General features: G+C 64.4%; 47 protein-coding genes, 1 tRNA gene and 1 pseudogene (2 of these 49 cut by a window edge). 29 read left to right on the forward strand and 20 right to left on the reverse strand.

Translation table 11 applies throughout. The features are described from left to right. The 8 genes and pseudogenes from AC4FWB_RS23315 to AC4FWB_RS23350 all read left to right on the forward strand — a co-directional run. On the forward strand, positions 1-480 hold the 3' portion of the coding sequence (locus AC4FWB_RS23315; RefSeq protein WP_491028582.1) for a sugar ABC transporter ATP-binding protein. Its footprint begins 1,059 nt before the window's first position; the window shows 480 of its 1,539 coding nt (coding positions 1,060-1,539); its start codon lies beyond the left edge, outside the window; its stop codon occupies positions 478-480. 92 nt (positions 481-572) lie between these two features. After that, positions 573-1,553, forward strand: a pseudogene (locus tag AC4FWB_RS23320) (ABC transporter permease); the annotation flags it as partial. Between the two features lie 113 nt (positions 1,554-1,666). Then, on the forward strand, positions 1,667-2,614 hold the full coding sequence (locus tag AC4FWB_RS23325) for a D-ribose ABC transporter substrate-binding protein (protein WP_491028583.1): 948 nt from the start codon (positions 1,667-1,669) through the stop codon (positions 2,612-2,614). Between the two features lie 141 nt (positions 2,615-2,755). Then, positions 2,756-3,613 (forward strand): DeoR/GlpR family DNA-binding transcription regulator, encoded by an 858-nt coding sequence (locus AC4FWB_RS23330; protein WP_320219915.1) that lies wholly within the window; start codon positions 2,756-2,758, stop codon positions 3,611-3,613. 77 nt (positions 3,614-3,690) lie between these two features. Beyond that, the gene (locus AC4FWB_RS23335) at positions 3,691-5,217 is read left to right on the forward strand and encodes an FGGY-family carbohydrate kinase (protein ID WP_491028584.1); all 1,527 of its coding nucleotides are present in this window, start codon (positions 3,691-3,693) and stop codon (positions 5,215-5,217) included. Continuing rightward, positions 5,214-5,981 carry a DeoR/GlpR family DNA-binding transcription regulator gene (locus AC4FWB_RS23340; RefSeq protein WP_491028585.1) on the forward strand — a complete coding sequence of 256 codons (768 nt, stop codon included), beginning with the start codon at positions 5,214-5,216 and terminating at the stop codon, positions 5,979-5,981. The genes AC4FWB_RS23335 and AC4FWB_RS23340 overlap by 4 nt, the downstream gene beginning before the upstream one ends. Continuing rightward, positions 5,978-7,693: a glycerol-3-phosphate dehydrogenase/oxidase gene (locus AC4FWB_RS23345; RefSeq protein ID WP_491028586.1), complete on the forward strand. Its 1,716-nt coding sequence runs from the start codon at positions 5,978-5,980 to the stop codon at positions 7,691-7,693. Before AC4FWB_RS23340 ends, AC4FWB_RS23345 begins: the two co-directional genes overlap by 4 nt. Before the next feature lie 83 nt (positions 7,694-7,776). Next, entirely contained in the window at positions 7,777-7,920 is a 144-nt protein-coding gene (locus AC4FWB_RS23350; RefSeq protein ID WP_491028587.1) for a hypothetical protein, read from the forward strand. A gap of 30 nt (positions 7,921-7,950) precedes the next feature. Here AC4FWB_RS23350 and AC4FWB_RS23355 read toward each other — a convergent pair. Then, a tRNA-His gene (locus tag AC4FWB_RS23355) sits at positions 7,951-8,027 on the reverse strand. Between the two features lie 343 nt (positions 8,028-8,370). Beyond that, positions 8,371-8,832, reverse strand: a complete 462-nt coding sequence (locus AC4FWB_RS23360; protein WP_491028588.1) for a phasin — start codon at positions 8,830-8,832, stop codon at positions 8,371-8,373. 246 nt (positions 8,833-9,078) lie between these two features. On the opposite strand from AC4FWB_RS23360, the gene AC4FWB_RS23365 reads away from it, so the two are divergent. Next, complete coding sequence (locus AC4FWB_RS23365) at positions 9,079-12,873, forward strand: PAS domain S-box protein (RefSeq protein WP_491028589.1); 3,795 nt, start codon at positions 9,079-9,081, stop codon at positions 12,871-12,873. Positions 12,874-13,182: 309 nt separating this feature from the next. On the opposite strand, the gene AC4FWB_RS23370 is transcribed toward AC4FWB_RS23365, so the two are convergent. Continuing rightward, a complete protein-coding gene (locus AC4FWB_RS23370) occupies positions 13,183-15,141 on the reverse strand; it encodes an acetoacetate--CoA ligase (protein WP_491028590.1) in 1,959 nt (652 codons plus the stop codon). 265 nt (positions 15,142-15,406) lie between these two features. On the opposite strand from AC4FWB_RS23370, the gene AC4FWB_RS23375 reads away from it, so the two are divergent. After that, positions 15,407-17,299 carry an AsmA family protein gene (locus AC4FWB_RS23375; RefSeq protein ID WP_491028591.1) on the forward strand — a complete coding sequence of 631 codons (1,893 nt, stop codon included), beginning with the start codon at positions 15,407-15,409 and terminating at the stop codon, positions 17,297-17,299. Positions 17,300-17,486: 187 nt separating this feature from the next. Here the strand turns inward: AC4FWB_RS23375 and AC4FWB_RS23380 are convergent, their stop codons facing one another. From AC4FWB_RS23380 to AC4FWB_RS23405, 6 genes are all read right to left on the reverse strand, one after another. Then, on the reverse strand, positions 17,487-18,305 hold the full coding sequence (locus AC4FWB_RS23380) for an ABC transporter permease subunit (protein WP_491028592.1): 819 nt from the start codon (positions 18,303-18,305) through the stop codon (positions 17,487-17,489). After that, positions 18,302-19,267, reverse strand: a complete 966-nt coding sequence (locus tag AC4FWB_RS23385; protein WP_491028593.1) for an ABC transporter permease subunit — start codon at positions 19,265-19,267, stop codon at positions 18,302-18,304. The genes AC4FWB_RS23380 and AC4FWB_RS23385 overlap by 4 nt, the downstream gene beginning before the upstream one ends. Before the next feature lie 9 nt (positions 19,268-19,276). Further along, complete coding sequence (locus AC4FWB_RS23390; protein ID WP_491028594.1) at positions 19,277-20,416, reverse strand: ABC transporter ATP-binding protein; 1,140 nt, start codon at positions 20,414-20,416, stop codon at positions 19,277-19,279. Between the two features lie 95 nt (positions 20,417-20,511). Continuing rightward, entirely contained in the window at positions 20,512-21,609 is a 1,098-nt protein-coding gene (locus AC4FWB_RS23395) for a polyamine ABC transporter substrate-binding protein (RefSeq protein WP_491028595.1), read from the reverse strand. A gap of 341 nt (positions 21,610-21,950) precedes the next feature. Continuing rightward, on the reverse strand, positions 21,951-22,901 hold the full coding sequence (locus tag AC4FWB_RS23400) for a DMT family transporter (protein ID WP_491028596.1): 951 nt from the start codon (positions 22,899-22,901) through the stop codon (positions 21,951-21,953). Positions 22,902-23,067: 166 nt separating this feature from the next. Next, positions 23,068-24,516, reverse strand: coding sequence for a helix-turn-helix domain-containing protein (locus AC4FWB_RS23405; RefSeq protein ID WP_491028597.1), 1,449 nt, complete (start codon positions 24,514-24,516; stop codon positions 23,068-23,070). 245 nt (positions 24,517-24,761) lie between these two features. On the opposite strand from AC4FWB_RS23405, the gene aceA reads away from it, so the two are divergent. The 3 genes from aceA to AC4FWB_RS23420 all read left to right on the forward strand — a co-directional run bounded on the left by aceA (position 24,762) and on the right by AC4FWB_RS23420 (position 27,022). Further along, positions 24,762-26,051: an isocitrate lyase gene (aceA, locus tag AC4FWB_RS23410; RefSeq protein ID WP_491028598.1), complete on the forward strand. Its 1,290-nt coding sequence runs from the start codon at positions 24,762-24,764 to the stop codon at positions 26,049-26,051. 52 nt (positions 26,052-26,103) lie between these two features. Then, positions 26,104-26,346, forward strand: coding sequence for an SMc00767 family acetate metabolism repressor (locus AC4FWB_RS23415; protein ID WP_491028599.1), 243 nt, complete (start codon positions 26,104-26,106; stop codon positions 26,344-26,346). 223 nt (positions 26,347-26,569) lie between these two features. Then, entirely contained in the window at positions 26,570-27,022 is a 453-nt protein-coding gene (locus AC4FWB_RS23420; RefSeq protein ID WP_491028600.1) for a response regulator, read from the forward strand. 71 nt (positions 27,023-27,093) lie between these two features. Here AC4FWB_RS23420 and AC4FWB_RS23425 read toward each other — a convergent pair whose 3' ends face one another. Continuing rightward, on the reverse strand, positions 27,094-27,807 hold the full coding sequence (locus AC4FWB_RS23425) for an HAD family hydrolase (RefSeq protein ID WP_491028601.1): 714 nt from the start codon (positions 27,805-27,807) through the stop codon (positions 27,094-27,096). A gap of 169 nt (positions 27,808-27,976) precedes the next feature. Between AC4FWB_RS23425 and AC4FWB_RS23430 the strand changes: the two genes are divergently transcribed. From AC4FWB_RS23430 to AC4FWB_RS23445, 4 genes are all read left to right on the forward strand, one after another. After that, positions 27,977-29,413, forward strand: a complete 1,437-nt coding sequence (locus AC4FWB_RS23430) for a glutamine synthetase family protein (protein WP_491028602.1) — start codon at positions 27,977-27,979, stop codon at positions 29,411-29,413. Positions 29,414-29,464: 51 nt separating this feature from the next. After that, complete coding sequence (locus tag AC4FWB_RS23435; protein ID WP_491028603.1) at positions 29,465-29,833, forward strand: four helix bundle protein; 369 nt, start codon at positions 29,465-29,467, stop codon at positions 29,831-29,833. Positions 29,834-29,879: 46 nt separating this feature from the next. Then, complete coding sequence (locus AC4FWB_RS23440; protein ID WP_491028604.1) at positions 29,880-31,166, forward strand: NAD(P)/FAD-dependent oxidoreductase; 1,287 nt, start codon at positions 29,880-29,882, stop codon at positions 31,164-31,166. A gap of 259 nt (positions 31,167-31,425) precedes the next feature. Beyond that, a complete protein-coding gene (locus AC4FWB_RS23445; protein ID WP_491028605.1) occupies positions 31,426-32,319 on the forward strand; it encodes an SH3 domain-containing protein in 894 nt (297 codons plus the stop codon). 173 nt (positions 32,320-32,492) lie between these two features. Here the strand turns inward: AC4FWB_RS23445 and AC4FWB_RS23450 are convergent, their stop codons facing one another. Next, positions 32,493-33,239, reverse strand: a complete 747-nt coding sequence (locus AC4FWB_RS23450) for an SDR family oxidoreductase (RefSeq protein ID WP_491028634.1) — start codon at positions 33,237-33,239, stop codon at positions 32,493-32,495. 461 nt (positions 33,240-33,700) lie between these two features. Between AC4FWB_RS23450 and zwf the strand changes: the two genes are divergently transcribed. The 5 genes from zwf to AC4FWB_RS23475 all read left to right on the forward strand — a co-directional run bounded on the left by zwf (position 33,701) and on the right by AC4FWB_RS23475 (position 38,424). Beyond that, positions 33,701-35,170, forward strand: a complete 1,470-nt coding sequence (zwf, locus tag AC4FWB_RS23455; protein WP_491028606.1) for a glucose-6-phosphate dehydrogenase — start codon at positions 33,701-33,703, stop codon at positions 35,168-35,170. Next, positions 35,152-35,868 (forward strand): 6-phosphogluconolactonase, encoded by a 717-nt coding sequence (pgl, locus tag AC4FWB_RS23460; protein WP_491028607.1) that lies wholly within the window; start codon positions 35,152-35,154, stop codon positions 35,866-35,868. The genes zwf and pgl overlap by 19 nt, the downstream gene beginning before the upstream one ends. A 64-nt stretch (positions 35,869-35,932) precedes the next feature. Continuing rightward, the gene (edd, locus tag AC4FWB_RS23465) at positions 35,933-37,756 is read left to right on the forward strand and encodes a phosphogluconate dehydratase (RefSeq protein WP_491028608.1); all 1,824 of its coding nucleotides are present in this window, start codon (positions 35,933-35,935) and stop codon (positions 37,754-37,756) included. A 60-nt stretch (positions 37,757-37,816) separates the two neighbouring features. After that, positions 37,817-38,146 (forward strand): type II toxin-antitoxin system RelE/ParE family toxin, encoded by a 330-nt coding sequence (locus tag AC4FWB_RS23470; protein ID WP_491028609.1) that lies wholly within the window; start codon positions 37,817-37,819, stop codon positions 38,144-38,146. After that, on the forward strand, positions 38,143-38,424 hold the full coding sequence (locus tag AC4FWB_RS23475; protein WP_491028610.1) for a helix-turn-helix domain-containing protein: 282 nt from the start codon (positions 38,143-38,145) through the stop codon (positions 38,422-38,424). The genes AC4FWB_RS23470 and AC4FWB_RS23475 overlap by 4 nt, the downstream gene beginning before the upstream one ends. Before the next feature lie 105 nt (positions 38,425-38,529). Here the strand turns inward: AC4FWB_RS23475 and AC4FWB_RS23480 are convergent, their stop codons facing one another. The 4 genes from AC4FWB_RS23480 to AC4FWB_RS23495 all read right to left on the reverse strand — a co-directional run bounded on the left by AC4FWB_RS23480 (position 38,530) and on the right by AC4FWB_RS23495 (position 44,699). Further along, positions 38,530-40,188: a vWA domain-containing protein gene (locus AC4FWB_RS23480; protein ID WP_491028611.1), complete on the reverse strand. Its 1,659-nt coding sequence runs from the start codon at positions 40,186-40,188 to the stop codon at positions 38,530-38,532. Between the two features lie 86 nt (positions 40,189-40,274). Continuing rightward, the gene (locus tag AC4FWB_RS23485) at positions 40,275-41,237 is read right to left on the reverse strand and encodes a GlxA family transcriptional regulator (protein WP_491028612.1); all 963 of its coding nucleotides are present in this window, start codon (positions 41,235-41,237) and stop codon (positions 40,275-40,277) included. 52 nt (positions 41,238-41,289) lie between these two features. Then, positions 41,290-42,189, reverse strand: a complete 900-nt coding sequence (gene folD / locus AC4FWB_RS23490; RefSeq protein ID WP_491028635.1) for a bifunctional methylenetetrahydrofolate dehydrogenase/methenyltetrahydrofolate cyclohydrolase FolD — start codon at positions 42,187-42,189, stop codon at positions 41,290-41,292. A gap of 200 nt (positions 42,190-42,389) precedes the next feature. Continuing rightward, the gene (locus AC4FWB_RS23495; protein WP_491028613.1) at positions 42,390-44,699 is read right to left on the reverse strand and encodes a GumC family protein; all 2,310 of its coding nucleotides are present in this window, start codon (positions 44,697-44,699) and stop codon (positions 42,390-42,392) included. Positions 44,700-44,898: 199 nt separating this feature from the next. Between AC4FWB_RS23495 and AC4FWB_RS23500 the strand changes: the two genes are divergently transcribed. Together AC4FWB_RS23500 and AC4FWB_RS23505 are read left to right on the forward strand one after the other, a co-directional pair. Then, a complete protein-coding gene (locus AC4FWB_RS23500; protein ID WP_491028614.1) occupies positions 44,899-46,194 on the forward strand; it encodes a lipopolysaccharide biosynthesis protein in 1,296 nt (431 codons plus the stop codon). A gap of 79 nt (positions 46,195-46,273) precedes the next feature. After that, complete coding sequence (locus AC4FWB_RS23505) at positions 46,274-46,696, forward strand: hypothetical protein (protein WP_491028615.1); 423 nt, start codon at positions 46,274-46,276, stop codon at positions 46,694-46,696. A gap of 156 nt (positions 46,697-46,852) precedes the next feature. Here the strand turns inward: AC4FWB_RS23505 and AC4FWB_RS23510 are convergent, their stop codons facing one another. The 3 genes from AC4FWB_RS23510 to AC4FWB_RS23520 are packed head-to-tail and all read right to left on the reverse strand — an operon-like array spanning position 46,853 to position 49,736. Beyond that, positions 46,853-47,776, reverse strand: coding sequence for a DUF6492 family protein (locus AC4FWB_RS23510; RefSeq protein ID WP_491028616.1), 924 nt, complete (start codon positions 47,774-47,776; stop codon positions 46,853-46,855). Beyond that, positions 47,773-48,567 carry a WecB/TagA/CpsF family glycosyltransferase gene (locus AC4FWB_RS23515; protein ID WP_491028617.1) on the reverse strand — a complete coding sequence of 265 codons (795 nt, stop codon included), beginning with the start codon at positions 48,565-48,567 and terminating at the stop codon, positions 47,773-47,775. Before AC4FWB_RS23515 ends, AC4FWB_RS23510 begins: the two co-directional genes overlap by 4 nt. Then, complete coding sequence (locus tag AC4FWB_RS23520) at positions 48,564-49,736, reverse strand: glycosyltransferase (RefSeq protein WP_491028618.1); 1,173 nt, start codon at positions 49,734-49,736, stop codon at positions 48,564-48,566. Before AC4FWB_RS23520 ends, AC4FWB_RS23515 begins: the two co-directional genes overlap by 4 nt. A 168-nt stretch (positions 49,737-49,904) precedes the next feature. On the opposite strand from AC4FWB_RS23520, the gene AC4FWB_RS23525 reads away from it, so the two are divergent. Then, complete coding sequence (locus AC4FWB_RS23525; RefSeq protein WP_491028619.1) at positions 49,905-50,918, forward strand: glycosyltransferase family 2 protein; 1,014 nt, start codon at positions 49,905-49,907, stop codon at positions 50,916-50,918. Continuing rightward, on the forward strand, positions 50,887-52,206 hold the full coding sequence (locus AC4FWB_RS23530) for an O-antigen ligase family protein (protein ID WP_491028620.1): 1,320 nt from the start codon (positions 50,887-50,889) through the stop codon (positions 52,204-52,206). The genes AC4FWB_RS23525 and AC4FWB_RS23530 overlap by 32 nt, the downstream gene beginning before the upstream one ends. 82 nt (positions 52,207-52,288) lie before the next feature. Here AC4FWB_RS23530 and AC4FWB_RS23535 read toward each other — a convergent pair whose 3' ends face one another. Continuing rightward, complete coding sequence (locus tag AC4FWB_RS23535) at positions 52,289-52,759, reverse strand: nucleoside deaminase (RefSeq protein ID WP_491028621.1); 471 nt, start codon at positions 52,757-52,759, stop codon at positions 52,289-52,291. A 256-nt stretch (positions 52,760-53,015) separates the two neighbouring features. On the opposite strand from AC4FWB_RS23535, the gene proC reads away from it, so the two are divergent. Further along, on the forward strand, positions 53,016-53,831 hold the full coding sequence (proC, locus tag AC4FWB_RS23540; RefSeq protein ID WP_491028622.1) for a pyrroline-5-carboxylate reductase: 816 nt from the start codon (positions 53,016-53,018) through the stop codon (positions 53,829-53,831). Here the strand turns inward: proC and AC4FWB_RS23545 are convergent. Then, positions 53,806-55,149, reverse strand: a complete 1,344-nt coding sequence (locus AC4FWB_RS23545) for an NAD(P)H-dependent oxidoreductase (RefSeq protein WP_491028623.1) — start codon at positions 55,147-55,149, stop codon at positions 53,806-53,808. The genes proC and AC4FWB_RS23545 overlap by 26 nt on opposite strands. Before the next feature lie 534 nt (positions 55,150-55,683). On the opposite strand from AC4FWB_RS23545, the gene AC4FWB_RS23550 reads away from it, so the two are divergent. Then, positions 55,684-57,141, forward strand: a complete 1,458-nt coding sequence (locus tag AC4FWB_RS23550; protein ID WP_491028624.1) for a TolC family outer membrane protein — start codon at positions 55,684-55,686, stop codon at positions 57,139-57,141. Between the two features lie 30 nt (positions 57,142-57,171). Then, positions 57,172-57,671: the beginning of a type I secretion system permease/ATPase gene (locus tag AC4FWB_RS23555; protein ID WP_491028625.1), read on the forward strand. It continues 1,633 nt past the right edge of the window; 500 of the gene's 2,133 nt are visible here — the first part of the coding sequence; it begins with the start codon at positions 57,172-57,174; the stop codon falls past the right edge of the window.

Below are 57,671 nucleotides of genomic sequence, written 5' to 3' on the forward strand. Positions count from 1 at the left end.
CAGCGCTACGGGCTCGTCCAGACGATGTCGGTCGGGCAGAACCTTTCGCTCGCCTCGATCAGGGAGTTCGCGCGCGGGGTCTTCACCTCCCTCAAGCTCGAGCGGGCATTGATCCAGAAATCAATCAGGGCCGTGACCGTGAAGACCGATGGGCCGGACGTGCCGATCGGGTCGCTGTCCGGCGGCAACCAGCAGAAGGTGGTCATCGGAAAGATGCTCGCCACCGATCCCAAGGTTATCCTGCTGGATGAACCCAGTCGCGGCATCGACATCGGCGCCAAGGCAGAGGTGTTCCGAATTCTGGCAGCCCACGCGGCGGCCGGGCAGGCCGTCGTCTACACGACATCGGAAGTCAACGAATGCCTGTCGATCGCCCACCGCATCATCATCATGCGGCGCGGCCGGATCTCTGCCGAGTTCACCTCGGACATCACCAAGGAAAAGATCATGGCCGCCTCGGGCGAGGCCGTCGCGGCCTGAGCGGAACACGGAAACGAACAATGACGCAAACGAGCGCCAACCGCCTCTCTTCCCCGGCCGCAGCGGTCAAGGGAACAGCCAACCCCATCAAGCTTTTGCTGAAGGGCCGCGCTTTCTTCGCGCTGATCGCCATCATCGTCGTCTTCTCGTTTCTGTCGCCGAACTACCTCACCGTCTCCAACCTGCTGATCATGTCCTCGCATGTAGCCATCTACGGCATACTCGCGATCGGTATGCTGGTGGTCATACTCAGTGGCGGCATCGACCTGTCGGTCGGCTCGATCCTGGCGCTGTGCGGCGTCGTCGCGGGTGCGTTGATGCAGGGCGTGGAGCTGAAACCGCTCGGCGTCATCCTGTTTCCGCCGGTGTGGGCTGTGGTGGTGCTGACCTGCGCTCTCGGCGCCGTGCTCGGCGCGCTCAACGGCATCCTCATCGCCTGGTTCAGGGTGCCCGCCTTCGTTACTACGCTCGGCGTCATGTACATGGCGCGCGGCATCGCGCTGCTGATGACCAACGGCCTCACCTACAACAACCTCGCCGGCCGGCCAGAGCTCGGCAACACCGGCTTCGACTGGCTGGGCTTCAACCGGCTCTTCGGCGTGCCGATCAGCGTGGTGGTCCTGGCGGTCCTCGCCGTGCTGACCGGGCTGATGCTCAGCCGCTCCTCCTTCGGCCGCTGGCTCTATGCCTCGGGCGGCAACGAGAACGCGGCCGACCTGTCGGGCGTGCCGGTCAAGCGGGTCAAGATCACGGTCTACACGCTCTCCGGTATCCTGTCGGCTATCGCCGGCCTGGTGCTCTCATCGCAGTTGACCTCGGCCGGACCGACCGCCGGCACCACCTACGAGCTGACTGCGATCGCGGCGGTGGTCATCGGCGGCGCCGCGCTGACCGGCGGCCGCGGCACGGTGCGCGGCACCATGCTCGGCGCCTTCGTCATCGGCTTTCTTTCGGACGGCCTCGTCATCATCGGCGTGTCCTCCTACTGGCAGACCGTCTTCACCGGCGCCGTCATCGTGCTCGCCGTGCTCATGAACACCATCCAGTACGGGGCCCGCGGCGTCCGACAGTGACGCCGCGCCTCGCCACAAGCTTCTCCGGGACGCAAGGAGACCGACCGGAAAGAAGGCCGAGACAAATCGGCAACCGCAATCTGCAACCGCAATCTACAAAGGGAGTGAGAGAAATGATCGATAAAGCCAGAAGAATGCTCTTGGTCGCGGCCGCGACGCTGCCGTTCATGGCAAGCCATGCCTGGGCGGCGGGTTTGATCAGCATCATCGTGACCGATCCGGCCAATCCGTATTGGCTCACCGAGGGCCAGGTCGCCAAGGCCACGGCCGAGAGCCTCGGCTACACCGCCAATGTCAGCGCCCACAAGGGCGATACCAATGCCGAAAGCACGATGATCGACACAGCCATCACCAACAAATCGGTGGCGATCATCCTCGACCCGGCCAATGCCGACGGCTCGATCGGCGCGGTCAAGAAGGCGGTTGCCGCCAACATCCCGGTCTTCCTGGTCAACGCCGAGATCAACCAGGATGGTCTCGCCAAGGCGCAGCTCGTCTCCAACAACGCGCAAGGCGCCGCAATCGGCGCGCAGCAGTGGGTCGAGGCGATCGGCGACAAGGGCAACTATGTCGAGCTGTTCGGCAACCCGGCCGACAACAACGCGGCAACCCGCTCGAACGGTTATGAGACCGTGCTTACCCAGTATCCGGACCTCAAGAAGGGCGGCAAGGAAGTGGCCAACTGGGACCGCACCCAAGGCTACCAGAAAATGCAATCGCTGCTGCAGGCCCACCCCGACATCGTGGGTGTCATTTCCGGCAACGACGAGATGGCCCTTGGCGCCATTGCGGCGCTGAAGGAAGCGGGCAAGCTCGACCAGGTGAAGGTCGGCGGCTTCGATGGCTCGCCGGACGCGGTCGCCGCCGTCAAGGCGGGCGAAATGCAATACACGGTGCTGCAGCCTGTCGCGGTCTTCTCGGCCGAAGCCGTGAAGCAGGCCGACAAGTTCATCAAGACCGGCTCGACAGGCGCATCCTCCGAGAAGCAGCTCTTCGATTGCGCCCTGATCACCAAGGACAATGTCGACAAATACACAGGACCGTTCACGCTTACGCAGTAAACCGCGGACTGGGGCGCGTACGATGCGCGCCCCTTTTCCTGCCGCGCAAAATGCATTCGATGCGCAAAACACTGCTTGCCCTCAAGGCAGCGCTTGCCATCGGCGCCAGATATGCGAATGGCATCGGCAGGAGAGGCTTGGATGAAAGATCGCGAGATTCGGCCCGAGCAGGCGTTGAAGACCCTTGCCGGGGATCAGGTGCCCGCAGACAGCCGCCACGCGCGCCAGCTTGCGCGCCGGCAGATGATGGCCGAGGCCGTCCTGGCCGAGGGCACGATGCGCATCGAGGACCTCACCGAACGCTTCGGCATCAGCCTGATGACCGCGCATCGCGACCTCGACGAACTGGTCGAGAAGGGCCTGCTGCGCAAGACGCGCGGCATCGTCTCGGCTGCCCCGACCAGCCTGATCGAATCGAGCGACGTCTACCGTTCGTCGCGCCAGGCGGCCGAGAAGCGCGCGATCGCGCAGGCGGCGGCGGCCTTCCTGGAACCCGGCCAAGCCGTCTTCTTCGACGATTCCACCACCGTCCTGCAGCTCGTGCCGCATCTGGCGGCGCGCGTGCCGCTGACGGCGATCACCAACTCGATCACCCTGATGAACGAGCTGAAGGGCACGCGAGACCTCACGCTGCTCGGGCTTGGCGGCCAGTTCTATAACTGGTGCAATGCCTTCATGGGGCCGGTCACGGTCACGGAGATCCGGCGGCTGAGGGCTGATCGCGTCTTCATGTCGATGTCGGCCATCACCGACGGCATGGTTTTCCACCAGTCGCCGGAAATGGTTGAAACCAAGCGCGCCATGTTCGACAGCGCCGCCATGCGCATCCTGCTGGCCGACCACACCAAGTTCGAACGCCGGGCACTGCATGCCATGTGCGCGCTTGACGAGTTCGACGTCATCGTCGTCGACGACGGAACCCCTCCCAGGCAGGTCGAGACGATGAAGGAGCGCGGCATGAACGTCGTCGTCGCCCCCGTGCGGCAAGGAGAATTGTAACACTCATTGATGTTAATTTAACATCGTGATATGGGCATTTCCCAAGAGCCGCACGTTATGTGCGTGGCGAGGAGTGGATGCCCTGTCTGCTGGGAATCGATAGTGGCCTGACCGTCACCAAGGCGGTGGTTTTCGATGAGGCTGGCGCCTCGCTGGCGGTGGCCCGCCGCCGGGTGGCGCAGATCATGTCCGAGCCGCGCCACGTCGAACGCGACATGGACGGCCTCTGGCTGGCCACCGCCGAAGCGATCGCGCAAGCGGTGTCCGATTGCGGCCGACCGGCCTCTGACATCGCCGCCGTCGCCGCGACGGCGCACGGCGACGGGCTCTATTTGCTCGATCGCGACCGCCGGCCGCTCGGATACGGCATCCTGTCGCTGGACAGCCGGGCTGGAGACGTTGCGGCCCGCTGGAAAGCCGACGGGACGGCCGCGAAGGCTCTGTCGCGGACCGGGCAGACGCCGCATGCCTCGGCGCCGTCTTCGCTTCTGGCCTGGATACGCGACCGCGAGCCGGAGCGCTTTGCCCGTATCGGCCACGTGCTTGCCTGTAAGGACTGGCTCCGCTTCTACCTGACGGGAAGCCTGGGCACCGATCTCACCGAGGCGAGCACCTCGTTCACAGCCGTCGATACGCAAGCGTACGCGCCGGACATCCTCTCGATCTTCGATCTCGAAGCGCTCGGCGATGCACTGCCGCCGGTCGCGCGGCCGGACGAGTTCGTCGGCGCCATCACGGCGCAAGCGGCCCGGTCCACGGGACTCGTCGCCGGCACGCCCGTCGTGGCCGGCCTGCACGACGTGACTGCCTCGGCGCTCGGGATCGGCGGCTATGGCCAAGGCGTGGTCGCCATCGTTGCCGGCACCTATTCCATCAACGAGACGGTCTCTGCCGCGCCGCGCATCGACGCCCGGTGGTTCTGCCGCAACGGACTGAAGCCCGGCGAATGGAACAATATGTCGATCTCGCCGGCATCGGCGGCAAACTACGACTGGTTCCTCGACACGCTGTGCGGTTCCGAGCGGGCGGCGGCGGAAGCGGACGGGCGCTCGATCCACGCCATCGTCGGTCCGGAAATCGAGGCGGCGTTGGCGCGACCGTCGACGATGCTCTTCCATCCCTATCTGTTCGGCTCGCCGCATGGCCCGGCTGCCAGCGCCGGCTTTCTCGGGCTGCGCGGCTGGCATGACCGCGGCGACATGCTGCGGGCGGTGATCGAAGGCATTGCCTTCAACCATCGCGTTCACGTCGATGCGCTGCGCGAAGGCTTCCCGGCGCGCGAGGCGCGGCTGACCGGCGGCATTTCCCGCAATCCCGCCTTCGCACAGATCTTCGCCGATGTGCTCGGCATGCCGATCACGGTGACCGAAACGGAGGAGGCCGCCGCATGGGGCGCGGCGCTGTGCGCCGGAGCCGGCGTCGGCCTGTTCGCCTCGCCGCGGCACGATCCGCGCGAGCTCGCCACGCTTGGCCGCACCTATCGGCCCGACCCCGAGCGCAGCGCTGCCATGGACAGACGCTACCGGCTGCACTGCGACATCGCCAACCGCCTCGCCAACGCCTGGCCGTCGATCGAAGCGCTCGCGGAAAAGAGGGAGCCATGAACGCGGACAATCGCCGGCAGGAAATTGCCGACTATATCATTCAGCATGGCGAGGCGCGCATCGACGAGCTTGTCGCGACTTTTGGCGTCTCGCGCATGACGATCCATCGCCACGTCGATGAGCTGGCACGCCAGGGTGTGCTGCGCAAGCTGCACGGCGCGGTCAGCGCCCAGCCGTCCGGCGTCTACGAGAGCCTTTTCCGCTTCCGCGAGGCACATGCGACCGCCGCCAAGCAGGCGCTCGCCCGGGCGGTTCTGGCCGAGATCGAGCCGGGCCAGGTTGTTCTATTCGACGATTCGACCACCGCCAACGCGGTCGGCCCGTTCTTGCCGCAGGTTGCGCCGCTGACCGTCGTCACCAACAGCCTGTCCCTGGCCGAACAGCTGGTGGGCAAGGACGACCTGAAGCTGATCCTGCTCGGCGGCGAATACCATCCGACCTACAACGCCTTTATCGGCCACATCTGCGAGAGCGCCCTGCAGAAGATCAGGGTGAACCTGCTCATCTGCTCGGCTTCGGCGATCGACAAGACCGCGACGCTGATCCAGGATCCGCAGGTGGTGCGCGTAAAGCAGGCCATGGCCGCCGCGGCCTCGCGCACCGTGCTGCTCATCGATTCCTCCAAATTCGGCAAGGTGGCGCTGCATCTGTTTGCAGACCTCACCGACTTCGATCTCGTGCTCAGCGACGACGGCCTCCCCGACGAGATTGCCGACAGCCTGAAGGCGGCCGGGGTCAATCTCAAGATCGTGCCGGTGCAATGACCGGGACAACACGGGATGTCGATGTCCTCATCGTCGGCGCCGGCATCAACGGCGCCGGCCTGTTTCGCGATCTGTGCGAACAGGGCCTGAGGATCGCGATCGTCGACAAGGCGGATTTCGGTTCCGGCACCAGCGCCGCGCCGTCGCGGCTCATCCATGGCGGCATCAAATATCTCGAGACGGGCGAGTTGGGCCTCGTCGCGCAGTCGACGCTGGAGCGCAACCTTCTGCTGCTCAACGCGCCGCATGCAGTGCGGCCGCTGCCGACCGTCATCCCGATCTTTTCCTGGCTGACGGGCATCGGGGCGGCGCTGCGTACCCTTTTCGGCAGCACGACCGCACCGCGCAGCCGCGGCGCTCTCCTGATCAAGATCGGTCTCGCCTTGTACGACTTCTACGGCGCCCGCCACCGCGTCATGCCCAGGCATGCGCTGTGGTCGAAAGCGCGGGCGCTGACCGAGATACCGCCGTTGACGCCACGCATCGTGGCGGCCGGTACCTATTACGACGCCACCGTCCGTCATCCCGAGCGGCTGGTGCTTGAACTTCTTCAGGACGGCATAAGGGCCAGTTCTGAATCCGAGGCCTTCAACTACGCGCGGCTGCTGGGCAGCGACGGTAGCATCGTGCGCTTCGCCTTGGCGGACGGCGGCGAGCGCAGCTTCCGGCCGCGCATCGTCGTCAACGCGGCGGGGCCTTGGATCGATCGTGTCAACGCAGCGCTCGGTGCACCGTCACGGCTGGTCGGCGGCACCAAGGGCTCGCACATCCTGCTTGACCATCCCGACCTGCTGCAGGCGCTGAACGGTCGTATGATCTATTTCGAGGCCAATGACGGCCGCATATGCCTGGTGTTCGACTATCTCGGCCGGGCGCTGGTCGGCTCGACCGACATTCGTGCCGCCGACCCCGAAACGGTGCGCTGCGAGGATGACGAGATCGACTATTTCCTGGCGAGCCTGCGCGAGCTTTTGCCCGGCCTTTCCTTCGGACGCGAGCAGATCGTCTACGCCTATTCCGGTATCCGACCGCTGCCGGCGTCGGACGGCACTGCGCCGGGCCTGATCAGCCGCGACCACTCGGCGCCTGTCATGGAAATCGACGGCAGCCGGAGTTGGCCGATCGTCTCGTTGGTCGGCGGCAAATGGACGACCTTCCGCGGCTTTGCCGAAGAGGTGACGGACGCGCTGCTGGCGAGGCTTGGCCAGTCCGGGCGCGTGAGCACGCGGAGCCTCGCCATCGGCGGCGGCCGCGATTTTCCGGCCGATGCGGCTGCGCGTAGCCGCTGGATCTGCGCTGTCACGGCTGAGACAGGAGCGTCGCCGGCGCGCGCCGAAGTCCTGCTGGATCGCTATGGCACGACGGCCCGAGCCATTCTGGCGCACGAAGCCGGACGGCGGCCGGAGCCGCTTGCCGACGCGTTCGACTATACGCTGGCGGAGATCGATTGGCTGGCGCGCAACGCACGTGTCGTCCACCTGGCTGACATCGTCATGCGCCGCACCGTGCTGGCGATCACCGGCCGACTCAGCCGGCGCGACCTTGAGCAGATTGCCGACACCGCAGCGACTGCGCTGGCATGGAATCCCGAACGGCGCGAAAAGGAACTGGAAGCGACTTCAAAGGAGCTCACGGAGCGGCATCGCTTTTGCTTTGAACCGTCGGGGCCTAAAGCGCGTCGCGATCTTTCAGATTCGCTCCGTGCGCTTTAGGTTTTTGATTTTACGCATGTCGGCGATGCGCGGAGGTCACGATCAGACGCTGTCCTCTGCCGGTGGCGCGGCGCCCGCTCGAGATGCTCACCTGGACGTTCCACAATACCGGTGAGGGCGTCTACCGCGGCGACTTCGCCGGCTCGCCGCTCTCGACGTGCCGCAAGATGGAGCACAAAACCGCGAACGGCCGCGACATCAGCTATCGGGGACCGAAAATTATCTAATAAATTCAGCGATTTTTCTAAACAAGGCGATGGTACCGTTGGCTGGGCTCGAACCAGCGACCCCCAGATCCACAATCTGGTGCTCTAACCAACTGAGCTACAACGGCACATCCGCCTGAGCGCAATCCGAGGAGAAATCATTCTCTCCGCGTCGGCTCCATCGTCGGCGATGCGTCCAATACGGACTATCGGAGTCTAATTCAAGGCCTTTGATGAGGCAAAGGCCTTGAAGCGAACCGCATCGTTTCAACTGGGCAAAAGAAAAGGCCGGCGGGAGGAGGTGCCGGCCTTTTCCTGTTACGAGCCAGCGGGAGGAGGTGCTGGCTGGTCACCCCGGAGAGCAGAGGGAGGAGGTTCCACTCGCCGGGTATTCATCTCATCAACTCATCGCACATCTATTTGTCTGACGAAATGCGACGTTTTGATGCATCGTAAGGTTGCGACCTGGAATCAGGCCGCCTTGCTGTCCTTGAACGCCTTCTCGAAAGCGGTCTTCACCGGCTTGGAGACGTCCTCGACCGCCTTGGAAGCAACGGTCTGGAAGTCCTTGACCTGCTCGACGGCCATCTCGGCGCGCTTGCGCAGGAAGGCGGTCTGCAGCTCGACGACCTCGGAGAGCGTCTTGGCGCCGACCAGGGCTTCGAGATGCGAGAAGCTGGCCTCGGCGTTGGCGCGCAGGATGGCGATGGTCTTGAGCGACAGGTCGCCGGAAACGGTCTTGGCGGTCTCGTAGGTCGACTCCAGAACCTTCTGGGTCTCCTCGGCGCCGTTCTTCAGCTTGGCATAGGCTTCTTTCGACTGCTCGACGCCCTTCTCGGCGAAAGCGCGAATCTGGTCGGTGGCCTTGGAAGCGTCGAAGCTCGGGAATTCAACGTTCTCGATGGTCTCAGCGGTCTTGCCAGTCTTGGACATTTTCCAACCTTTCAAGGTTAGCGGCTTTGACAGAAAGCCGTCTCGTTCATGTATGATGGCAATATAAAGGCAATTTTTGTGCATTGCAATATCTTTGTTGCAGCGCACCATAAAAACGCCCGCCCGTTAACCACGAGCCCAGAGATTTCGGTCGTTGCACGGCATGGCTTGTGGACCTTCGCCCCGTACGCTTTTATTAACAAAGCGTTAACCGAAAATGCCCGCTTGCGGAGGGTTCGCCAGCGCATGCCGCCTGAAAACTACTCCTTCCTCGACGTCGCCGTGCTCGATGCGGTGCGCCAGCGCTTCGCCGCCGGCGACGCGCTTGCCATATTGTCGGCCGACCTCGAGCAGGTGATCTGGGCCAACGGGCCAGGTGCCGCGGTGTTCGGCTATCCAGATATCGAGGCCATCATCGGCGCCTCGGCGCAATTGCCGCTGATCGCCAGGCGGCAGATCATGGCGACCAGCGGCTTTCCGGATATCGGCAGCGACCGCGCCATCACCGTCAGGCTGGCGACCGGCATGGTGAGCCGTGCCGTCGGCTTGCTCGCCAGCGCGGTTACGATGCCGGACGGCGAAAAGGCGATCATGCTGGCGATGCCGGCGGCGCAGACCGGTTCGCGCAGCGCGGACGAAATCGCCAGCCGCGCCATCGGCGGCTTCACAGAGGCCGGGCATTTCATCGCCTTCGTCGATGCCGAAGGCCGTGTCGAGGCGGCTTCGGAGGGTTTTATCGCGCTCGGCATCACGCCGGCGACCCTGGCTGCCCTTGTCGCGGATGTGGCAAGTGCTGGAGACCGCATCGTCAAGCGCCTTGTTCCCGGTGCAAGCACCTCCTACCCGGCCGGTTTCGCGCGGCTCACCGACCAGCGCCATCTGCTGGTGGTGATCGATGAGGAGCAGCTCGACGGCCGGCAGGACGACGGCGATCAGGCGGCAGCGTCGGAAAGCGCGCCCACCATCTCCGAAGACAAGAGCGCCGCCACTGAAGCCGCGCCCGTCCGAGAGGACGATACCGGCGCCGAGGCAGGCAAGCAGACTGCCGATACCGGTCCCGCGCAGCATGATCATTGGTATTTCAACGCCGGCGGCGGCGACGCGGGGCGGCCCGAACCGGAAGCGCCGGCGCGGGTCGAACCGACGGATGCCGCGGCCGAAAACCGGCAGGACGCCGCCGAAACCGCGCCGCCGGCAGAGCCGGCCGCGGCTCGCACGATCGACCGTTCGGCGCCGCCGCTGCGTTTCGTCTGGCGCACCGATGCCGAAGGCAAGTTCAGCGCGCTGTCGCCGGAATTCGCCGACATCGTCGGCAAGCCGGCCGCCGATGTGATCGGCCGCCGCTTCAGGGATGTCGCCACGACTTTCGGTCTCGACGCATCGGGCGAGATCGCCACCCTGCTCGAGCGGCGCGATACCTGGTCAGGGCGCTCGGTGCTTTGGCCGGTGGCTGGCACGGACCTGAAGATCCCCGTCGACCTGGCGGCGCTGCCGGTCTATGGCCGCAGCCGTGCCTTCGAGGGTTTTCGCGGCTTCGGCGTCGCGCGCAGCGCCGACGCCATTGTCGATCCGGAAGCGCTCGGCATGGCGCTTGTGCCCAATGGCGCCCCGCCGGCCGAACCCGAGCCTGCCGCCGAGCAACCCGCGGCCGAGCCGCCGAAGCCTGCCGACCCGTTCCAGGGCGAGGTGCCGGCGCTGGCCATCGTGCCGAAGCCGGAGCGGCGCTATGCCGACAAGGTGATCCGGCTGGCCGAGCATCGGCAGCCGGCCAACGACAAGCAACCGGGAAATGACAAGCAGCAGGGAAGTGACAGGCAGCCGGGACCTGACAAGGGCCTGTCGATCCTCGAGCGCAGCGCCTTTCGCGAGATCGGCGAGCGGCTGCGGAAGGACAGTACCGGCCCGGCCGAGCCGCCGACCACTGACATCGCCAGCGCTGAAAAGCAGCCTGATGCGGCCGCGCCCGCCGACAAGGCCGGTCCAGCGGCGGAACAACCGAAGACCGGCGAATCCGATCTGACGGCGCCTGACGCGACTGGGCATGAGCCCGCAGCGCAAGAAGATAGTCAAACGCAGCCCAAGGCTGAAACCGTCGAGACGGCTGAGGCGCAGACCGAGGCCGAAGATCAGAAGGACCTGGCTCGGCTCGACGGCATCGACGATGCTTCCGAGATTGCCGGTGGCGAAGACGAAACGCCACCCGCGTCCGGTTCGCTGCTCAACTATGCCGGGCGCGAGAAAGCCGACGACGACGCGGACGAAGCGGCGGGTTTCGAGACCGCAGCGACGGAAAAAACATCCGAGCCGAAGGCCGAACGACCGGCCGAGGCGTCTGACGCCGGCGCTGACGATGACAGCATGACCGCCGACGATTTTCGCGACGCGGAAGACAGCGAGGACTGGGCCGGCTCCGACAGCGCCCTGTCCGAAGCTGAACAGCCCGGCGAAGGCAAAGCCGCGTCACCGGAACGGCCGCGCCTTACGGTGCCGCTGCTCAAGCTCGAAGGCTTCGTGCCGTCGGCTTTCTCCACCGGGGAGGAATCCAGGGCGCCCGACACGTCGATCATCGCCAGGCTGCCGGTGCCGCTGCTCATCCATTCCGGCGACGTGCTGCATTACGCCAATGAGGCGTTCCTCGAGCTCACCGGCTATGACACGCTGGAGGACCTTGCCGATGCCGGCGGGCTGGGCGCGCTGTTCGCCGACCATTACGATGGCGAGGCCGACGAAAGCGACCGTTCACTGAAGCTTACAACCCGCCAGGGCCAGGAATTCCCGATCGATGCGCTGTTGCGTTCCGTGCCGTGGCGCGGCGGCAAGGCACTGATGCTGGTGGTGCGCCGCTCGGGCGAGGACGAAGTGCCGGCGGCGCATTTCCGTGCGGCGAACGACGAGCCGAGCCAGCAGCCGGATGTTTCGGAGCTCAAATCGCGCATCGCCGAAATGCGCACCATCATCGACACCGCCACCGACGGCGTGGTGCTGATCGGCCGCGACGGCAATATCCGCTCGATCAGCCGCCCGGCGGAAGCCCTGTTCGGCTTCGACAGCGACGAGATCGCCGGCAAGCCGTTTGCCTCGCTGTTCGCCATCGAAAGCCAGCGCGCGGCGCGCGACTATCTCGCCGGCCTTTCCGAGCCGGGCGTGGCGAGCCTGCTCAATGACGGTCGCGAGGTCATCGGCCGCGAGGCGCAGGGGCGTTTCATCCCGCTGTTCATGACTATCGGCAGGCTGCCCAACGACAGCGGCTTCTGCGCCGTCGTGCGCGACATCACACAGTGGAAGCGGGCCGAGGAGGACCTCACCCAGGCGCGCGCCGTGGCCGAGCGCGCCTCCTCGCAAAAGACGGATTTCCTCGCCCGCATCAGCCACGAGATCCGCACTCCGCTCAACGCCATCATCGGCTTTTCCGAACTGATGGTGGACGAGAAGTTCGGTCCCGTAGCCAACGACCGTTACCGCGATTATCTGCGCGACATCAACCGTTCGGGCAATCACGTGCTCGACCTCGTCAACGACCTGCTCGACATCTCCAAGATCGAGGCCGGCCAGCAGGAGATGGCCTACGAGGCGGTGTCGCTCAACGACACGCTGGCCGAGACGGTGGCGATGATGCAGCCGCAGGCCAACCGCGAGCGCGTCATCATCCGTTCCAGCTTCGCGTCACGGCTGCCGGAAGTGGTGGCGGATTTGAGAAGCGTGCGCCAGATCGCGCTCAACATCCTGTCCAATGCCATCCGCTACACGCAGGCCGGCGGCCAGGTGATCGTGTCGACTGCCTACGAGGCTTCCGGCGACGTCGTCATGCGGGTGCGCGACACCGGCATCGGCATGACCCAGGCCGAGATCGAGCAGGCGCTGAAGCCGTTCAAGCAGATCAATGCGCTGAAGCGCGGCCGCGGCGACGGCACCGGCCTCGGGCTGCCGCTGACCAAGGCTATGGTGGAGGCCAACCGCGCCCGTTTCACCATCACCTCGACGCCCGGCGAAGGCACACTGGTCGAGATTGGTTTCCCTTCCACGCGCGTGCTGGCCGAATAATCGGACACGGCTTCGCAAAGAAAAAGGCGTCCAATGGACGCCTTGAAAGATGGGATTGCTGTCACAACGGGGCTTGAGCGAATCTGATCCTCAGGGGACGAGGAACGGGATTTCTCCCTCAAGTTACACGCGACTATCGGCGCCGTCCCTTAACAAGTCCTTACCGCGGCCTGAAAAAATTTACGAATGTGTACCACTCGTGAAATCTAGGTAAATTCGGCCGACAGAATTTTTTAACCATGCTGAAGTGCCATTTTGGGCAGGCTTTGCCGTTGTCCCAAAACCGCTGCACAGTTTTGGGCGGCATGCTTAATCGGCCAGCTGCGGCAAATTCCTGAACAGCTCGAGCGCCTCGGGATTGGCGAGCGCTTCCTTGTTCTTGATGGCGCGGCCGTGCACGACGTCGCGCACGGCCAGCTCGGTGATCTTGCCGGACTTGGTCCTTGGAATGTCGGTGACGGCGACGATCTTTGCCGGCACATGGCGGGGGCTGGCGCCGGTGCGGATCCTGGCGCGGATGCGCTTTTCCAAATCCTCGTCGAGGCTGACGCCGGCGGCCAGCCGCACGAACAGCACGACGCGCACGTCATTGTCGAAATCCTGGCCGATGCACAGCGCCTCCAGGATTTCCGGCATCTGCTCGACCTGATTGTAGATCTCGGCCGTGCCGATCCTCACCCCGCCCGGATTGAGCGTGGCATCCGAGCGGCCATGGATGATCATGCCGCCATGCGCCGTCCATTCGGCGAAGTCGCCATGGCACCAGATATTGTCGAAGCGCTCGAAATAGGCCGCGTGATATTTCTTGCCTTCCGGATCGTTCCAGAAGCCGATCGGCATCGACGGGAAGGCTTTTGCGCAGACGAGCTCGCCCTTCTCCTGCCGGATCGGCTTGCCGTCGTCGTTCCACACATCGACGGCGAGGCCGAGACCCGGTCCCTGGATCTCTCCAGTCCAGACCGGTTCTATCGGCACGCCGAGCACGAAGCAGGAAACGATGTCGGTGCCGCCTGAGACGGAGGCCAGGTGCACGTCCTTCTTGATGCCGTCATAGACGAAGCGGAAATCCTCCGGCGACAGCGGCGATCCGGTGGACGAGATGGTGCGCACGCTCCCGAGGTCATGGCTCGTGATGGGCTTCAGCCCCGCCTTGCGGACGGAATCGATGAATTTCGCCGAGGTGCCGAAATGGGTCATCTCCTCCGCATCGGCGAAATCGAACAGCGCGTTGCCGTCGGGATAGAAGGGCGAGCCGTCATAGAGCAGAAGCGTCGCCCCCGAGGCGAGGCCCGAGACCAGCCAGTTCCACATCATCCAGCCGCAGGTGGTGAAGTAGAAGAAGCGGTCGCCGTCGAGCAGGCCGGCATGCAGGCGATGCTCCTTGACATGCTGGATCAATGTGCCGCCAGCCGAATGCACGATGCATTTCGGGATCCCGGTGGTGCCGGAGGAGAACAGTATGTAGAGCGGGTGCGAAAACGGCAGCCGTTCGAAGGTAAGCGCCTTGGCGGCGAAGGGCGCCAGCGCCTCTTCGAGCGCCACTGCCTTGTCGATGGTGGCGGCGACATCGGAAGATGTGCCGAGATAGTCGACGATCAGCACCTTGCGCACGGTCGCGAGTTTCCCGGCCACCGCCCGGACCTTGTCGGCGACCTCGATCGCCTTGCCGTTGTACCAGTAGCCGTCGGGCGCGATGAAGACGACCGGCTCGATCTGGCCGAAACGATCGAGCACGCCCTGCTCGCCGAAATCGGGCGAGCAGGAGGACCAGACCGCGCCGATCGACGCTGCGGCCAGCATGGCGGCGACCGTCTCGGGCATGTTGGGCATCATGGCGGCGATGCGGTCGCCTTGCTTGACCCCAAGCGACAGAAAGAGCTGCTGCAGGCGCGAGGTGAGTGCGTTGAGCTCGTTCCAGGACAGCCTGCGCTCTACCTTGTCCTCGCCGCGAAAGACGATGGCCAGGCCGCCGCCTGTCTTCTTCAGGAGGTTCTCGGCGAAATTGAGTTTCGCGTCGGGAAAGAAGGCCGCGCCCGGCATCCTCTCGCCGTCGATAAGCGCCCGCTCGCCTTTGTCGCCGACAAACCCGCAAAAATCCCAGACCAGGCTCCAGAACGCCTCGCGATCGTCGATCGACCAGCGGTGCAGCTCGGTATAGCTGGAGAAAGCCTCCCCCGATTTCGCTGCGGCGGCTTTCAGGAAGGCGGTCATCGGCGCGGAGGCGATCCGGTCCTGCGTCGGCGTCCACAAGGGGGTGTCGGCGGCCATCATCGTTCCTCCCAAAGCGCGTCGCGATTGCGGCAGTTAAGCCTGACGTCGCCCACGTCGTTGTCCCAAAACCGGCGTGCCGTTGCGGGGCCGGACGGGTCTATCGCTTATGCATACCGCAGCGCAGCAGAGCAAGATTTTGTTGGGAATGACCGGCAAGGATGCGATGCAAATGCCATCGCTGGGCCATAAAGACTTGAAAAGCGACGGCGCTCGGTTACACCCGTCGGGCGATTTTGTCGGCAATGGAAGCATACGGGGCGAAATGCCATCATCTTTGATCCGGCGCGGGGTATGGGTGATCGGCGTTGCGGTGCTGGTCATCGCGCTGGCCGTCGCCGCCCTGCCGCTGATTGCCTCGACGCGGATCGTGCGCGACCGCATCGCCTGGGAATTGAGCGCCTGGAGCGGTTTTCGCGTGACGATCGACGGCTCGCCGCGCATCGAGGTGTGGCCGAAGTTTCGGGCAATCCTCAGCGACGTGACGCTGTCGCAATGGACAGAGACCGACGCGCCGCCGGTGATCGAAGCCGAGCGTGTCGAAGTCGACCTCTCCGCCATGGCCGCCCTGCAAGGCGACGTGGCGTTCTCGACGGCAAGGCTGGTGCGGCCAACCATCAGGGTCGAGCGCACGGCGAGCGGCCTCTATTTGCCGCCGCTGCCCTCCGGCGGCCGCATCACGCGCTCGATCGACACGGCGCGCGGCGTAGTCACCGCGAACCCGCAGAAGCCCGACCTCGGCAGACTGCCTTCCGATCCGTTCGGCACCGTCGAGTTCCGCGACGGCCGTGTCGTGACGTCAGTGGGTGGCAAGGACACTGAGATCCTGAGCAGCCTCAGCGGCCAGGTGAACTGGGCGGCGATGAACAGTGACGCCACGCTCACGGCGACCGGCATATGGCGCGGCGAAAGCGTCCAGATCGACTTTTCCTCGGCGAGGCCGCTGGTGCTGTTTGCCGGAGGCGTCGCGCCCGTCACGCTCGCCTTCAAGGCGGCGCCCGCCACCCTCTCCTTCGACGGCGTAGCCTCGATGTCGGAGAACGCCTATCTGGACGGCCAGGCGAAATTCGCCGCTCCGTCGCTCAGACGCCTGCTTGAATGGTCACAGGCCGGCATCGCGCCAGGTGCCGCGATCGGCTCCGTCTCGGTCGCCAGCAAGGTGACGGCGTCGGCGGGACGGGCGAAATTCGAGAACACGACGGTGGCGCTGAACAACAACCCGGGCATGGGAGCGCTGGACTTTTCGTTCAGCGAGGCCCTGCCGGTCATTTCCGGCACGCTTGCCTTCGACACGCTCGACCTTCGATCGTTCCTTTCCGCCTTCACACCGATCACTCCTACCGGCGAAGCAGGCCCCGGCGACATCGACACCAGCTTCGCCGACAAGATCAACCTCGATCTCAGGCTATCGGCGGCGCACGCCACCGCGGGTCCGGTACAGCTTGCCGACATCGCCGCGACCGCGCAGGTCAAGAACGGGCTTGCCGTCTTCGACATCTCCGACGCCTCCGCCTTTAACGGCAACATCCAGAGCAGCCTGCGTTTCGACCGCAAGCCGGACGGCACCCAGGTCGAGATGCGGCTTTTGGCGTCGGATGTCGACACCGGCGCCTTCGCCACCGCGGCCGGGATGACGCGACTGGTGCCGGCCGGCACCGGAACCGTCTCGATCATCCTCAAGGGGCCGGGCAAGGCCTGGGACTCGATCTTCGAGAACGCCGACGGATCCTTCTCGGCGACGTTCGGGCCGGGCTCGCTCAACGGCCTCAACCTGCCTGCCTTCCTCAAGCGCAACGGACAGGGCGGGTTCTTCGCGCTTGACGATGTCGCCGATGGCTCGCTGCCGATCGACGGCGCCGAGATCAAGGCAAGCATCTCGAAAGGCGTGGCGCGGCTGGACAAGGCCGAGGTCAACGCACAGAAGTACAAGATCTGGCTTTCCGGCATCGCCTCCTATGCCGGGCGCGGCCTGGCGCTCTCCGGCGGCATCGTCCAGACCGGGCAACCCGCGCAGCAACAGCAGGCGCAGCAACCGGCCGCCAGCGGTCAGGCGGCCGTGCAGGCGCCGCAGCCCCCAAACCAGTCGCTGTTCTTCGTCGGCGGCAACTGGAGCACGCCGTTCATCTCGCCGATCAGCCGCGGCGTTTCAGGCCAATAAGCGAATTTTTCGGAAAAGCGCGTAAAGCGCGTCGCGTTGAAACGGATTCAGGCGACGCGCTTTAAATCTTTGTTTTAATGCATGCCGTTGCCCCAGAACCGCTACACACTTCTGGGCGACATGCATGAGCTCTCCGTCAGGGATCGCATAGGAGGCGAGGCGCAAGCAGCGCCCGCCCCTTTGTTCCTCACCCGCGCTGCGCGGCCTGCTCGTCGCGCTGGCGCTGGACCTCGCGGCGCTTGTTGGCGATCGAGGCGATGATGACGCCGACCGCGACCACCGCGATCAGGATGGTGCAGGCGGCGTTGATCTCCGGCGTCACGCCAAGGCGCACCTGGCTGTAGATCTTCATCGGCAGCGTCGTTGCGCCCGGACCGGAGGTGAAGCTGGCGATGACCAGATCGTCGAGCGACAGCGTGAAGGCCAGCATCCAGCCGGAGATGATCGCCGGCATGATCACCGGCAAGGTGATCTGGAAGAAGGTCTTCACCGGCGGCGCGCCGAGGTCCATGGCGGCCTCCTCGAGCGAGCGATCGAAGGAGACCAGGCGCGACTGCACGACGACGGCCACGAAGCACATGGTGAAGGTGATGTGGGCGAGCGTGACCGTGAAAAAGCCGCGGTCGAGCCCGACCGCCACAAACAGCAGGAGCAACGACAGGCCGGTGATGACTTCCGGCATGACCAGCGGCGCGAAGACCATGCCGGAAAAAAGCACCCTGCCCTTGAAGCGCGTATAGCGCGTCAAGGTGATCGCGGCCAGCGTGCCGAGTACGGTCGCCACGGTGGCCGAGAGGACGCCGACGCGCGCGGTCACCCAGGTGGCATCCATCAGACCCTGGTTGTGGAACAGCGACACGTACCATTTGGTCGAGAAGCCGCCCCAGACGGTGACAAGCTTCGATTCGTTGAAGGAAAAGACGATGAGCAGCACGATCGGCAGATAGAGGAAGGCAAAGCCGAGCACGATCGAGGTGATGTTGAAGCGGCTCCAGGTGGCGTTCATTTGCCTTGCTCCTGGGCTTTCGCCTGCGCCTGCTGGAAGAACATGATCGGAATGGTCAGCACCAGAAGCAGGATGACGGCCACCGCCGACGAGACCGGCCAGTCGCGGTTGGCGAAGAACTCGTTCCACAGCGTCTTGCCGATCATCAGCGTCTGCGAGCCGCCGAGAAGGTCGGGGATGACGAATTCGCCGACCGCCGGGATGAACACCAAAAGGCAGCCGGCGATGACGCCCGGCAGCGACAGCGGGAAGGTGATCTTCCAGAAGGCGCCGGTCTGCGGGCAGCCCAGGTCCTGCGCCGCCTCGATCAGCGAATAGTCCATCTTTTCCAGCGACGAATAGAGCGGCAGCACCATAAAGGGCAGGTAGGAATAGACGATGCCGATGAAGATCGCGGTGTAGGTGTTGAGGATGACCAGCGGCTGGCTGATGAGGTGCAGCGACAAAAGCACCTGGTTGAGCAGTCCTTCCGGTTTGAGGATGCCGATCCAGGCATAGACGCGGATCAGGAACGAGGTCCAGAACGGCAGGATCACTAGCATCAGCAAGGTCGGGCGCACCGTCGCAGGCGCGCGCGCCATGCCGTAGGCGATCGGATAGCCGACGATCAATGTCAGCACCGTCGAGATGGCGGCGATGATCAGGCTCGTCACATAGGCGTTGAAGTAGAGCGCGTCCTGGGTCAGCCAGGTGTAGTTGTCGAAGTTCAGTTCACGGAATCCGGCGAAGAATCCAGAAAAGCCGTCGGTGAAATCGAGCACCGGAGTGTAGGGCGGCATCGCAATCGCCGTCGTCGACAGCGAGATCTTGAAGACGATGATGAACGGAACGAGGAAGAAGAACAGCAGCCAGAGATAGGGGACGATGATGACGAGGCGGTCGACGAACCCCTTCGCCAGCCTCGCCGGCAATGCTGCAGCGGTTGCGGTCGGTGGAGAAGCCGTGACGGCGATGTTGGTCATGACCCGCTCCTACCTTGTCAGCACGACGCCGGCGTCTGGCCGGAAGGAAACCCAGGCGCGGTCGTTCCAGGTCAGCGGATCCTCGGTCAAGCGCGACGCGTTCAACGCGCTTGCCCGCACGATCTGCCCGTCGTCCAGCTTGATGTGATAGACGGTCATGTCGCCGAGATAGGCGACATCGTAGATCTCGCCCTCCAGGGCATTGACGGCGTCGGCCGGCTTCTTCGACGAGACCTTGATCTTCTCCGGCCGGATCGCGAAGACGATGTCGGCGCCGTTGGCGGTCTCGGCGGCGTTCTCGACGACGATCTGCGCCCCGGTCGCGCCGGTGATGCGCGTCGTATTCGCCGCCCGCTCGGCGACCTTGCCCTCGAACATGTTCACATTGCCGACGAAATGCGCGACGAAGCGCGAGGTCGGGGCCTCATAGACTTCCGCCGGCGTGGCCACCTGCATCACCTCGCCCTTGTCCATGATCGCGATACGGTCGGCCATGGTCATGGCTTCTTCCTGGTCGTGGGTGACGACGACGAAGGTGAGGCCGAGCTCCTGCTGCAGGTCCATCAGCTCGAACTGCGTCTCCTCGCGCAGTTTCTTGTCGAGCGCGCCGAGCGGCTCGTCCAGAAGAAGCACCTTCGGCCGCTTGGCGACCGAGCGGGCGAGCGCGACGCGCTGGCGCTGGCCGCCGGAAAGCTGATGCGGCTTGCGCTTGGCGAACTGCTCGAGCTTGACCAGCCTCAGCATCTCGGCGACGCGCTTTTCGATATCGGCCGCGGGCATGCCTTCCTGCTTGAGGCCGAAGGCGATGTTCTTCTCCACCGTCATATGCGGAAACAGCGCGTAGGACTGGAACATCATGTTCACCGGCCGCTTGTAGGGCGGGATGCCCCGCAGGTCCTGGCCGTCGAGCAGGATGCGGCCGGCCGTCGGCTCCTCGAAGCCGGCGAGCATCCTGAGCAGGGTCGACTTGCCGCAGCCGGAGGCGCCAAGCAGGGCGAAGAACTCGCGCTCGAAGATGGTCAGCGACAGATTGTTGACCGCGGTGAAGTCGCCGAACTTCTTGGTCACCTTGTCGAACTGGATGTACGGCTTGGCGCTCGGATCGTTCCACGGCGCGAAATCCCTGCGGATGCTGCCAAGCGATTTCATGTCCCCACTCCGTTCTTATTGTTGGTGCTTCAAATTCTTGGCGCTTCAAAAGAAAGCGACCCCGGCAGTTGGCTGCCGGGGTCGCGTCTCGACGCTTATTGGCCGGTGACGATCTTTGTCCAGGTGCGCGTGATGACGCGCTGTGTCTTGGGATCGTATGGCTGCACGGTATAGAGCTTCTTGGTCGTCTCCTCATCCGGATAGACCGAGGTATCTTCTAACAGCGCCTTGTCGACGAACTGCTGCGAGGCCTTGTTGCCGTTGGCGTAGAGCACGTAGTTCGACGACTTGGCAATGACTTCCGGCGTCATCATGTAATTGATGAACTCAAGCGCCTCGGCGGCATGCGGCGCATCGGCCGGGATCGCCATCTGATCGAACCACATCTGGGCGCCTTCCTTCGGCACCGAATAGCCGATCTCGACACCCTGCTTGGCTTCCTCGGCGCGGTTGCGTGCCTGGAACACGTCGCCCGACCAGCCCACCGCCAGGCAGATATCGCCGTTGGCCAGAGCATTGATGTATTCGGACGAGTGGAACTTGCGGATATAGGGCCGGACCTTCAGCAGCGCTTCCTCGGCCTTGGCGATGTCGTCGGGCGAGGTGCTGTTCGGATCGAGGCCGAGATATTTCAACGCCGCCGGAATGATGTCGGCCGGCGAATCCAGCACATAGACGCCGCAATCCTTCAACTTGGCCAGGCTGTCCGGATTGAAGAACACGTCCCAGCTGTCGACCTTGTCGGTGCCAAGTGCCGCCTGGACCTTCTTGACGTTATAGCCGAGGCCGACCGTGCCCCACATGTAGTTGACCGAGTATTCGTTGCCCGGATCGTACTTGCCGGTGCGCTCGGTAATGACGTCCCACATGTTGGAGATGTTGGGCAGCTTCGACTTGTCGAGCTTCTGGAACACGCCGGCCTGGATCTGGCGCGCAAGGAAGTTGGCGCTGGGCACCACGACGTCGTAGCCGCTGCCGCCGGCCAGCAGCTTGGTCTCCAGGATCTCGTTGGAATCGAAGGTGTCGTAGACGACCTTGATGCCGGTCTTCTTGGTGAAGTCGTCGATGATCGAGCTGTCGATATAGTCCGACCAGTTGTAGACGTTGACGACGCGGTCGTCGGCGTGGCCGCCGACGGTGAAGAGCGTCAGGAATGCCGAAGTCGCCGAAAGCAAAAGCGCTTTGCGGATCATAATGTTCTCCTTTGGTGAGTGTTCCCGTGCCGACTCGTCGCGATATGGGCGCGAGACGGCGTCTGGTTCAGGCTATTGAGCTTTCCGGGGAGCGCCAAGCGCGTGCGCCTGGCGGTGCGCCGGACCGTTGAGCGGCGGTTGTGGCCCGTGCATCCCTTCCAGGAAGATGTTCGGGCAGCGTCAGCGGCGTTCGCCGCGGCGGATGCAGAAATATGACGATGCGGTCCGGCCCCGGTGAGGCCGGCGGAGTCACTTGGCAAGATACGCCTGTCTTGTTGTTGCCGTAATTGCAGCCTGCCCGGCCGGCAACGGGGTTGTCAATGGGGGAAGACTCTGCGGCGTCAATTGGGAGACGGCAGGCCGGTGACGCCCGGTCGCTCGGGACGCGTCTGCCGCTTGAATTCAAACCCGATATGGACAAGCAGCGCCGTGACGACGACGGCGCCGCCGATGATGGTGCGCACCGAAGGCACCTCGGAATGGACCAGCCAGACCCAGATGGGCCCAAGGATCGGCTCGAACGTGCCAAGCAGCGCCGCAACGGCGGCCGGAACGAGCCGCGCCCCCATCGCGAAAAAGGCGAGCCCGACGCCAAGATTGAGGACGCCGAAGGCGAAAAGGAAACCCATGTCGCGCCCGGAAACGGCGAATTCCGAAGCCTGCGAGGCAGCGAACAGGCCGGCAAGCAGCGCAGCAAGGCAATTGGCCGGCACCATGCGCACATGCGCGAAACGCCGCGTGATGACGGTCGCCACCGAAAACATCACCGCAATCAGTAGAGCCAGCCCGTCGCCGATCGGCGAGACGGCGCCGCCAAGGGATTCCGAGACCATGATGGCGACGCCGGTGATGACCGCAGCAATGGCGATCCAGGTGGCCAGGCTCACGCGTTCGCGAAACAATACCCAGGCAAGCAAGGCCGCCAGAAGCGGCACGCCGGCCTGCATCAGCAGGATGTTCGCGACGGTTGTGTAAGCGAGCGCCACCACGAAGCTCGTCGAGGCCGTGGCGAAACAGAGGGCGACGCCGAGCCCGGGCAGGCCCATGCCGCGGAACAGTTTCACAGTGCCGCGCCCGCCATCGCGCCAGAGCATGAAGGCGATGAGGAAGGCCACCGCCCAGAGCGAGCGCCAGAACACCACGGTCCAGCTGTCGCTGACATGGATGAAGCGGGCGATGGTGCCGCCGAAGCTCCACATCAGCGCCGACAGGAACACCAGCAGCATGCCGATCCGCTCCTCGCGCGGCGAGACGGCGGGCAAGGCAGCGCGGGGCGAAGCGGTATCGGTCATGGGCGGGACTGTCAGCGATTTGCGGGCGGCACGATCCACCAAGGACGACCAGACTATATTCCATTCGCGTAGCGCAAAGCGGGGCGTCAGGCGTGATCCAGCATCCGCTGACATGTGGGACAAAGCCCGGCTGGGCCCCGCCAGCCGCTACAGGCTTGGCGACGAGCTATCCCTGGAAATCGAAGGCGCTGAGGCCCGTCACCATCTCGTCGAGACCGAGCGGGCGGGTCACGGGCGGCTCGGCGCGCGCCAGGCAGCCGACGCGCTCGCAGAGCCTGCAGGCCGGGCCGACCGGCGTCGCGAATGTCGTGCCCTGCGCGGCCTTGCCGGCCGATGGTCCGGGCAGCGCCGCGCCGTAGACGATCTCGTCGCGATAGCCGATGTCGCAGCCGAGCAGAAGTGCGGTGCGCCGCGGCCGCTCGGAGAAGGCGCCTTGCGGCCCTTCGAGCGTGCGGGCGATGCAGAGGAACTCGGCGCCGTCCGGCATTTCCACCGCCTCGACCAGGATCCGGCCCGGCTGCGAAAAGGCCGCATGCACCGGAAGCTTCGGGCAGGCGCCGCCGAAGCGGCTTTGCGGATAGCCCAGGCTGCCCGCCTTGCGGAAGCGATTCCCCGCATTGTCGACCTCCAGCATGAAGAACGGCACGCCAGAGGCGCCGGGCCGCTGCAGCATGGTCAGGCGGTTTGCCGCCTGCTCGAAGGAAACACCGAAGCGCGAGCGCAAGACGTCGATGTCGTAGCGGGCGCGCACAGCCGCCGCGTGGAAGGCCTGATAAGGCATCATCAGCGCATGCGCGGCATAGCGGCCAAGTTCGAAGCGGGCAAGCCGGCGCGCCTCGTCGGTGCCGAGCTTCAGCGCCTGGATTTCGCTCGCCACCGCCACCGTCATGCGCATCAGGCTCGCCTCCATGGCGACCTCGCGCAGCTGATCGAAGGGGGAGAGCCGCTCGGACAGGAACAGACGTTGCGAATGACGGTCATAGCGCCTGCGCCAGTTCGGCATGGTGGCGACCGGCAGCACCTTGACCACGATGCCGTGCTCGCGCCTCAGCCACGCCTTCAGCGCGCCGAACAGGTCATCGCCGGGATCGAGCACGGAAATGAAGGCTTCGGCTTCCTCCTCGAGCGCGGCGAAATGGTTCGGCCGACGCTCGAAGGTCTCGTGCACCTCGTCGACAGGCAGGCGGGTGCCGGACAATGCGGTCGCCCTGCCCTCCCGTGCCAGGAGCTCATTCAGATCCGACAGCCGCTCGGCCTGCTCGCGATAGGCGCGAAACAATTTCACCATCGCGGCGGAAGCGTTGGGAGCAATCTCGGCGAGATCGATCAGCTCCTGGTCGCCCGGCAGTTCGCCGGCCAGCAGCGGATCGCCGAACACTTCCTTCAGCGCCGCGATCGACCCTTTGGTCTCGCCCTGCAATTCGTGCGGGTCGATCTTGTAGACGGAGGCCAGCTTGAGGATGAGCTGCACCGTCAGCGGCCGCTGGTTGCGCTCGATGAGGTTGAGGTAGGACGGCGAGATGCCCAGCCCTTCGGCCATCGCCGTCTGGGTCAGGCCCTTGGCGTTGCGAAGCCTGCGGATGCGGGGCCCGGCGAAGATTTTCTGGTCGGCCACTCAGCTGCCCTTGACAAGATTTTACACGAAATGGTGCGGCCTGCGGCCAACCACCTTTTACAATCATGACAAATTTACTGCGCCGGCCTGTCAAACGCAATACAGATTTTCCCTTATTTCTCCCAAGAATCTTCGCTTTTCCTGGCTCTTTTTGCGCCGAATTGTAAACGATGTCACACATCAACGGCGCCGAATGACTCCCCGAACGCGCCATCCGAGCAAAGCAGACCGACCTGGAGCAACCGATGACTGATTTTTACAACCTCGTCCCGTCCGCGCCGGAAGGCCGTTTCGACGGCATCGAACGGCCCTACTCGCCACAGGATGTGAAGCGGCTGCGCGGCTCGGTCCAGATTCGCCACACGCTCGCCGAAATGGGCGCGAGCCGGCTGTGGAAGCTCATCCACGAGGAGGATTTCGTCAACGCGCTCGGCGCCATGTCCGGCAACCAGGCCATGCAGCAGGTCAGGGCGGGGCTGAAGGCGATCTACCTGTCGGGCTGGCAGGTCGCGGCCGACGCCAACACCGCGTCCGCCATGTATCCGGACCAGTCGCTTTATCCCGCCAACGCGGCGCCGGAGCTGGTCAAGCGTATCAATCGCACGCTGCAGCGCGCCGACCAGATCGAGACCTCCGAAGGCAACGGGCTTTCGGTCGAGACCTGGTTCGCGCCGATCGTGGCCGACGCCGAGGCGGGCTTCGGCGGGCCGCTCAACGCTTTCGAGATCATGAAGGCCTTCATCGAGGCCGGCGCGGCGGGTGTCCACTACGAGGACCAGTTGGCGTCGGAGAAGAAGTGCGGCCATCTCGGCGGCAAGGTTCTGATCCCGACCGCGGCGCATATCCGCAACCTCAACGCGGCGCGGCTCGCGGCGGACGTGATGGGCACGCCGACGCTGGTGGTGGCGCGCACCGACGCGGAGGCGGCAAAGCTGCTTACCTCCGACATCGACGAGCGCGACCGGCCTTTCGTCGATTACGACGCCGGCCGCACGGTCGAGGGCTTCTATCATGTCAGGAACGGCATCGAACCCTGCATCGCGCGCGCCGTCGCCTATGCACCGCATGCTGACCTGATCTGGTGCGAAACCTCGAAGCCGGACCTCGAGCAGGCAAGGAGGTTCGCCGAGGGCGTGCACAAGCATCATCCGGGCAAGCTGCTCGCCTACAACTGCTCGCCATCGTTCAACTGGAAGAAGAACCTGGACGACGCCACCATCGCGAAGTTCCAGAAGGAGCTCGGCGCCATGGGCTACAAGTTCCAGTTCATTACGCTGGCCGGCTTCCACCAGTTGAACTTCGGCATGTTTGAGCTCGCCCGCGGCTACAAGGACCGCCAGATGGCGGCCTATTCGGAACTGCAGGAAGCCGAGTTCGCGGCGGAGGCCCACGGCTACACCGCGACCAAGCACCAGCGCGAGGTCGGTACCGGCTATTTCGACGCCGTCTCGATGGCGATCACCGGCGGCAAGTCTTCGACCACCGCCATGCATGAATCGACCGAGCACGCCCAATTCAGGCCGGCGGCCGAGTGAAGACAAGATTGAGAGGAAACGCCCGAAGGGCATTACGTCAGGGAGAAGACCAATGGCATCGATAAGCCGCGTCAAGGAACGTGCCGAAGAACAGTCTAGCGCGATGAGCGTCGACCAGCAGGCGACGATCCGCATGCTTGCCAACGACCTGCACAGACTGAACCAGTCGGTGATGAAGGCAGTCGAGGCGGGCGTGTCGGTGGAACTGGTGCGTTCGGCCAGACACCATGGCGGGGACGGCAACTGGGGTGATCTTTTGATCCCAGTGATCGTCACCCACCAGACCCACGGTTGACGTAACGTCAACAATCTTACGCGAGTGTCTCCCGTGCGCTATACGTTCGGGAGACTTTCGGTTTTTTCGACTTTGGCTTGCGGTGACGGGGAGAACTTGCGCCGAATTTTAGCAATTCTTGCTATATTCTCATTTTCCACTCTTTCTGCTTGACACCGCTGGCGATCTCACGCCAATTGCGCTCAGGTTTCAACCCTGCATTGAACCAGAGCGCCCGCCCGACATGTCTCCCGCCGATCATGACGACCCTCGACAATCATTCAAACGGGCGGACCGCGGCCCGGCTGCCCGGCTGACGGCGGATTTCTCCAAGGTGCTTGTGGTCGGCAAATCGTCGATCAACCGGGTCGTGGTGTCGAAAATCGTCGAAAAATCCGGGCTGAAGCCGATTTCCGAGTCGCCCGAGACGGCAGAGAAGGCTTTGGCCGGCCTGATCCCCGGCGCAATCATCCTGGACGGCGGCCCCGATGACAAGGATTGCGACGGGCTGTTGTCCGGCATCGACGCGCTGCGGCGCGCTTCCGGCAAGGCGCAGCCCTCGGTGATCCTGCTTTCAACCAGGAATGGCACGCCGGACAGCCTCGGCCTGTCGAGCGTGGTCGACGCGGTGGTCGCCAAGCCCATCACGCCTGAAAGACTGCAACCTGTGATCGATCGCCTGGTTGGCCGCGGCTGACTGTTTGTTTTCACGCAATTCTGGACGGAAATCCGTCGCACACTTTTCCTGTAATTGCTCTGAACCGGCGTTCAGCCGGCCTTTGCGATGGTCTCTACTAAGGTCGGCAACTCGCCAAGGTCGGCAATCCGTCGGAAACGCGGCGCGGCAACAGGCGCCTCGGCATGCTCGACCGCCCAGGTCAATTCATGCGGCACATGGATGCCCCAGCCGCCGGCCTCGATGGCCGGCACCACGTCCGACTTGAGCGAGTTGCCGACCATCATGCTCCGTTCCGGACCGTCACCATGGCGGCTGAAGATGCGGGCATAGGTGGCGGCGCTCTTGTCGCTGACGATCTCGACGGCATCGAAGAGAACTCCCATTCCCGACTGCGCAAGCTTGCGCTCCTGATCGAAGAGGTCGCCCTTGGTGATCAGCACCAGATGGTAGGAGCCCGCCAGCTTTTCGACCGTCTCGCGCGCATGCGGCAGCGGCTCGATCGGGTGGCTGAGCATCTCGCGGCCGGCGGCCAGGATTTTGCCGATGACCGAACCCGGCACCTCACCGTTTGTGATTGAGACAGCTGTCTCGATCATCGACAGGGTGAAGCCCTTTATGCCGAAGCCATAGAGGGCGAGGTTGCGCCTTTCCGCCTCGAGCAGTCTCGCCGCGATGTGCTCATGATCGCCGTGCTCGGCCAGCAAGGTGGCAAAATGCTTTTCGGTCATGCGGAAGAACTGTTCGTTCTGCCACAGCGTGTCGTCGGCATCGAAGCCGATCGTGGTCAAACGTGGAGCGGACATGTGCAAACCTTTGCGAACAGGTTCATCTAGACTTTGTCGCGCTGCGCCGCCAGCGAGAAGACGGAAGCGCGACCACGTCGACGCCCGCCTGCGACGACCTCCGGCGCCTCCCCTTCCCTTCCCCCATGGCGCCCGGCTATACTTCGAAATCCGCAACACAATCTGGTGAATGATGCCGCCTGAGAAAAAGGAAGTCCGTCCGTCAAACCGGGGGGGACGCGCCCGCACGCCTGCCTTCCTGAAAAATGAACGCGGCGTGAAGAACTGGAAGGAAGCCAGTGCGTGGCTGGAATGGCGCGGCATCGAGGATATCGAATGCATCACCCCGGACCAGGCCGGCGTCGCCCGCGGCAAGATGATGCCGTCGAAGAAATTCACCTCCAACACATCGCTGGCGCTGCCTTCGGCGGTGTTCATGACGACGATCTCCGGCGGCTATCCGGAAGACGGCAATGGCTTCCACTATCCGGAGGATGACGGCGACCTGAAGCTTTTGCCCGATCTGTCGACGCTGACCGTCGTGCCCTGGGAAGAAGACCCGACGGCGGCAGTGATCTGCGATCTCGTCCACCAGGACGGCCGCTCCGTCGAATTCACGCCGCGCAATGTGCTGAAGCGCGTGCTGGCCGCCTATGACGACCGCGGCCTGAAGCCGGTCGTGGCGCCCGAGATCGAATTCTACCTGGTGCGCAAGAACCCCGATCCGGACTATCCGCTGACGCCGCCCGTCGGGCGCTCGGGGCGGCCGATCGGCGGCGGCGCAGGCTATTCGATCGCCGGCGTCAACGAATTCGACGAGCTGATCGACGACATCTACCATTTCTCCGAACGGCAAGGACTGGAGATCGACACGCTGATCCACGAGGAAGGCGCCGGCCAACTCGAAATCAACCTGCGCCACGGCAATCCGATCGAGCTCGCCGACCAGGTCTTCATGTTCAAGCGCACGATCCGCGAGGCGGCGCTGAAGCACGAGATCTACGCCACCTTCATGGCCAAGCCTATCCAGGGCCAGCCGGGTTCGGCCATGCACATCCACCAGTCGGTGATCGAGAAGAAGACGGGCCGGAACATCTTTTCGGCCGAGGACGGCTCCGAGACGGATGCGTTCTTCCATTTCATCGGCGGCATGCAGAAGCATGTGCCGAACGCGCTGGTGATGTTCGCGCCTTACGTCAATTCCTACCGCCGGCTGACGCAGGCGGCCTCGGCGCCGGTCAACACCAAATGGGGTTACGACAACCGCACGACGGCCTTCCGCGTGCCGCGATCCGACCCCGCGGCGCGACGCGTCGAAAACCGCATCCCGTCCTCGGATGCCAACCCGTATCTGGCGCTCGCCGCCTCGCTCGCCTGCGGGCTGATCGGGATAGTGCACAAGGAAAAGGCTTCGCCGCCGGTGCTCACCACCGCCAACGAGGACGAGATCGACCTGCCGCGCAACCTGCTCGAAGCCGTCGACCTGTTCGAGGCCGACAAGGAGCTATGCGCCATCCTCGGCAAATCCTTCGCCGCCACATACGCGGCGATCAAACGCGCCGAGTTCGAGACCTTCATGGAAGTGATCAGCCCATGGGAGCGGGAGTATTTGTTGTTGAATGTTTAGGGCAGTAGGGGAGTAGGGGAATAAGGGAGTAGGGAAAGCACGGGGGGACGAGTGACTGAGAAAACAGGCTCCTACCAGGATTTGGTTGTTTGGCAGCAAGCTATGGACCTTGCCGTTGCGGTCTATGCCGCCACAAGGTCGTGGCCCAAGGAGGAACTCTATGGGTTGACCAGCCAAGTGCGTCGCTCTGCCAGCTCCATGCCGGCAAACATAGCTGAAGGTTACGGCAGAGAAATCCGAGGCTCCTATCAGCAATTTCTCCGGATCGCTCAAGGCTCACTGAAGGAGTTAGAAACTCAAATTCTGATCGCTGAGCGTACCGGTATCGCGTCGAAAGCGACGGTGGTTTCATTGTTGGAAGCGACCGAAAGCGTGGGAAAGCTTCTTCGGCTTCTGATCCGCAAGCTTTCGACCGATTAGCCCCTACTCCCCTACTCCCCTACTCCCCTACTCCCCTACTCCGATCATGCCCTACCAATCCCCCATCTCCCCCGGCCGGTCCTGGTATGAGGATACGGCTGGGGCCCGCCCCGAATATCCGGCGCTCGACGGTGACCGCCAGTGCGACGTCGTCATCATCGGGGGCGGCTTCACGGGACTCTCTGCGGCAGCGCATCTCGCCAAGGCCGGCACCAATGTCGTGCTGATCGAAGCCTATCGCTTCGGCGACGGCGCGTCAGGCCGCAATGGCGGCCAGTTCGGCACCGGCCAGCGTGCCTGGGCCGAAGAACTGGAGGCCGAATACGGCTTCTCGCGAGCCAAGGCGCTGTTCGATCTCGCGGAAGAAGCCAAGGCGCATCTGCTGGAATTTGCCGCCGCCAACGCAATCGAGATCGACTACATGCCGGGCCAGCTCTCGGTGGCGCACAAGAAGCGCTATGTCGACGACTACAAGGCCCATGCCGAGATCATGGCGACCCGTTTCGGCTATCCGCACATCTCCTTCATGGACGCAAAGGAGACGGCTGAGAGGCTGGGTTCGACGCGCTACTTCGGCGGCACGCGCGATACCGGGACCGGGCATATCCATCCCCTGAAGCTGGTGATCGGCACGGCAAAAGTTGCGGCCGCGGCCGGCGCGCATCTGTTCGAGCGGACGCCCTCGACCGGCATTGCCTCCAGCGGCGGCAGGGTGAGGGTCACCACCCCGAAGGGCACGATATCTGCCGAGAAATGCCTTGTCGCGGTCAATGCCTATGGCGGCAATCTGGAGCGGGTGAGTGCGTCGCACATCATGCCGATCGGCTCCTTCATCGGCGCGACCGTGCCGCTCGGCGCCGAATCCAAGGTGCTGCCGGGTGGCGAGTCGGTGGACGATTCCCGCTTCGTCGTGCGCTACTTCCGTAGGTCGAAGGATGGCAGGCTTTTGTTCGGCGGCCGCGAGGTCTATGCCGTCAACGATCCGAAGGACATCCATATCCACATCCGCCGGCAGATCGCCGAGCTCTATCCGGCGCTGAAGGATGTCGAGATCACGCATGGCTGGGGCGGCTATGTCGGCATCACCGTGCCGAGGAAACCTTTCGTGCGCGAGGTGATGCCGAACGTGATTTCGATGGGCGGTTACTCCGGCCACGGGGTCATGCTGTCCAACTTCTTCGGCAAGCTCTATGCCGAGACGATCGCCGGCAACCGCGACCGGTTGAAACTGATCGAGGATCTGAAGATTCCCGCTTTCCCCGGCGGCCGACGTTTTCGCGCGCCGCTGCTGTTTCTGGCGCTCAACTGGTTCGCTTTGCGCGACAGGATCTGAGGCCGGACATCCCGAAGAAGCTGTTGATTCGACAAGTCCGCTTCCCTAGCGGCACGTTGCAGAATCCTTAACGAACGCGCAGAATTTCGCAAAAAGGCGCAGTGATGCCATAATCAGCGGCAAAAGATGCCGGTTCTGGGCGATAAAACGGGGATTTGCGCGGGCCTGCCCGCTGGATTTCGGGACCGATGCCGATCCGCCGCGAACTATCCGCGGCAGGATCGAAAGAACGTCGGCCCACTTGTTGGAGGTGGTCTAAGTGATTGAGCCCTTTAGTTTCGGCGCGCCGGAACGACGGCGCTTTGCAGTGCAGTTCGGCTATGACATGCGGCCCTCGTTCTGGCAGGGCCTGCAGTCGAACGCGCATCTGGTGATAGCGGCCGTCGGCACCGCGGCGCTGCTTGGCGTGGCCGCAGTGGCGCTTTGGCTGGCACTGCCGGCCAATGAACGGCAGGCGATCGCAAGCGCGGAGCAGACCGTGCCCGCGATCCCGGTCAAAACGAAGAAGGTCGCACCGGCCGTGGCGAGTGCAGCTGTCTCCGTCGCCGCTCCGCAGGTCGCGCGCAAGGCCGACGCGGTTTCGCCCGTCACCGCCGTGCGCGAAGCCGTCATCCCGGCGCTGGCATCCAACAACCCGCGCTGGACCGACACGAGTGGCGAGCCTGCGCCCGCTGCAGCTGAGACTCCCCCGAGCCCATCCGCTGAGAAGCCGGCAACGCAGAACGACAAGCCGGCCGTTGCCGCCTTCGCCGAGTCCGTGTCAGGGAACGATGCTTCGGCCGCCTTGTCGAAGGTCGCGGCGCCTGCGCCGGCCGCCCAATCGGCAGACGCGAAGAAACCGGACGCCAAGATGGATGGCGCCCAGACCGCCGCCATACCGGACGCAAAGCCGCAGGTTCCTGATGCCCAGACGGCTGCGACCGAGGACGCGGCCCAGGATCAGGCGAAGTCTCAGAAGGTTAGCGCCGGCGCCAATGGACGCATCCTGAGGGCAGTCACCATGCGGAGCGGCCCGAAAAAAGGCGCCGCCGCAATCGTCACGGTGCCCGCCAAGTCATCGGTGCAGGTGATGAGCTGCAAGAAATGGTGCGAGATCGTCTATAACGGCAAGCATGGCTGGGTCTATAAGACCTACGTCAAGACCGGCGCCTGATCCGTTTCCCGGGTTGAACCCGGACGCCAATGCATGTCGCCCAAAAGTGTGCGCCGGTTTTGGGAAACGACATGCATAAAACAAAGACTTAAAGCCCGCCGCCTGAATCCGTTTCAGGCGCGACGCGCTTTAAGTGCCGTCAGCCGCCAAATCGCTTCGCGCTGGAGCGCCGCTCAGATGCAGCGCCCGCCATCGACCTCCAGCGCCACGCCGGTGATGAAGGCCGCCTCGTCCGACGCCAGCCAGAGCGCCGCATTGGCGATGTCGAGCGGCGTCGAGAGCCGGCCGAGCGGGATCGATGCGCGGAATTTTTCGCGGATCTCCGGCGTGTCGGCGCCCATGAACTTCTCCAGCATACCGGTTTCGCCGGCGACCGGGCAGAGGCAATTGACGCGGATGTTCTTCGGCGCGAGCTCGACCGCCATCGACTTGGTGGCGGTGATCGCCCAGCCCTTGGAGGCATTGTACCAGGTGAGGCCCGGCCTTGGGCGAAGCCCTGCCGTCGAGGCCGTGGTCAGAATGACGCCGCCGCCCTGCCGATCCATTATCGGCACCACGGCAAGGGCGGCATGATAGATCGCCTTCATGTTGATGGCGGTGATCAGGTCGAAGGTTTCCTCGTCGACCCCGAGCAGGTCGCCGTTGCGGTGCGTATAGCCCGCGTTGTTGACCATGATGTCGACGCGGCCGAAGGTGCTCTTGGCGGCATAGACCATCTCGTCGAATTCGGAGCGCTGCGACACGTCGGTCTGGGTCCAGATCGCGCTGTCGCCGATTTCTTGCGCGACGCGCTCGGCGCCCTTGGCGTTGAGGTCGGCGACGACGACGCGCGCGCCCTCTTCGGCGAAGCGCTTCGCCATGCCCTCGCCGAAACCCGACGCCGCGCCGGTGATGATGGCAACCTTGTTTTCCAGACGCATGGTTTTCCCGCTCATTCTAGATCATCCGCAATTCGCATCGACAGTTGCGCAGCGCGACAGATGGCGCACCTGCGATTTCTCCCTTGAAACACGTCGCGCCGAAACGGATTCAGACGACGCTTTAAGTCTCTGTTTCGACGCATGCCGTTCTCCCAAAACCGCTGCGCACTTTTGGGCGACATGCTTTGTTTTGATGCATGCCGTTCTCCCAAAACCGCTGCGCACTTTTGGGCGACATGCATTGGCTTTCGTCACATTCACGTTCTATGTTGCAGGCGCGAACGCTGGCGGAAGACATCGCTTGCCGACAAGCCTTCCGGTAGCGCCAGTATCAGGGGCACGTCTAGACCCAATCAATCCCCGCGATTGGCCCTTGATGCGACACCAAGGCACTGGACGATTTAAATCGATTAGAATATATCAGCCCCGCTACCGGCGAGCGGCATCAAACCGGACTGACCATGACCAGCCAGATCATCCCCGTCGACCCCTTCGACTTCATCATCTTCGGCGGCACCGGCGACCTGTCGGAACGCAAGCTCCTGCCCTCGCTCTACTATCGCCAGTGCGGTCACCAGTTCTCCGAGCCGACGCGCATCATCGGGACGTCGCGCGCGAAGATGACCGATGCCGAATTCCAGGCCTTCGCCAAGAAGGCGATATCCCAGCATGTGAAGCCGGCCGATGTCGACGCCAAGGAGCTGGAGAGCTTCCTGGCCAGGCTTTCCTATATCTCGGCCGACGCGACCACGGGCGCCGGCTTCGACAAGCTCAAGAAGGCGGTCGGCGACAGCGACCGCATCCGCGCCTTCTACCTCGCGGTGGCGCCGGCGCTGTTCGGCGACATCTCGCACCAGCTCAAAGAGCACAAGCTGATCACGCCGAACTCGCGCATCGTGCTGGAGAAGCCGATCGGGCGGGATCTCGCCTCGGCGCGGGCGCTCAACGACGCGGTGGGCGATGATTTCCACGAAAGCCAGATCTTCCGCATCGATCACTATCTCGGCAAGGAAACGGTGCAGAACCTGATGGCGCTGCGCTTTGCCAATGCGCTCTACGAGCCGCTGTGGAACTCCGCCCATATCGATCATGTGCAGATCACGGTAGCCGAGACCGTGGGTCTCGAGGACCGCGTCACCTACTACGACAAGGCAGGCGCGCTGCGCGACATGGTGCAGAACCACATCCTGCAACTGCTTTGCCTGGTTGCCATGGAAACGCCATCGTCGATGGACGCGGATGCCGTGCGCGACGAGAAGCTGAAGGTGCTGAGGGCATTGAAGCGCATCAACGGCAACGGGGCGCCCAAGCACACCGTGCGCGGCCAGTATCGCGCCGGCGCCTCGGCCGGCGGAGCCGTCAAAGGCTATGTCGACGAGTTGGGCAAGAGCAGCGACACCGAGACCTTCGTCGCCATCAAGGCCGAGATCGGCAACTGGCGCTGGGCGGGCGTTCCCTTCTATCTGAGGACCGGCAAGCGGCTGGCGACGCGCGTCTCGGAGATCGTCATCGAGTTCAAGCCGATCCCCTATTCGATCTTCGGCGATAGCGCGGGGCCGATCTTCGCCAACCAGCTCGTCATCCGCCTGCAGCCGGACGAGGGCGTCAAGCAGTTCATCATGATCAAGGATCCGGGGCCGGGCGGTATGCGCCTGCGCCAGATTTCGCTCGACATGAGCTTCGCGCAGTCGTTCCAAGGCCGGGCGCCGGACGCCTATGAACGGCTGATCATGGATGTGGTGCGCGGCAACCAGACGCTGTTCATGCGCCGCGACGAGGTCGAGGCGGCCTGGAAATGGATCGACCCGATCCAGAACGCCTGGGAAAGCGCCAGGCAGGAAGCGCAGGGCTATACGGCCGGCACCTGGGGGCCGTCGGCTTCCATCGCCCTCATCGAACGTGACGGACGGACATGGCACGAGAGCAATTGAGCGGGGCCGCCTACGCCTGGAACGGCTTTGCCGACCGCCAGCAGCTGGCGGCAGCCCTTGCCGGCAACGTCGCCGCGCGGTTGACCAGGGGGATTGCCGAGCGCGGCACGGCGCTGCTCGCCGTATCCGGCGGCACGACGCCGGCAAAATTCTTCGCCGCGCTCTCCTTGATACCGATCGCCTGGGACAAGGTCACGGTGACGCTGGTCGACGAGCGTTTCGTGCCGCCCACCTCGCCGCGCTCGAATGCCGGGCTGGTGGCGGCCAACCTGTTCCAGAACAAGGCGGCGGCAGCGCGCTTCGTGCCGCTCTACCATGAGGCGGCCAGCATCGAGGCCGCGGCGGCTTCGGACAGCGAGGCCTTGCAGTCCCTGGCATGGCCGCTCGACGTCGTCGTTCTCGGCATGGGCGCCGACGGCCACACGGCCTCCTTCTTTCCCGATGCCGACAATCTCGCTGAATTGCTCGACCCGTCCTCGCAGCGGATCGTGCTGCCGGTGCATGCGCAAAGCGCCGGCGAGCCGCGGCTGACGCTGTCGATGGCGCGGATCGTTGCCGCCGGCTTCATCGCGCTCCACATCGAAGGCGAGGACAAGCGCACCGCCTTTGACGGCGCGATGGGAGCGGGCGTGAAAAAGCCCATCCGCAAAGTGCTCGAAGCCGCGCCGATACCGGTAGAGGTGTTCTGGGCACCCTGATTTCAGATGAGAACAGCCCCGGAGGCTAAGGGAGGACGTTTTCCGGGGCTCGAAAGGACCGACCATGACAGCCAGACGCGACATCGAAGCCATCACGGAACGCATCCGCCAACGCTCGAAAGCCGGCCGCGAAGCCTATCTCGGCCGCATCGCGGAGGCATCCGGCCGCGCCGCCAACCGCGCGGTGCTCTCCTGCGGCAACCTCGCGCACGGCTTTGCCGTCTGCAGCCCGTCGGAGAAGGTCGCGCTCGGCGGCGACCGCGTGCCGAACCTCGGCATCATCACCTCCTACAACGACATGCTGTCGGCGCATCAGCCGTTCGAGACGTTTCCGGCGCTGATCAAGGAAGCCGCGCGCGAGGCCGGCGGCATCGCCCAGGTCGCTGGCGGCGTGCCGGCGATGTGCGATGGCGTCACGCAAGGGCAGCCGGGCATGGAACTGTCGCTGTTCTCGCGCGACGTGATCGCCATGGCGGCGGCGATCGGCCTGTCGCACAACATGTTCGACGCCGCGGTCTTTCTCGGCGTCTGCGACAAGATCGTGCCGGGGCTGGTGATCGCAGCGCTCACCTTCGGGCACCTGCCGGCGGTGTTCATCCCGGCCGGACCGATGACGTCAGGCCTGCCGAACGACGAGAAGGCCAAGGTCCGCCAGCTCTATGCCGAGGGCAAGGCCGGCCGCGCCGAGCTGTTGGAGGCGGAATCCAAATCCTATCACGGGCCAGGCACCTGCACCTTCTACGGCACCGCCAATTCCAACCAGATGCTGATGGAGATCATGGGCCTGCATACGCCCGGCGCCTCCTTCGTCAATCCCGGCACGCCGCTGCGCGACGCGCTGACCAGGGAAGCGGCCAAGCGCGCGCTGGCGATCACCGCGCTCGGCAACGCCTATACGCCGGTCGGGCGCATGATCGACGAGCGCTCGATCGTCAACGGCGTGGTCGGCCTGCACGCGACCGGCGGCTCGACCAACCACACCATCCATTTGATCGCGATGGCCGCCGCGGCCGGCATTTCGCTCACCTGGCAGGACATTTCCGACCTCTCGGAAGCCGTGCCGCTGCTGGCGCGCGTCTATCCGAACGGCCTCGCCGACGTGAACCATTTCCATGCCGCGGGCGGGCTCGGCTTCCTGATCCGCGAGCTGCTCGACGAGGGCATCTTGCATGAGGACGTGCAGACGGTGTGGGGCGAAGGCCTGCGGCCCTATGTAGTCGAGGCAAAGCTCGGCGCCGACGGCAGCGTGGTGCGTGAAGCGGCGCCGCTGAAGAGCGGCGACGAGAAGGTGCTGGCGCCGTTCAAGAAGGCGTTCCAGCCGACCGGCGGCCTGAAAGTGCTTGCCGGCAATCTCGGCCATGCCGTGATCAAGACCTCGGCCGTCAAGCCCGAGCGGCGCATCATCGAGGCGCCGGCAAAAGTGTTCGACAGCCAGCAAGGGCTGAACGATGCCTTCAAGGCCGGCACGCTCACCGGTGACTTCGTTGCCGTGATCCGCTTCCAGGGACCGAAGGCCAACGGCATGCCGGAGCTGCACAAGCTGACCACCGTGCTCGGCATCCTGCAGGACCGCGGCCAGCGCGTCGCGCTGGTCACCGACGGACGCATGTCCGGCGCCTCCGGCAAGGTGCCGGCGGCGATCCATGTGACGCCGGAAGCGGTCGAGGACGGGCCGATCGCCAGGATCCATGACGGCGACATCATCCGCCTCGACGCCGATGCGGGCACGCTGGAAGTGCTGGTGCCGGGGACGGAATTCGCGCTGCGCCGCACGGCCGACGCCGATCTCATCGGCAACGAGTTCGGCTTCGGCCGCGAGCTGTTCGCCGGGTTCCGGCAACTGGTCGGCCGCGCCGACCACGGCGCCGCCGCCTTCGCAAACGCCTGACCTCTCGTCTTGGGGAAAGAGAACTTGCGCCGACATACAAAATTTTGTATAGGCGTCAGCGTGAAAATGCTTAAGTTCCGGGGCAGCGCCCTCAGTGATCTGCGCGCCTTTCCGGACTCGGCACGGCGTGAGGCAGGCTATCAGCTCGACAAGGTACAGAACGAGCAAACTCCGACCGACTGGAAGCCTATGACGACAGTCGGCAAGGGCGTACTGGAAATCAGAATTAGGGACGAGGCCGGCGCGTTTCGGGTGATCTACATCGCCAAATTTGCCGACGCGATCTATGTGCTGCATTGCTTCCAGAAGAAGACGCAGAAGACCAGCAAAACAGATTTGGATTTGGCTGCGAAGCGCTACGGCGATCTCATGAAGGAGCTAGGCCAATGAGCAGCGAAACTTTTGCAAGCGTGTGGGACGCCATCGAAGACGTTCCCGCCGAAGCAGAGAACATGAAACTCCGCTCCACGCTTATGATGGCGCTGGAACGGCATATCCGAGCAAAGGGCTGGACGCAGGCCGAAGCTGCGCGCCGGCTTGGCGTAACGCAGCCGCGCGTGTCCGATCTCCTGCGCGGAAAGATCAACCTGTTCGCCCTCGACACCCTCGTCAACATGGTGGTCGCGGCCGGGTTGCATGTCGAAATGCGCGTCTTGGATGCTGCTTGATCCGCGCAGCCGAGTTGCGCAGCATTGTCAAGAGGGGCATTCCGCGACGCCAATATTCGCGGAATGCCCAAGCAAAACGGACTGGGACGCCGGGTCAAATTGCGGTCATTGCGGCACGGTGATCTCAGACCGCTCGCCGGCCTTGATGGTCACCGGCATCTCCTTGTCCTGGCCCTGGTCGGAGGCGTGGCGCACGACGACATAGTCGCCGGCGGGGATCGTCTGCTGCCAGCTGTCGCCATAGCTCAGGCCAAGCGACTTGCGCTTGCCCTCGATGTCCTTTTTCGATGAGAACACCTCGATCGAATAGGCGCCGGGCGCAGACATCGCCAGCACGCCGGCGTCGAGCGCCACCTTCACGTCCTGGTTGTCGCCCGCCTTGATGCTGAAGGGCTGCTCGACAACGGCGAGATCGAGCGTGGTGAGCGCGACATAGTCGTCCGGCGGCAGCCAGAACTTGCTGTCGGGACCATAGGAGTGCTCGACGCTCTCGCGCGAGCCATCAATCTTCTTCTTGGCCTTGACGATCTCGAAGCCGATGCCGGAATTGTCGGCCTTGTCACCGCCGGCGGTGTAGAAGGCGTTGAGCACCGCATGGCCGACGCCGACGACCATGTCCTTCTCGACGGTCTGCCCGGCGGCAAGCTGGACGGTCTCGGTTGCGGTGCCGGCGCCGATCTGCACCGTCACCTTCTGCTCGCCCGCCGGCACGGTGGCCTTGGCATCGCCATAGTGGGTGGTGGTGCCGCCTGGATAAGCGAAGTCGACACGCGCCTCGCTGCTGATCTCGGAGCCCTGGCTCGCATGCGGATGGATGATCATCGTGCCTCCGTTCAACGTGAACAGCGGCTTGTAGGTCTGTCCGGCCTCGACTTTGATCTTCTGCTCGCTCCTTGCCTCGTCATCGCGCCCGACGACGATATAGTCGCCCGGCTCGAGGTTGGTCTTCAACTCGCCATACTCGGTCATGACCTGATCGCCGCGCGTGCCGTCGGCCGCGGCTTTGTAAATCTCCCAGGCGTTGCCGTCGGTGATCGGATCGCCGCCCTCGGCCATGACCACGCTCGGCATGAAATTGAATTCAGGCTTGGCGGGTTCGGGCGCCGGCGCGGGGGCCGGAGCAGGCTCAGGCGCGGGAGCCGGCGCAGCGACAGTCTCGACCAGCGCTTGCTGCAGCGCCTTCTCGTCAGAGGCCTGGATGTACTTGCCGCCGGTGTTCTCGGCGAGGCAGGCGATCTGCTTGCCTTCGTCGGCGGTCAGGCCGAAGCCGACCACGTCGGCGGTGAAGTCGACGCCGGTTTCCTTCAGCTCTTTGCCGAGCGCGCACGGATCGCCGCCACAGGTCTCGAGCCCGTCGGTGATGAGGACGACGGTGGCTTTGTCCTCGGTGTATTTGAGCGCTTCCGCCGCCTGCTTGACCGCAGCCGTCAGCGGCGTCTTGCCGAGGAATTTCATGCTGTCGGCGGCGGCCGAGATCGCGCTTGCCGAACCCGCTTGCGGCGGCACGATCAGCTCGATGTCCTCGCAGCTGCCCTTCTGGCGATGGCCATAGGCCATGAAGCCGATCTCGTCGTCGGCCGGCACCGACTGCAGCACCGTGCGCAGCGATTCGCGCGCGATCTCCAGTTTCGGCTTGCCGTCGATCTGGGCCCACATGGAGCCCGATGCATCGAGAACGATGATGACCTTGTTGGCGGCAAAGCCAAAGGTGGTCATCGACAAAAGGAGGATCGCCGCAGCGACGCTCCGTGCCAGTCCCGCCATGAAAATCTCCTGAGTGAGCCCCCTGTCCGCGTCGGGAAAGCTATTTGAGGCGGCCTTTGGAGACAAGCCCGATGCAGCAAAGTCACTCAGTAGGTGGTGCGGCGCTCCTCCGACGGCGGGCGGCCGAACTGCAGCCGGTAGCTCTGCGCGAAATAGGAGTGCGAGGTGAAGCCGGTGGCGATCGCCACGTCGAGGATCGGCATGTTGGTCTGGCGCAGCAATTCGCGCGCCCGCTCGAGCCTGAGCCGCATGTAGTAGCGGCCGGGCGTGACACTGAGATGGCGCAGGAACAGGCGCTCGACCTGGCGCACCGACAGGCCCGCCGACTTGGCAAGCTGCACCGCCGACAGCGGCTCGTCGAGATGGTCGGCCATCAGCTCGACGATGCGCCGAAGCTTCTCCGACTTGCCGGTGAGATCGCGCTCGGGGCCGACACGCTGGCGGTCGCCGGCCGAGCGGATGCGCTCGTGCTGGAACTGGTTGGCGACGCCATTGGCGAGGTTCGAGCCGAAATCGCCGCGCACGATCTCCAGCATCAAGTCGATCGAGGTGGTGCCGCCGGCGCAAGTGTAACGCTTGCGGTCGATCTCGAAGACGTTGCCGGTGCAGTTGATGTCGGGGAAGCGCTCCATGAAGCCGGCGCGGTTTTCCCAGTGGATGGTGCAGCGGTAGCCGTCGAGCTGTCCGGCCTCGGCGAGCAGGTAAGAGCCGACCGACAGCGCGCCGAGCGCATTGCCGCGCCGGCCCCAGCTGCGCAGCGCCGCCAGCACCTTGCTCTTGCCCGGAAATTCGGTGGTGAGCCCGACCGACACGAACAGGATGTCGACCGGCGGCATATCGGCGACGGAATAGTCGATCTTGAGCGGCAGGCCGTTGGAGGCCATGACCGCGTCGCCGTCGGCCGAAATCGTCGTCCAACCGTAGTAATCGCGGCCAAGCAGACGGTTCGCCGAACGGAAACAGTCGATCGCCGCGGCAAGCGAGAACATCGAGAACTTGTCGACCAGCAGGAAGCCGAACTGCCTCCCCCCTTGAACGGGATCGTTCATGACCGGCCGTTCAACGGAAGCAGATACGTTCGGCAACGCTAAGGCTTTCTGATCAGAAGGTCGGCCGCTTCAATCCGGCCGCGAGGTAGGCGGAAGCTACAGTGTTGGCCATCAGCATGGCAATGGTCATCGGCCCGACGCCGCCGGGCACGGGCGTGATGGCGCCGGCGGCCTTGGCTGCTTCGGCATAGGCGACGTCGCCGACCAGCCGTGACTTGCCCTCACCCTTTTCCGGAGCGGGAATGCGGTTGATGCCGACATCGATGACAGTGGCGCCGGGCTTCACCCAGTCGCCCTTGACCATTTCCGGGCGGCCGACGGCGGCGACCAGGATATCGGCGGTGCGGGCCAGTGCCGGCAGGTCCTTGGTGCGGCTGTGCGCGATAGTGACCGTGCAGTTGGCGGCGAGCAGCAGGTTGGCCATCGGCTTGCCGACGATGTTGGAGCGGCCGACGACGACGGCGTTGAGGCCGGACAGATCCCTGCCGCGCACGCGCTCGATCAACAGCATCGAGCCTGCGGGTGTGCAGGGCACGAACGCCGTGTCGAGCTCGCCGGTGCCGAGCTTGCCGACATTGATGAAGTGGAAGCCGTCGACATCCTTCTCCGGCGCGATCGTCTGGATGACCTTGCCGGCGTCGATGTGGCCAGGCAGCGGCAGCTGCACGAGGATGCCATGGACCGACGGATCGGCGTTGAGGTCGCCGATGATCTTCAGCAGCTCCGCCTCGGTGGTCTCGGCCGGCAGCGTGTGCTGGAGCGAATGGAAGCCGCATTCCTTGGCCGTGCGCGATTTCGAGCCGACGTAGACCTGGCTCGCCGGATCCTCGCCGACGATCACCACGGCCAAGCCAGGCCGGGTCGCGCCCCTGGCCGACAGCTCGGCGGTCAGCGCCTTGACCTTTTTAACCACGTCTTCGGCGACTTTCTTTCCGTCGATCACTTCGGCCATCATTCACCTTCAACACTGTTCCACGGCCGCGCTCGCACGCAGCCTGATCCTCAATCCAGCATCGCGATCCGCCAGGCGCCGAGCGCGGACGGTCGAATGCAGCGCGGCATTTTCACGAAAATTCGACCACGCAATCCCGTCAAAACGTCGTCGGATGCCGTAAACCCGAAACCGGCTGCTTTTATCGGAGGCTGCGCCCTTTAGAAATAGCGGCGGCGCGTGCGGCTTTCGGTCAGGTCGCGCACCGCCTCGCGGAACTCGCGCAGGCTGGCGCGGAGCTCGTCGACCTGGCTCTGCTGATCGACCGAGGACTGGCGCGCCTCGGCGACCGGCGGTTGCGGATGGGAAGGTGCCGCCGACGAGGCGTAGGCGTCGTCGGATGGTTCCGCGGGCTGCGGGTAGCCCGGACTATAGGCGCGGGTTTGCACAGGCGGCGACTCGAAGCCACGCTCCGATCTCGGCGAGTCCCGGGTGACTGCAAATTGGCCCAAGTCGGCATCGTTTAGGTCGTCCGACCGGCGCAGCATGAAGTTGCGCAGCGAAGCCAGCGATCCGAAGAAGCCCGTCCGGCCGGTATCCTTGGCCGGGGCAAGCGATGGCGCGAGCGGTGCAGCTGGCGCGAGCGGGGGTGGCGGAGGGCTCGGCGGCGCGGCCCGATATGCCTTGTCCTCGAAAGCCGGGGCACGCTCTTCGGGTTTGCGGCGTGAGCGGGTGTCCGCCGTCTCGCGCAGGCTGGCATAGATGCCGCGCAGCGCGCCGAGGCCGATACCGACGAAGAAGCCGGCAAGCAGGCCGGCCAGCGCCTTGACGGCGCGCGACGGCCCCTTGGCCTCGAGCGGCGCATAGGCCTCCGAGATCAAGCTGATGTTGGCGGTGTTGATGTCCTTCTGCTCGCCGGTCTCCTTGGCGCGCAGCAGGAACTGCTCGTAGACCGAGCGCTTGGCGGCCGCCTCGCGCTCGAACTCACGCAGCGAAACCAGATCGTTGTTGACGTCGCCGCTCTGCACCTTGGCCTGCGCCAGACGCGAGGCAAGGTCCTGCTCGAGCTGCACGGAGCGCTTCAGATCGACCTGCAGCGAGGACGCGATGCGCTGCAATTCGGCGCCGATGCGTTCGCGCGCACCGGCAAGCTGGGCGTTGAGCGCCTGCAGCTCCGGATGCCGCGGCCCGAACTTGATGGCGGCACGATCGGCTTCCTGTTTCAGCGCCGCATATTGCGAGCGCAGCTCACCCATCGTGTTGGAGTTGATCTCTTCCGGCAAAGTACCGTTGAGAACCGAGTTGACGTTCAACGCGCGCGCCGAGGCGGCGCGGGCGTTGAGCTCCAGCGTGCGGGCGCGGGCGACGGAGAGCTGCTCGTTGAGCTTCAGCATCTGGTCGTCGCTGATCAGATGACCCTGGGCGTCGACAAGGTCATGCGTGGCCCTGAAATCCTCCACCTTGCGCTCGGCCGCCTCGACACCCTTGCGCAACTCGTCGAGCCTGGCCGTGAGCTCGTCATTTGCGCGGCCCGCCGTGTTGGACTGGAGTTCGCTGGAGATCTGCTGGAACGCCGTCCTCATGGTGTTGGCGATCAAGGCCGACTTGTCGGGATTCTGGGTCGTGGCGGTAATCGAGACGACGAAAGTCTTGCCGCCGCGCTCGACGTCCAGGCTCTCCGCCAGATTGCCGACCGCCAGCGCGCGCCGGCGCGCCTCGTCGGCAGGGCCCTGCGCATCCTGCCGCGACAGGATCGAGCGGAGCATCGACATCAGACCGATACCGCCCGTTCCCTTGCCGTTGAATTCAGGGTCATTGGTGAGGTTGAGGTCTGTGACGACCTTATTGAGGACCGTGCCCGAGGTGAGGATGCGGACCTGGTTCTCGACGATGGCGAGCGTCGCATCCGAGGCGATCACATTCTGCGTCAGGTCGCGATCGGTGAGCTTGAGGTCGCGCGGGTCGACGATGACCTCGGTGGTGGCCTCGTATTTCTTCGGCGTCGACAGCGCGATTGCGATGCCGAGCGCGGCCCCCAGGATTGTTGTCGACAGGATCAGCGCCTTGGAGCGCGTGATGCCGCGAACGACCTGCATCGGGTCGATCAGCGGTTTCCATTCCTGTGCGTCGGTGCCGGCCGGCGGCCGGCTTGCGTAGCGAGGTTGCGCATAGCGCGGTTCGAACGTGGCCGGAGAGGAATTGTCCGGGGGGCGGTTCTCTTCGCGCTGTCCGATTTGCGGATAGACTTCTCGCTCGGCCCAGCCGTCCTCGGCCCGGATCGTTTCCGAAATCGGATCGACCTGAGGTTGGCCGGGTTCGTCGGTGTTCGCGGGCTGCGGGCTCGACCGCCCTTCGCGCTCGAAGCGCGCGGCGCGGTGGCGCGCCGCGGCATCCTCCCGCCAGGAAGGGTTGGCCTTGTCGCCGATGGAAACCAGCGATGCGTCCGGGCTGTCCTCGCCGCGTACGGCCTGGCCGAGCGCAAGCAAAGAGCGCTCGCGTCTCCAATCGTCACGGTTATCCCTGTCGACCATGTCCTGGAACTTACTCTCTGGCGGCTTGGGAGCGGCGGTCGGCCAATCGTTAAGTCACGCTAAACAGGCATGGAAAATAAAAGGTTAATTTTGGAGCCAGGGAAACATAGTTTCTCGCCTCGGTTGCAGCCTTTCCCAGGCCGCCGGGGCGCCGCCAGAACGGCACGTTAAGCTTTCTGGCCTATGCTTTGGCCAATCTATGACCCAGACCAGCGACATACCGCAAAGGCGGACGCTCGCGCGGATCGGCCACTTTGTGGCCGCGCGCCGGAAGCTGGTTTTCGACTATTTGTCGGCGGTCAGCGGCGCCGGCGGGCGGCTGGTGTTCTCGCTCGCCTATTTCGTGGCCTTGGCCAACACGCTGTCCATCGCCGAGTTCGGCATGTTCGCCACGGCGTCGGCGGCAGGTGTGATGTTGTCGCGCATCCTCGCCTTCGGCTTCATCTCGGCGCTCTACCGCACGGCGACGATTCGCCGGAATCTGATCGGCACTTTCACCGCCGGCTTCCTGCTGCTCGGTGTGGCCTCGCTGCCGGTCCTCGCCGCCGCTTCTTATGGCGTCTACCTGATCTTCTTCGCCGGCACGGTGCCGCTGTCGGTCTTCGCCGCGGTCGTCTTTGCCGAAGCGCTTTTGTGGCGAGCGGTCGAGGTGGTGCTCATCGTCAACAACGGCCTCGGCAAGTTCGGCCGCGCCGCGGTGCTGGCAATCCTGGCGACGGCGCTCAGGGCAGTCGGCGCGGTGCTATTCATGCTCGCCGCGCAACGTACCATCGGCGTCTGGTCATGGTTCTACATCGGCGCCAATGCCGCCTCTCTATTCGTCGCTTTCGCCTTCTTCTACCCGCGCCAGCGGCTCAGGCTGCGCACGGAGCTTTACTTCAGACGACTCGCCGATTCCCTCTATGTCGCGGGGGCCGAGGTGCTGTTCTATTTGCAGATGGAGTTCGACAAGCTGCTAGTGCTGTCGATCGGCGGACCGCACCTCGCCGGCATCTACGCCATCATCATGCGGCTGGTGGACCTCACGGCAATCCCGATCCGCACCTTCTCGATGATGCTGGTGCAGCGCATGATGCGCGCGCCCGAACTCCTGTCGCGGTTGGCGGTCAAGAGCGGCATCGAAGGCGGCGTGTTCCTGGTCTCGACGCTGGCGCTCTTGTCGCTCGGCGTCGTGCTGCATTTCTTCCCCAATGCGCTCGGCAGGAATGTCGCCGAGGCAGCACCCTTGGTGGCGCTTGCAGTCTGCGTGCCGGGCCTGCGCAATCTCGTCGAATACCAGGCCGAGCTGCTGTTCGCGCGCGGCCAGACCGCGGTGCGGGCGATCAATCTCGGCCTGCTCGCCGGCCTCAAGGCAGTGCTGCTCACCTATGTGCTGACGACGATCCCCGACACGCCCAACCTGGTGCTGTCGCTCAACATCGTCTTCCTGCTGCTCTATCTCGCCTCGATGCTACTGACCTACTCGGCGATGCGACGGCCGGCCAAGGCAATCTAGTGGTGAAAATCAGACACTTGAGCCCAGCCGAGGTGTAAGATAGCCGCCGCACGGCTCTGTGTGAGTTCGGGAGGCAACCATGCTACCTCGTACGATTTTTCTCGGCAGACTAATTGGCCTGTTCTTTATTCTCAGCGCGCTATTCATGCTCATGCACAAACAGTCGTTTGTCGCGACCGTGCCCAGGCTCATTCAGGACCCACCGCTTGTCCTGTTTATCGGCATGATTGCATCGATTGCGGGTCTCGCCATGGTGCTCGGGCACAACGTGTGGGCAGGCGGAATCCTGCCTGTCGTCGTCACCCTCATCGGGTGGACAATCCTGATCCGTGGCTTGCTCCTGCTCTTCCTTTCATCGGAAGCACTGGCGACCTATTTCGCGATGTTCCATTTCGAAAACCTTTTCTACATCTATGCCGCGATTACGCTGGTCCTTGGACTGTACCTGACTTATGCCGCTTTCAAAGCCTTGCCGCCGCCAAACGCGGGAACCAAGCGTTAGACTCGATCCACTAAAGCGCGTCGCGCTGAAACGGATTCAGGTGACGCGCTTTAAGTCTTTCTTTTTATGCATGTCGTTATCCCAAAACCGCTGCACACTTTTGGACGACATGCATTAGATTCAGGTGATGCCAGCCTGACCTGAATCTCGACGCGGCTAGTCGAGCCCGATCAGGCGGCGAATGCGGCTGACATCGGTGCCGATGAAGGACTGCATGCCGATCGCCACCTGCTCGGGCGCCATGACGTCGACGAAGCGGCGGAACTCCTCGTCCGACAGCGCCTGGCCATTCCAGTGGACGCGGCAGAATTCTTCTGAGCCATGGAAATGACCCGCCCCTTCCAGCACGTCGTCGACATAACGGCCGTAGAGCATGCATTCGGAGAATTTGCGCGCCGCGCCGACGACGCTGACCCAGTCGCGCCTGTGCATTTTCTCGATCCGCTCGCACATCGCGTTGACTGTCTCGCGGCGCCAGGCGATCAGCGTCGAGATGTAATCGTGGGTCGAAGTCTTTGTCGGGTCGATGCCGAGCGTCGAGCCGGCATTGCGCGACCAGATGCGATGCTCGTCGTGGCCGTCATTGGCCAGCACGCCATCGCGCCGGAACAGCCGGACCTGGCCGTCGCGCCAGAAGGCGTTCGCGTCGAACGGCTTGAGGAAGGCGACATCGGAATCGCAAAAGACGAGCACATCCTCCCTGGCATCCATGGCAATGGCGATGCGGCGAAGCTGCTGCACATGCCAGCCACGCAGCGGCTGGGTCCTGAAACTCAGCCAGACGCGGCGGCGGAACAGGCTGAGCGGATCGTCAAAAGCCCGCAGCCAGCGCGGCAGCAGGTCCCGCTCGTCGACGATCGTGCGGCGGCTGCCCTCGAGCTGGCGAAACAAGGCCACGTCACGGTGCTCGACAAGGATGTAGTGCCGCGCGACGCCGGTCAGATGGCGGTCCATCGTCTCGCACAACAGCCGGCAGCGCTCGAAATCCGGCGCGTAGCTCGCCGTCACGACCGCGGCCGAAGGCGTGCGCGGCAGCGGCTCGATCCTGGCGGCGGCGGCGGGCACGAAACGGCTGTTCAACGGCGCGCCTCCGCCGGCCGCGGTCCGTGCGACAATTTCTGCTTGAGGACACGCCACAGGAAGAGCGGATTGCCGACCACATAGCGGCGCCACAGGCGGCCGGGTTCGATCCAGAGGCGAAACAGCCATTCGAGCCGCAGGCGCCGCATCCACAGCGGCGCGCGCGGCACGGTGCCGCTCAGAAAATCGAGCAGCGCGCCGACCGCGATCGGCAGTATGCAATGACGGGCATCGATATGGCGCGCGATCCACAATTCCTGACGCGGCACGCCCATGGCGACCAGCAGCACGTCCGGCCGCAGCCGGGCGATGCGCTCGACGATCGCCGGCTCCTCGGCCGGGGAAAAATAACCGTCATGGACGACCACGAATTTGTGCTGCACGGCGAGCGCCGAAAGCTTGACGGACGCCGCCTCGGCATTGACCCGCGTCGCGCCAAGCAACGCCACGGTCAGCGGCCGTGTCGATGCCTGCAGAAAGGCGGGCACGAAATCGGTACCGTTGAGATTGTCGGGGAAAGGCGCGCCGTAGAGCAGCTTTGCGGCAATGTCGACGCCGACGCCGTCCGGCAGCACGAGGAAGTCGTCGAGCGCTTCGGCAAACACCGGATCGCTGTAGGCGAGGTTGGCATTGTGCGCGTTGAGGAAGCTCACCTTGGTGAAGCGCCGCTCGGCGACCAGCCGGGAAAGCAGTGTGACGGCATCGTCCCAGCGAATGGCGAGGACGGAGATGCCGAGGATCGTCTTCAGCGTGTCGAAGCCGAAGGCGGAGCGGGCGGCATGCATGTTCATGCAGCAACCTCCCGCCTGACGGTGCCGAGCTTCTCCAGCCCAAGCCGGACCGCGGCATCGAGCGCCCGGAGTTGCCGGCGATGAAAGGCGCTGCCGTCGACGTCGCGGACATCGGCTGCCGCGGCCTCGAGCGCCGAGGCGAAGGCGACAGGATCATCGGTCACGACACAGTTTTGCGGCCGGTAGCCGATGCCGCGCAGCGAGCGGCCGGTGGCGACGGAAGGCAGGCCAAGCTCGAAGGTCTCGATGGTCTTCAGCTGCACGCCGCTGCCGGCGGTGCTGATCAGCGGAACGACGGCGCCGCCGCGCACGAAAGCCTGGGCGTCCGGAACCCTTCCGACGAACTGGATGCCGGGATGTGTCGAGGTCACGCCCGACGGCATGTTGCCGGCGATCCTGATGCGGAAATCCGGCCTGAGACGCGGGACGACCTTGGTCAAGAACCAGTCGAGGCCGATGCGGTTGGGCTGCCAGGTCCAGGTGCCGATCAGCGCCGCGTCGCAGTCGATGCGGCGCGGGCCTTTGTTCGCCGGCGCCTCGGCGCGCGTCACCAGCGGCAGCACCGCCGAGCGGTCGTCGGACGCAACGCCGAGCGCCGCGCGGTCCTCTTCGGCCAGCGTGAAGACGAAGCGCGCGGCGCGGCACAGACGCTTCTCCATGACCTCGAGCAGCCTGGCCTCGCGGCGGAACAGCCAGCGTTGAAGGACACTGCCGGCCGCAGCGGCATTCTCCTCGGCCGAGCGATGCTCGACATTGTGCGCGACGAAGATCGACGGCCGGCCGCCCAGGACACTTTCGAAGGCGCCGGCAAATTGCACGGAATTCAGGACATAGCCGTCGAACGGGCCGGCGCGCTCGATCGCCGCGCGGACATCCGCATCGGAAACGACGCGCAGCTTGACGGACGAAAAGGTGAGGCCCGTGCGCATCGCCTTGCCCACCCAGGCGAGCTTCTGCCGCGGCGAGGCGCTTTCGGTACGCACGTCGATGGCGCCGAGGACGATGGTGTTCTCAGGATCGGCGGCGGGCTTTCCCGGCCAGCTGAAGCCGATCACCGTCACGCGCGCGCCGGCACGCCGCAGCGCGTCGATGATCGCGGCGTTGGCAATCTCGTAGCCCGAAGCGAGGGCGCCGTCGGGCACGATTGATGTGGCGAACAGCAGATGCATCTCACCTATCCATTGGTGTAGCCGGTAGCAGAACGCGGTGAAGCCTTGATTAAATGGCACCCCCAAAGGCCGAGCGCCTCGGTTTCGTGGGGACCGCCGCGAAAGGTGATTAACGAAGCGTTATCATCGGGCTGCTATCGAAGGCCGGACCCACACAGCTGGAAACGGATGATCCCTTTGCCATCGGACGCTTTGGTATCGATCGCGGGGGTATCGATCGCGGGGCGGTCTCCGGGGCTCGCCGCCGAGACCGTCGAGGCGGTCGTCACGCTGCCGACATTCAAGCGGCCGCAACTGCTCCTGGAAACGCTGGCATCGCTCAAGGCCCAGAAAACCGCGCGCCACTTCGCCGTCATCGTCATGGAGAACGAGGCCGAGGCGCGCGAGGGCGCCAAGGCGGCATTGCCGCTGTTCGAGCGCGGCGAGATGCCGGGCCTGGTCATCGTCGCGCATGAGCGCGGCAATTGCAGCGCCTACAATGCCGGCTGGCAGACGGCGATGCTGCACTTCCCCAACTTCCAGCATCTTCTCGTCATCGACGACGACGAGATCGCCGAGCCCGACTGGCTGGAGCGTATGTGCAAGGCCGCCGAGACGCTTCGGGCCGACATCGTCGGCGGACCGCAAGTGCCGGTCTTCGCCGATCCCTCCCATGCGAGATGGGCCGACCACCCGGTCTTCGCGCCGCCATACCGCGAAACGGGCCGCGTGCCGGCGCTCTATTCGTCCGGCAATCTGCTGGTCGGGCGCAATGTGCTTGTCGCTATGGGACCGCCCTTCCTCGATCTCAGGTTCAACTTCATGGGCGGCGGCGATTCCGATTTCCTGAGCCGCTCGGCGCAGAAGGGTTTCGCGCTCGGCTGGTGCGCGGAGGCAAGGGTCAGGGAAACGGTCCCGGCCCGGCGCGTGGAAGCCGACTGGATCCGCGCCCGCAGCCTGCGCAACGGGGTCATCTCCACCCTGGTGGAAAAGAAGAAGCGTGCCGGCACGCCGTTCTCAGGGACCAAGGTTTTGCTGAAGAGCCTGGCGCTGCTTGCCGCCTCGCCGCTGCGCGGCGCCACAAGGCTGGCGCGCACGGGGTCGCTGGCAACAGGCCTCTATCCCGTCTATGTCGCGCTCGGCCGGGTGCTTGCCGAATTCGGATATGCCAATGAGCAGTACCGACAGCCTGAGAAGAACTGAGCGCGCGCCGCTCAGCGCCGCTTTCACGCGCGAGGGTGTTGCGACGGCCGTCGCGGCGCTGCTCTTTACCGTCATCATCGTCTCCTTCCGTCCCTTCCAGCCGGCCGGCGCCGAACTCACCGGCGATGGCGGCGACATCGTCAACCAGCTCGGCTTCGGCTCGCTCGGCGCCATCTCGATCTTCTCGCTGCTCGCCTTCGCCGACCCGCGCGTGGTGCGCTCGCTCATCAGCCCATCCTGGGCGCTGATGCTGGGCTTCTTCTTCCTGTCGGTGATCCTTGCCACCGATCCGCCGTCGGCGATGCGCGCCGCCTCCTTCACCATGATCGGCATCATCACCATGGCGACGATCCTGGTGCTGCCGCGCGATGCCGACTCCTTCGCCAGGGTCATCATCTTCACCGCCGTGGTGGTGATGGGCCTCTCCTATGTCGGGCTCATCGTCTTTCCGCATGAGGCGCTTCACACCACCGATTCGCAGGAGCCCGAACATGCGGGCCTGTGGCGCGGCGTCTTCACCCACAAGAACATCGCGGGGCCGGTGATGGCCTGCTTCAGCTTCGCCGGGCTCTATCTCTGGCGGCGCGGCCAACGCTGGTGGGGCGCGGGCATCTTCTCAGCCGCCATGATCTTCATGCTGCACACCGGCTCGAAGACGACCGTCGGGCTGGTGCCGTTCTCGATCCTGATCGTGGTGCTGCCCAGCCTCATCGGCATGCGGCTCGGCACGCCGATCCTGTTCGCTCTGGCGATCGTCGCGACGGCGGTCGGCACGCTCGGCATCGTCTTCATTGCGCCGGTGAAGCACCTGGCGGCGGTCTATTTTCCGGATCTCACCTATACCGGCCGCACGACGCTATGGGAGTTCGCCGGCGAGATGCTGGCGAAGAGGCCCTGGACCGGTTACGGCTATGAAAGCTTCTGGGGAACGCCGCTGCTGCTCAACCAGGACCAGCCCTTCGACCGGCCCTGGGACATCCGCAACATCGTGCACGGCCATGACGGTTATCTCGACATCGCTGTGCTGATGGGCATCCCCGCGCTTGGCGTCGCCGTCTACACTTTCCTGATCGCACCGCTCAGGGACTACATGCGCATCCCGCCGCGCAAGGAGAACATCTATCTCGGCGACTTCTTCATGATGGTGGTGCTGTTCGCGGCGCTGAACGGTTTTCTCGAAAGCTTCTTCTTCCGCCGCGCCGATCCCGTCTGGCTGTTCTTCGTGCTCAGCGTGCTCGGCCTGAGGCAGGTTTCGCTGCGGCCGATCCCCGGGCGTCGCTCCTACTAAATCAGCAGGCTGTCGACTGGAGCTAATGGCGCCGCAGAGGCTACGGACTCTTCGTCGACACCACCCTTTGTGATGGCTTCCGTCACCAGAAATCCTTGTGGTCGTTTACGATCTCTTCTTCGAGTTCAGGGAATGGGCCACGGATCGCTACATGGCGCCGTCCGGCGGCGAACACCTGGTGACAGCTCAGATCGAGGGTCAGATTCTCCGGGTTGTCTCCGGTCAGCTCGGCCAACCGCCTTTCGCTCAGTCCGTAGACCACGGTGCCGATGCCGGCCCAGTAACAGGCCCCGGCGCACATGCAGCACGGCTCGACCGAGGTCACCAGCGTGCATCGCTCGAGAAAGGTCGGGGCGTATTGCTGCGCGGCCGCGCGGGCGACATTTGCCTCTGCGTGGCCAACGCCCCGATCCCGCGCGTAGGTGTTGCCCGATGAAAGGAGCACGTCGCCCTCCGGCCCGACCAGGAGCGCCCCGAAGGGATGATTGCCATTGGCCCGGCTTTCGGTCGCGATCTCCACGGCCAAATGCAGATATTCGGTATCGCTCCTCATGGCCGCCTCCTTGGGATGCCCATTCGCAACTGCATGCGCAAAGGCCCGGATTCCATATTCTTGGAACGCTTGGGAGCTGTCCAGTCATGGGCATTAAATTCATGGCTGCGCAACGTGGCCAGAGGTTCGGTCTGCCGGAAGATGCGGAAGCGCTCATTCCCCGTGCCTGGAATTGCTGGCCGATCGATCTCCTTAAGACTGGACTTTTCCGCGGCCGCGCAAGCGGCTAAGGAGAGCCGTCTTTGCGGAGGTTTTCATGACCATCAGGCTCGTTCTCGCCGGTTGCGGCAATATGGGTTACGCCATGCTCTCGAGCTGGCTGAAATCCGGCAAGCTCGAGCCGTCGGCGGTGTTCGTGGTCGAGCCCAATGCCGAATTGCGCAAGCGCGCCGAGGCGCTGGGCTGCGATGCCGCCGCCGACGCTTCCGCCATTCCGGCTGATGCCGCCCCTGATCTCGTCGTCATTGCCGTGAAGCCGCAGGTGATCCGCGATGTGACGGCAAGCTACAAGCGCTTCGGCGATGGCAGGACCACCTTCGTCAGCATCGCCGCCGGAACGCCAGTCGCCACTTTCGCGGAGATCCTCGGCGATCTCGCGCCGATTGTCCGCTGCATGCCGAACACCCCGGCGGCGATCGGCAAGGGCATGATGGTGGTGTTTTCCAACCCGCTGGTCTTAGACGACGTCAGGCGTTTCGTCGCCGAGCTGCTCTCGGCGAGCGGCGTCGTGACGACCATCGATGACGAGAGCCTGATGGACGCGGTGACGGCGGTCTCCGGTTCCGGCCCGGCCTATATCTTCCATTTCATCGAAGCGCTGACGGTCGCCGCCGAGAAGGCCGGCTTGCCGGCCGAGACCGCCAAGCTGCTCGCCATGCAGACCGTCTACGGCGCCGCCTCGCTCGCCGCCGAAAGCGACGAAGAGCCGGGCGTCCTGCGCCAGCAGGTCACCAGCCCCAACGGCACCACCGCCGCAGCACTTGCCGTGCTGATGGGCGAAGACCGGCTGACGAAGCTTTTGACCGACGCGGTGGAAGCGGCGCGGCTCAGGTCGATAGAGCTGGGGAAGTAGCGCTCACTCCGCCGTACAACATCTCGTCCTGCAGCTTGCGCAAGGCGTACAGCCTGGTCGTCCGGTCGGGCGCCGCATTGTCGGCGGTCAGCAATTCGCCCTTCCTGACCGGCTTCAGCACCTTGCCGCCTTCGAGCAGTCCGACGGGCACGGCGCGGCTGGCGCGCGCCTCGGCCACCGTCATGGTCCAGGAGCGGTAGCAGGTCTCGCCGATGGCGTCGAAGGTCTCGCCGGCGGCGAGATCGCGCTTGGCGACCGCGCAGACCTCGGCCACCGGTTTTGGCAGCGGCACCATGTCCGGCCGGCTGTAGAGCATGATGCGGGCCGCCGTCAGCGGCACCTCCAGCGAGGTCAGGTGGTATGGCCTGAAGAAGCTGTAATAGGGGCCGTGGCCGACATGGAGGTCATCCATTCGCTCGACGACGCGCGGATGCGTCGCCTCGACGATGACGAAGACGCCGGGCGCCACGCCCTTGCCGATCGTGTAGTCGACGACGCCCTTCTTCGACAGGATGCCGCCGTCCTCGAGCGGGACGAGCACCTTGGCCAGTTGGTCGCGATCGGCCCTGGGGCCATGCATGCCTGGGACATCGGGCACAAGGCCGGTGGCGTTGGCGATGGCGCACATCTCGACCATGGTTTTCGAACCGTCGACGAACTCGACCAGCATGCGCGGGTTCATGTTCCGGCGCAGCGCTTCTTCGCGATAGTCGTCCGGAACGGCATCGTGATTGAGCGGGTTGTTCTTGCCCTTGCCGGCCGAGACGATGGTGTAGCCGAGCGCCGAGGCGAACTCTATCAGTTCCATGCAACTCGACGGCTCGTCGCCAGCGCCGACCGAATAGACCACACCCAGCCGGTCGGCCTGCTGCTTCAGATAGCAGCCGATGGTGACGTCGGCCTCGACATTCATCATCACCAGATGCTTGCCATGCTCCATGGCCATCAGGTCGAAATCGGCGGCGACGCCGGGTTTTCCCGTGGCATCGATGACGACGTCGATCAATGGATTGGTGACTAGCATCTCGTTCGAGGTGATCGCGATCCTGCCGCTTTCGATCGCCTGGCTGACCTTGGAGGCGCTATCGGCTTCCGCAGCCATCGCGTCGTCGCCATAAGCGATGCGAATCGCGTCGCGGGCCGTGTGCGGGCGGCGCGTGGAGATGGCCGCGACCGAAATGCCCGGCATCAGCATGCCCTGAGTCACCAGGTCGGTGCCCATCTCGCCGGAGCCGATGACGCCGATGCGCACGGGACGGCCCTCGGCGGCGCGCCGGGCGAGATCGCGGGCAAGCCCGGTCAGGGCGACATTTGTCATACAAGAACGTCCATGCTTTGCTTCGGCCCGCAATACAGGGAACGGCCCCCGTTTGCCAACAAAACCAGCCACAGATGGCATTTTCAGGTGCATGCCTTGCAGAACCGCAGCAGATTTGCCCCAGCAATCCGCAGCCTTCCGGCTTTCTCAGCGCGACCAGCGGGATGCTCCGGCAAGGCCGACTTTCAGGAAGGCCGCGATGGCAGCTCGCGCCCAGGACTCGATTTTGCCGGAGGATGGCGCTGTTCACGGGCGCTCGGCGATTCCTCATGCGGACCGGTTATTTGTTAAGGACAATCGTGATCGCCGTCGGTTTCAGCCGAATATCAATCCAGGCGGGCACCGTTTCTGTGCCATTTTTGCTACAACCGCCGAGACTAATGGTCGGAAACCTCGCTTTTAGGCGCCTCTAAATCATTAAGCGCTCACATCCTCGAAAAATCTGATAGATACTCGTCGCAAGCTCCGGTGGCAGGCTTGGGCAAATAAGCGCCGACAAAAACAATAAGGCGCGGGGATAGTCACGGGGTAAAAATGACCAGGACGGGTAATGTGACCGTCGGCTGGCGCCTTGCGCTTGCCATGACGGTGTCGATATTGGCTTGCGGAAGCGCCAGCGCACTCACACTCAAGGAAGCCGTAGCAGTCGCCGTCGAGTCCAATCCTGAGATTGGGCAGGCGATAGAAAACCGCGAAGCCATCGAATTCGAGCTGCGCCAGGCGAAGGGCCTCTATCTTCCCAGCGTCGATCTGGAAGCGTCGACCGGCGTTCGCCGCCTGGACAATTCTTCCCGGCGCGCGCTTGGCGAGGACGATGACGCCCTCTCCCCGAACGAGGCCGATCTCACCGTTACGCAGACGCTTTATGACAGCGGGGCAAGGCGGGCCGAATTGAATCGCCAGGCCTCGCGCGTCGACGGGGCGTCCTTCAGGGTGCTGGAGCGGTCGGAGTTCATCGGGCTTTCCGTCGTCCAGGACTATCTTGAATACATGCTGCAGGCGTCGATCGTCGCCGAAGCGAAGAAGAACCTCGCCTTCCATCAGTCTATACTCGGCGACATCAAGCAGGGCATCGCGGGCGGCGCGCTCAACGATGCCGACCGGCAGCAGGCTGAGGAGCGGCTTTACGCCGCCAAGGCGCGGATGCAGGAGGCCGCAGAGGAACTGGAGGCGGCCAAGATCCGCTTCTTCAAGAATGTCGGCAAGCCGCTGACCAATCCGTCGCGGCCGGCCGATGTGGCCGGCGCGCTGCCGCGCTCTCTCGATGACGCGATCGGGCTCGCCAGGCAGAACAATCCGCGCGTCCATATGGCCAACAGCGACATCGACGCGGCGGCTTCACTGGTCGACGCCGCGCGGGCGAAATTCGGCCCCACGATCACTGCCGAGGGCGTCGCCCGAGGCGGCTATGATATCGACGGCGACGATGGCGACACCAGCGACCTGCAGGCGCGCGTCGTGCTGCGCTGGAACCTCTATCGCGGCGGCATCGACAAGGCCAACGAGCAGGAGCAGATCCGCCGCACCAGCGAGCAGCGTCTTGCGTTGCATCAGGTGCTGCGCGAGATCGAGGAAGCCGTGCGCACCTCATGGGACCGCCGCTTCCGCCAGGCGGAACTTTCGCAGACGCTGCGGCTGCAGGCAGCCACCAACGAAAAGCTGGTCGCGTCCTACCGCGAGCAGTTCAAGGTTGGACAGCGCTCGCTGCTCGACGTGCTCGACGCGCAGAACACGCGCTTCAACACAGCGACGCTGGCCGACACATCTTCCTATGCGTCGCTGTTCGCCGAATACCGACTGCTGGCCGCGACCGGAGAGTTGCTGAAGACATTGAACATCCAGCCGGCCAAGCAATCGGCGGCCTACGCGCGAACGGAATTCGGCGTGCCGGCAACGGCCGATACCGAAACCTATGCGCGCACACCGTCGGAGCAGAAGAACGATCTGCCGTTCGACATCCTCGCGCCGGTCAGGAAGAAGCAGCCGATGTAAGCATCGATCTCAGGTCCTTCGGGGCGGATCGTGAACCAACAACCTAACATCATCTCGCCCAAGGAGGCTTTCAAAGCCTGCTTCTCGGCGATTGCAGCCTATCTCGGCCGGCCGAGCGCGGAGACCGTGCTGTTTGCCGGGGTGCCGATTTCGGACACGCGCATCGATCCCGACGACATCAGGCACCTCGCCGAACGTATCGGCCTCGAGACCCAGGCCTTCAGCCATCGCGATTTCGTGCGCGGCCGCGTCGATCTTCCGGCCATCGTCTTCCGCGCCAGCCAGTTGCCGGTTGCGCTGCTCGCCGAGACCGAGACCGGGCAATATCTGACGGCCCCGCAGGAAGACGGCCGCACCACGATCGGCAAATCGGAGCTCGCCGAGAGCTATATCAGCGGCGGCGCCTCGTTCTCGATCACCTATGCCAACACCGCCGAGGAGATGACGGTCGGTACGGCGCCGAGGATCGAAAGGCGCCATTGGCTGACCGGAACGATGGGCGCGTTCTGGCGCACCTATTCGAAGGTCGT

Source organism: Mesorhizobium sp. LEGMi-168a (assembly GCF_058312955.1).

Excerpts from the sequence above, each read along its gene's own strand:
- edd (WP_491028608.1), top strand. The coding sequence starts at position 35,933 with ATGACAGCCAGACGCGACATCGAAGCCATCACGGAACGCATCCGCCAA.
- AC4FWB_RS23530 (WP_491028620.1), top strand. The coding sequence starts at position 50,887 with ATGAGCAGTACCGACAGCCTGAGAAGAACTGAGCGCGCGCCGCTCAGC.
- AC4FWB_RS23550 (WP_491028624.1), top strand. The coding sequence starts at position 55,684 with ATGACCAGGACGGGTAATGTGACCGTCGGCTGGCGCCTTGCGCTTGCC.
- AC4FWB_RS23420 (WP_491028600.1), top strand. The coding sequence starts at position 26,570 with ATGTCTCCCGCCGATCATGACGACCCTCGACAATCATTCAAACGGGCG.
- AC4FWB_RS23475 (WP_491028610.1), top strand. The coding sequence starts at position 38,143 with ATGAGCAGCGAAACTTTTGCAAGCGTGTGGGACGCCATCGAAGACGTT.
- AC4FWB_RS23430 (WP_491028602.1), top strand. The coding sequence starts at position 27,977 with ATGATGCCGCCTGAGAAAAAGGAAGTCCGTCCGTCAAACCGGGGGGGA.
- AC4FWB_RS23485 (WP_491028612.1), bottom strand. The coding sequence starts at position 41,237 with ATGAACGATCCCGTTCAAGGGGGGAGGCAGTTCGGCTTCCTGCTGGTC.
- AC4FWB_RS23350 (WP_491028587.1), top strand. The coding sequence starts at position 7,777 with ATGCTCACCTGGACGTTCCACAATACCGGTGAGGGCGTCTACCGCGGC.
- AC4FWB_RS23450 (WP_491028634.1), bottom strand. The coding sequence starts at position 33,239 with ATGCGTCTGGAAAACAAGGTTGCCATCATCACCGGCGCGGCGTCGGGT.
- AC4FWB_RS23535 (WP_491028621.1), bottom strand. The coding sequence starts at position 52,759 with ATGAGGAGCGATACCGAATATCTGCATTTGGCCGTGGAGATCGCGACC.
- AC4FWB_RS23365 (WP_491028589.1), top strand. The coding sequence starts at position 9,079 with ATGCCGCCTGAAAACTACTCCTTCCTCGACGTCGCCGTGCTCGATGCG.
- AC4FWB_RS23325 (WP_491028583.1), top strand. The coding sequence starts at position 1,667 with ATGATCGATAAAGCCAGAAGAATGCTCTTGGTCGCGGCCGCGACGCTG.
- AC4FWB_RS23515 (WP_491028617.1), bottom strand. The coding sequence starts at position 48,567 with ATGAACATGCATGCCGCCCGCTCCGCCTTCGGCTTCGACACGCTGAAG.
- AC4FWB_RS23375 (WP_491028591.1), top strand. The coding sequence starts at position 15,407 with ATGCCATCATCTTTGATCCGGCGCGGGGTATGGGTGATCGGCGTTGCG.
- AC4FWB_RS23525 (WP_491028619.1), top strand. The coding sequence starts at position 49,905 with ATGATCCCTTTGCCATCGGACGCTTTGGTATCGATCGCGGGGGTATCG.
- AC4FWB_RS23360 (WP_491028588.1), bottom strand. The coding sequence starts at position 8,832 with ATGTCCAAGACTGGCAAGACCGCTGAGACCATCGAGAACGTTGAATTC.
- zwf (WP_491028606.1), top strand. The coding sequence starts at position 33,701 with ATGACCAGCCAGATCATCCCCGTCGACCCCTTCGACTTCATCATCTTC.
- AC4FWB_RS23380 (WP_491028592.1), bottom strand. The coding sequence starts at position 18,305 with ATGAACGCCACCTGGAGCCGCTTCAACATCACCTCGATCGTGCTCGGC.
- AC4FWB_RS23495 (WP_491028613.1), bottom strand. The coding sequence starts at position 44,699 with ATGGTCGACAGGGATAACCGTGACGATTGGAGACGCGAGCGCTCTTTG.
- AC4FWB_RS23480 (WP_491028611.1), bottom strand. The coding sequence starts at position 40,188 with ATGGCGGGACTGGCACGGAGCGTCGCTGCGGCGATCCTCCTTTTGTCG.
- AC4FWB_RS23400 (WP_491028596.1), bottom strand. The coding sequence starts at position 22,901 with ATGACCGATACCGCTTCGCCCCGCGCTGCCTTGCCCGCCGTCTCGCCG.
- AC4FWB_RS23415 (WP_491028599.1), top strand. The coding sequence starts at position 26,104 with ATGGCATCGATAAGCCGCGTCAAGGAACGTGCCGAAGAACAGTCTAGC.
- AC4FWB_RS23440 (WP_491028604.1), top strand. The coding sequence starts at position 29,880 with ATGCCCTACCAATCCCCCATCTCCCCCGGCCGGTCCTGGTATGAGGAT.
- pgl (WP_491028607.1), top strand. The coding sequence starts at position 35,152 with ATGGCACGAGAGCAATTGAGCGGGGCCGCCTACGCCTGGAACGGCTTT.
- AC4FWB_RS23425 (WP_491028601.1), bottom strand. The coding sequence starts at position 27,807 with ATGTCCGCTCCACGTTTGACCACGATCGGCTTCGATGCCGACGACACG.
- AC4FWB_RS23395 (WP_491028595.1), bottom strand. The coding sequence starts at position 21,609 with ATGATCCGCAAAGCGCTTTTGCTTTCGGCGACTTCGGCATTCCTGACG.
- AC4FWB_RS23385 (WP_491028593.1), bottom strand. The coding sequence starts at position 19,267 with ATGACCAACATCGCCGTCACGGCTTCTCCACCGACCGCAACCGCTGCA.
- AC4FWB_RS23390 (WP_491028594.1), bottom strand. The coding sequence starts at position 20,416 with ATGAAATCGCTTGGCAGCATCCGCAGGGATTTCGCGCCGTGGAACGAT.
- AC4FWB_RS23520 (WP_491028618.1), bottom strand. The coding sequence starts at position 49,736 with ATGCATCTGCTGTTCGCCACATCAATCGTGCCCGACGGCGCCCTCGCT.
- AC4FWB_RS23335 (WP_491028584.1), top strand. The coding sequence starts at position 3,691 with ATGCCCTGTCTGCTGGGAATCGATAGTGGCCTGACCGTCACCAAGGCG.
- AC4FWB_RS23545 (WP_491028623.1), bottom strand. The coding sequence starts at position 55,149 with ATGACAAATGTCGCCCTGACCGGGCTTGCCCGCGATCTCGCCCGGCGC.
- proC (WP_491028622.1), top strand. The coding sequence starts at position 53,016 with ATGACCATCAGGCTCGTTCTCGCCGGTTGCGGCAATATGGGTTACGCC.
- AC4FWB_RS23500 (WP_491028614.1), top strand. The coding sequence starts at position 44,899 with ATGACCCAGACCAGCGACATACCGCAAAGGCGGACGCTCGCGCGGATC.
- AC4FWB_RS23330 (WP_320219915.1), top strand. The coding sequence starts at position 2,756 with ATGAAAGATCGCGAGATTCGGCCCGAGCAGGCGTTGAAGACCCTTGCC.
- folD (WP_491028635.1), bottom strand. The coding sequence starts at position 42,189 with ATGGCCGAAGTGATCGACGGAAAGAAAGTCGCCGAAGACGTGGTTAAA.
- AC4FWB_RS23340 (WP_491028585.1), top strand. The coding sequence starts at position 5,214 with ATGAACGCGGACAATCGCCGGCAGGAAATTGCCGACTATATCATTCAG.
- AC4FWB_RS23345 (WP_491028586.1), top strand. The coding sequence starts at position 5,978 with ATGACCGGGACAACACGGGATGTCGATGTCCTCATCGTCGGCGCCGGC.
- AC4FWB_RS23370 (WP_491028590.1), bottom strand. The coding sequence starts at position 15,141 with ATGGCCGCCGACACCCCCTTGTGGACGCCGACGCAGGACCGGATCGCC.
- AC4FWB_RS23505 (WP_491028615.1), top strand. The coding sequence starts at position 46,274 with ATGCTACCTCGTACGATTTTTCTCGGCAGACTAATTGGCCTGTTCTTT.
- aceA (WP_491028598.1), top strand. The coding sequence starts at position 24,762 with ATGACTGATTTTTACAACCTCGTCCCGTCCGCGCCGGAAGGCCGTTTC.